The sequence below is a fragment of the Pantoea sp. X-Soil-TKNS-1211 genome, assembly GCF_059730495.1.
In genome coordinates, this window is the sequence record NZ_AP035953.1 from 3,498,538 (window position 1) to 3,556,208 (window position 57,671).

A 57,671-nucleotide genomic window follows, 5' to 3' on the forward strand; every position below is an offset into this window, starting at 1 on the left:
AGCCGAGTAATGGCTGTGATAGAAATCGAGCAGTGCCTGGTGCAACTTGCTATCGGGTTTGTCCTTCAGCGTATCGAGGTTACCGCCAGAGAAACGTGCGCCAGGATGTGCCGGGTTGAGGGTCTCCGCCCCCACCTGCGCCATGCGCAACCCATCGCGCGAGCGCGCCATCGTCAGTTCCGCATTCACTGCATGGCGTTCACGATCGACGTTTACCGGATCCAGCAACGGCTCGGCAATGGCATCAGCCAGACGATCTACCGCCGGTTGCAGTGCATCATTTTCCACTTCCAGATAAAATGCCGTGCGATAAGACGCGGTGCTGGCATTGTGGCTACCGCCATGCTTTTTCAGGAATTCTGCGAGGTTATCCGGCTGCGGATAGCGTTTCGACCCCATTAGCACCATATGTTCAAGGTAGTGTGCCAGCCCCAATTGCTGATTAGGATCGTCGAGAGATCCTATCGGTAAGGTCAGAGCTGCCAGCGACTTCGGTGCGGCGGGATCGGAGACCAGCAATACGGTCATACCGTTTGTCAGCATTATCGCCTGATAGGCGCGTGGATCGTGATCGCTTTTACGAATGGTTTCATTGACTGGCTGCCAGCCACGTTGCTCATCAGCCACAGCAAACAGTGCCGTGACACTCAGCAGCAGCGCCGCTATCCAGCGTGCGTAAATCCGCATTTAAACCCCTTACGTTACCCTTTACCGCTGGCTGTGCACCTGGCGGTCAAAAAAAGACTTTTTTATAGTGGTGAGGACGACATCCTGTCACACCGTCACCCGATCGCTATTCATCATCCTGATGTGCCAGACGCACCGGCAAATACCAGCGTCGTGCCGCATCAGTGATTGCCTGTAATGCCGCGTCATCAAGCACGCGACTCAGACGCTGGAGGTAGGGATCGCTGCCCTCGCCTTCCAGTTGAAAACCACCCTGCCAGGCCTGTAACAACCGACTACGCGCTTTGTTCTGCGTCGCCTCGTCATCCAGTAACTGGCCGGTTTTGCTATCAAAACTAGCTTCCAGCCAGGCTCCGCCTGATTTATTCAACAGCATCAGTGGCTGCGTTAGCCCCGCCTGATACCCGGCAACATACTCCTGCAACAAACTCAGCGCCTGCTCACCGGGCAGTGCGCTGAAATGCCAGCGGCTCTGTTTACGCCCATACATGCGGCTTGCGCCGCTGCCTCCCAGCGCGCAATACACCAGATGCTCCAGCCACAGCAGTAAACCATCATTCATATTGAGTACGCCCGGACGCCAACGCAGCAGTCCATCAGCTTGCACCTGGGTAAGCCAGCCGGTCAACTGCACATCGCCAAGACGCAGATCAACTTCCCAGCTTTCTGCCGCCTGGCGTTGTCCACTGACTTCAGCAGCCACTTCCTGCATCTCTTCGGTCTGGCTTTGCCAGAAAAGTTCCCCAAAAGCACCATAAGGCAGGTTACCGGCCGCGCGATGACGGGTATACAACTGTGTCGGATCATCACCCGCCACCAGGGTATTCAGCAGCTGCGCGTTAATCTGATAACGTTCGAGACTGTCAGGAGCGAAGGGTTCGCTGTCGGGCAATTCACTCTCTTCCATCCAGAAAGCCACGCCCAGCCGCTGCTGGAACCAGGCTCGCACCGGGTGACGCCAGAAACGCAGCAGTTGTTCCAGCGATAAGGTGGTAAGTGGCAACGCATCCAGGGGCTGGATAAAATCAGATTGTGCTTCCCCCTGTCCTGCGGCAGCAGGCAACCACTCTGCGGCAAAGCTTTGCCCGTGACGTCCTGGCAGATAGTTTTCTGCGGCAAATGGCATACGACTGTGCAGGATCTGCAAGTGTTCCCGCACGCGCTGCTCGCTAATATCCGGCTCACAGGTTTCGTCGCCTGGCAGGCAAAAGCTCTGACCGAGATAATCCACCAGCTCTGTGACCAGCACCGAAGGATAGCGCTCCGTGTTGTCCTGAATGGCACGCCCGATGTAACTGATGTATAGCTGTTGCTGCGCGGAAATTATCGCTTCAAGGAACAGATAACGGTCATCATCACGGCGGCTACGATCGCCTTTACGCATCTGTTGCTGCATCAGGTCAAAACCCAGTGGTGCCAGGGTGCGCGGGTAGACGCCATCATTCATGCCCAGTAAACACACCACCTTAAACGGGATCGAACGCATCGGCATCAGCGTACAGAAATTAACCGGCCCTGCAAGGAATCGCTGACTGATTCGTTGCTGATCGAGTCGCGAGCGTAATTCATCACGCAGTAACGTCACCGGGATCGCCTGTTGATAAGAGGCATACATACCCTGCTCGATAATCTGCTTCCATTGGGTTTCCACCAGCATCAACGCCGCTTCGCTTTCGCTATCCCCCTGGAAAAAACTCTCGATCAATTCACGGCATAGCGGTAGCCAGTCATTAAGGGTGCGTTCCTGTGCCAACCGCGTGCGCCATGCATCCAACTTTGCCAGTAACTCCGCCAGATACCCAGCCAGCTCAGCAATCAACCCGGTGGATTCGTCGTAAGGCAGGATGCCCTGCCAGTCACCGTTGCGGCTCTCCAGCGCATAACCGAGCAACATACGTTGCAGGCCGAAGCGCCAGGTGTGCTGTCCGGTGACTGGAAGTTCCAGTGCCTCAACGCTGGCATCATCCAGCCCCCAGCGAATCCCTGACTCCACCACCCAGCGGCGCAACAGGCGTAACCCGCTTTCATCCACCGAGAAACGCTGCGCCAGCGCCGGAACTTCCAGCAATGCCAGCACCTCTTCCGAGGCAAAACGGCTGTCCGGTAATGCAAGCAGGCTCAGAAGCGCCAGAATCGCCGGATGCGCCTGACTGGCACGGCGATCAGAGATAGCAAACGGCAAATAGCGTGCAGAAGGCGCGCTGGCGAACACCGCCTGGATAAACGGCGCATAACTGTCGATATCTGCCACCATCACGATGATATCGCGCGGCTTCAGGTCGGGATCGGCCTCCATCAGCGCCAACAAATGATCCTGTAAGATCTCCACTTCACGCTGGGCGCTATGGCACACCTGAATGGTCAGCGAATGGTCCTGCGGGTCCAGCAAACGCTTGCCGTGGCTATCCGCCAGTTCCCCCGCATTGACGCCAATCACCGCATTGTCTTCCAGGTTAAGTAAATCCGCCTGCAATGCATGCAACAAGGTATCCGTGGGCATCTCCACAAAGGCATCAATATCGTTAGCGGCCGCTTCCATCTGACTGAGCAGAAACAGATTATCGCGCCCTAACTTGCCCCAAGAAGCCAACAGCGGATTGGTTAACTGTTGTTCACCGGCGTCATTAAACAGCGCCTGGGCCACAGCAGGATCGCGAAACAGCGGTTGCTGCTCATCTGAATGCAACCGGCGACGCTGGCGGCTCTGGAGTTTCGCCAGAAATGCGTAATCCTGAATATCGCCCCAGTAATGACGACAGGGATTGGTGAACAGCAGATGAATATCGATGTGGCGCCCCAACGCCTCCAGCGCCTGTAAATAGACTGGCGGCAGTGCTGAAATACCGCAGATAAACACGCGCTGCGGTAGACCTGGCGGCGGACTATCTGCCTGTTCCAGCGTCCGGATAAAACGCGCGTACAAATTGGCACGGTGCCAGAGTGGCTGGCCAAGGCTTTCAGTAAAGCTGACCAGGTCGCGCCATAATGCCGCCTGCCACTGCTGCGTATCACCTAAGCCTTCAATAAGATCGCCACGTTCCCAGCTATTCAGCCAATCCGAGCGATACACCAGATATTGGTCAAACAGGTCTGCAACGCGCGTGCTGAGCTGATACAGCTTGCGCTTATCATCGTCGTCATGCAGGTAATGACGCAACGACTGAAACGCTTCTTGCTCCAGTAAGGCAGGCAGCCGATGCATCAGTTTCCAGCTCATACTGGCTTTCGTGAAGGCACTTTCCTGAGGGATATCCGGCAACACCTGCACAAACATGTTCCAGATAAAGGTGGCTGGTAGCGGAAAATCGATGTTTGCCGCAATGCCAAAGCTCTGCGCCAGTTCCATTTGCAGCCATTGCGCCATTCCGGGGCTTTGTACCAGTACTTGTTCAGCCGCGAGAGGGTCCGTAAGGGGTTCTGATTTAATCAACGTGACCGCCAGATCTTTTAACAGGTCAAGTTGATTGGAGTGGTAAACCCGGAACATGAAGACTCCTGATAAATTAAAAACGGTGCAGCCCGGTCACTCTACCCTGTATCGTCGGGGATGCCTATCGCCAGGACACAATCAGGGGGAAACACAATCCAGCCGCGTCAGTGACGCTTGACGCTGCTGCGGACCACTTACGTTCACCCGATGCAGTATGCAGTTACCGGGCTGAAGTTGCTGCTGACGCTGAATCTGCCAGCCAGGCACATCGCGCCCCAGCAGCGCCTGCCCTGCCACCTGCCACGCCTGACGCTGTTGCCATTGTTGGCTAAAACTCAGCGTCAATACCCGATGATAGTGCAGCAACGCGCTGATGCTCATTGCCAGCAGCAGCATCGCGACCAGGGTTTCCGCCAGACTGAACCCCTGTTGCCCCCTGACATAATCCGGCGTCGGACAGCGGGCAGTAGTCGATCCAGCCCTGTGGCCTGGGTTTGACCTGGTTGCCCTGAGTTGATACCCAATGCCATAGCGCCAGCTCCCGTCCCGCCCCTCTTCCCTGTAATAACCCATTATCCCCCTCCAGCCGCAACAGGCAGCTACGCCACTGTTCTGCCGCCCAATCCACGCATTGCCAGCCTTGAGTATCCGGCCAGCTTTGCACCATACCCCATTGCAACGCGCCCGCAGCCTGCCAGAAGTCTTGATGGTAGAACTGTTCATCCGCCACCAGCACCAAATCCTGCGCCAGCCGGGTACGTGTGGCATGTAACGTGAGGCCGCCCATCAGCAACACCATCAGCACCATACCCAGCGTGCTACTGCCCGCCTGATTCACAGATTTTCTCCCGTCATCCAACTCTCCAGCCTGGCCGATTGTTCGCCTGCTTTTCCTGCCAGCTGCACAATCAAACGTCTCGCCTCGCGTTCAACGTTGAACTGTTCCACAGTCATAAACTCAGGGTCGGTTAAACGTTCCCAGCCACTGCCATTGCAGTCATCCACGCCGCGTTGCATTTCAAGCTGACCACCACGCAGCCGGTAGCCATAGAGTTCGCTGTCGCTATGGCCGACACCCTCCCAGCGGCCATTGCTGTTTTCATCCCAGCGCAACAAGACACAGCTGCCGTTTTCCCGGAGTGTCAGTGCCGGGCCACTGCATTCCCCGTTGCAGTAGCCCGCCCGCCGTAGCGCTTTTTGCAGCGTCTGGGTGATTTGTTGTAGCTCCTGCTGCAACTGCACCCGCTGTTGTAAGCGCAGATTTTCTGCCAACAGCAGCGGTAAAAATCGCCCAGCGCTCAGCATCAACACCGCCCCGACTGCCATTGCCATCAGCATTTCCAGCAGGCTAAATCCCGCCTGGCCTATTCGCATCCCTTATCTCCCGGCTGGCAGGCACGAATGCGTGCACGCGCTGAAATGATCACTCGCCAGCGCCCGGCACTGTTTTCAAGATCAATACTGCCAGCCCGAGCCACATCTCGACGGCCATAGAAACCCGGTTCTCCGATAATACCGACCAGCCGCACACCGGCATGAGGTGGGGCATATATCCAACGGGAAGTTGCCTGACATCCCTCTGGCGGGCGCGGTCCACTGCCGATACAGCCTGATACACCGGGCAGCAACCACAAGCCAGCCTCGGTGTTTTGCCAGCTGGCATGGGCACGCAGCCGCAACAAAAAGCCCTGGAGTTGCAGTACGCTTTCCCGCAGTTGTTGCTGCTGTTGCCAGCGTTGCCATCCCTGCATCATGCCCAAACTCAGCACACCTACAATCACCATCACCACCAACAGTTCCGGCAAGGTGAAGCCGTTTTCATTGTTTCTGTTCATGGCTGCCAGACTGCGTGATCGGCGTGATTGGCTCAAGGCGGGGAGATGGATTCTGGAAAAGATCGCTCAGGGAATAAGGCGAAAATACAGCGGGTTACAGGATTTTGCGAGATAGATCTGGAAAAGTCATGGGGGCCGGAAAAATTTTATCGCGCGTCTTTGTGCCGAGGCGCAAAAAAAACGGCGCGATAAATCGCGCCGTTACGTTACAGAGAACGTGGTATTAGATCGCTACCGGGGCTTTGATGGCCGGGTGCGGATCGTAACCTTCAATCTCGAAATCTTCGAACTGGTAGTCAAAGATGGAGGCGGGTTTACGTTTGATGACCAGCTTCGGCAGTGGACGCGGTTCACGGGTCAGTTGCAGGTGCGCCTGCTCCAGATGGTTGCTGTACAGATGGGTATCACCACCGGTCCAGACAAAATCACCCACTTCCAGATCGCACTGCTGCGCCACCATATGCACCAGCAACGCGTAGCTGGCGATGTTGAATGGCAGACCCAGGAAGATATCACACGAACGCTGATACAGCTGACAAGAGAGTTTACCGTTCGCCACATAGAACTGGAAGAACGCGTGGCAAGGTGCCAGCGCCATCTGGTCCAGTTCACCCACGTTCCACGCCGACACAATGATACGGCGTGAATCCGGGTCACGTTTCAACTGCTCAATCACCCGGCTAATCTGGTCGATTTGTTCGCCATTAGCGCTGCCCCAGCTACGCCACTGCTTGCCATATACCGGACCGAGATCGCCGTTTTCATCCGCCCACTCATCCCAGATGGTGACTTTGTTATCCTTCAGATAACCGATATTGGTGTCACCTTGCAGGAACCACAGCAGCTCATGGATGATCGAGCGCAGATGGCACTTCTTGGTGGTGACCAGCGGGAAACCATCCTGCAAATTGAAACGCATCTGGTGGCCAAAAATGGAAAGCGTGCCGGTGCCGGTACGGTCAGCCTTTTCTGCGCCTTCATTCAGCACATGTTGCATCAGATCCAGATACTGTTTCATTTTACCTCACGGGGTTGTTGCTGTGGGTGACGACGATACGCCCAGATCATCATAATCACGCCAGCCAGAATCATAGGCGTCGAGAGAATCTGCCCCATGCTGATGCCGCCGTCGAACAGACCCAGCTGTGCGTCCGGCTGACGGAAGAATTCAACAATAATACGGAATGCGCCATAACCGATCAGGAACAGACCCGATACGCTACCCATCGGGCGCGGTTTGCGAATAAACAGATTGAGGATGATAAACAGCACCACACCTTCCAACATCAGTTCATACAGCTGCGACGGATGCCGTGGCAGGACGCCGTAGGTGTTCAGCAGCGACTGATACTGTGGGTTGTTCACGGCCAGGGCAACGTCTTCACTGCGCGAACCCGGGAACAGCATGGCGAATTTAAAATCGGGTGCCACCCGGCCCCACAATTCACCATTGATAAAGTTACCCAGGCGACCCGCCCCCAGACCAAACGGGATCAACGGTGCAATAAAATCAGAGACCTGGAAGAAGGTGCGTTTAGTGCGACGGGCAAAAATCAACATCACCACGATCACGCCAATCAGGCCGCCGTGGAATGACATGCCACCATCCCATACTTTAAACAGATAGAGCGGATTCTCAAGGAACAGCGGCAGGTTATAGAACAGCACATAACCAATACGGCCGCCGAGGAAAACGCCGAGGAAACCGGCATACAACAGGTTTTCCACTTCCTCTTTTTTCCAGCCGCTGCCTGGCTTATTGGCGCGACGCACTGCCAGCCACATAGCGAACACAAAGCCCACCAGGTACATCAAACCGTACCAGTGGAGCGAAATCGGCCCGACGGAAAAAATCACCGGGTCAAATTGGGGAAAAGCGATATAGCCGTTAGTCATCTTTCACCATGAAATTTTCTGCCCTGAAAACGGGTGTGGCCAAGGGCAAGACAATCAAAGCTGCGCATCATAGCACAGCGGGTTTTCATACATATGCCGCAGAAATGTAAACCTTAACGACCACCACGGATCAATCCGCCCAGGCCACGTCGTTCCATAAACGCCGAAACCTGATGACGGACTTCCGCAACGGTGTGTGCCGCCACGCCCAGCTCGCTGAGCTTCTGCGCTTCCTCTTTGTCGAGGTGACGCAGCAGATATTTGACGCGCGGAATGTTTTTACCGTTCATGCTGAGGTGGTGATAGCCCAACCCCACCAGCAGCGCGACACACATCGGATCGCCAGCCATTTCACCACACAGACATAGCTCAAGCTTGGCCTTGTGGGCTTCCTGGGCAATCAATTGCAACGCACGCAGCATTGCCGGATGCAACGGATCATAGAGGTTCGCAACACGGGTATTGTTACGATCCACCGCCAGCAGGTACTGGGTCAGATCGTTGGTGCCGACAGAGACGAAATCGATGCGATCTGCCAGATGAGGGATCATAAACAGCATCGACGGCACCTCGATCATCACGCCAAGACGCGGCTTGGGGATGATGTAACCCAGCATCTCCTCCACTTCGCGTCCGGCGCGATCAATCAGGCGGCGCGCCTCTTCGATCTCGTCGATATGGCTGATCATCGGCAACAAAATGTTGAGATTGCCGGACGCCGCGTTAGCACGCAGCATGGCGCGGACCTGCACCAGAAAGATCTCCGGCTGATCCAGCGTTAAACGGATTCCGCGCCAGCCGAGGCTGGGGTTCTCTTCGCTGATCGGCATATACGGCAGTTGCTTATCCGCACCGATATCCAGGGTGCGCAACGTGACTGGCTTGTTATGGAACAGCTGCAACATGCCCTGATATTGCGCCACCTGCTCCTCTTCAGACGGGAAGCCATTTTGCAGCATAAAGGGAATTTCGGTGCGATACAGGCCAATCCCATCGACCCAGCTATCGAGCGCCTGTTCATGTTCCGGGCTGAGACCCGCATTCAGCATCACCTGCACGCGTTCACCGCTTTTCAGCTCGCCGGGCTGCTCAACCACATCTTCGGCCATTTTACTCAGCGCGTTCTCTTCGCTGATCAGCCTTTGGTACTCCTGCACCAGCACCGGTTCAGGATCGATCAACAGCTCACCGCGATAGCCATCGACAATCAGCAAACGTTTGTTGAGCTGGGCAGGCAAAATATCCGCACCCATCACCGTCGGGATACCCATGGCACGTGTCAGGATCGCCGCATGGGAGTTGGCTGCGCCATCACGCACCACCACCCCCGCCAGCCGCTCATGTGGCAGCTCCGCCAGGGTGGTCGCAGTCAATTCATCAGCCACCAGCACGAAACGTTCTGGCCAGGCATTGGTGCCGACCAGGGTGTCGTCGAGATGGAACAGCAGACGCTGGCCCAGCACGCGCAGATCACCAGCGCGCTCGCGCAGATATTGATCCTGCAAGCTGGCAAATTGCGCGGCAAACTTCTCGATCACCGTTTTGACCGCCCATTCCGCCACCGATCCCCGTTCGATCTCAGCAAACAGATCTTTTTTCAGCCGGGCATCAGTGAGCAGGTGCGAATAGAGATCGAAGATCGCCGCACTCTCTTTCTGCACACTGGCGGTGAAACGTTTACTGAAACGGCGGAATTCATTGGCAGCCTCACTCATGGCGACCGCCAGACGATCGCGCTCGCGCTGAATATCCAGCGTACTGGCGGCAGAGACCTGATCGAGCAGCGGCTGGGTTTCATCAACCCAACCAGGGGCAACGGCCACACCGGGCGCTGCGGCAATCGCTTTTACGCGTGACTGGCGAAACTGGCCGAAAAGTTGCCCCAACTGCGATTGGGACAGCAGGGCAGCCATTTGCGTCGCCAGCGTGACCAGAAAGGATTCTTCGCTTTCGTCAAACTGACGATGTTCGCGCTGCTGTACCACCAGCACACCCAGTAACTGGCGACGGCTGATAATCGGCACGCCAAGGAAGGAGCGATAACGCTCCTCTTTAACCGAAGGGATGTATTTGAAGCTGGGATGGCTCTGCGCATCGGCGAGGTTAATTGGCTCGGCCAGACGGCCAACCAGCCCGACGATGCCCTCGTCAAATGCCAGCGTGACCGTACGGCCACGCGGTTTTTTCAGCCCGCGCGTCGCCATCAGGTAGTAGCAACGACGATCGTGATCGGCAAGATAGACCGAGCAAACCTCGGTCTCCATCGCAAGGCAAATCTCGTTTACCAGTAGGTCGAGTGCTTCATTCAGACGCGGCGCACTCGCCACTTTTTCAACTATTTCGCGCAACTGAGTGAGCATAAAGGGCGTGGCCTATCCTCTTTTACGTCGATGGGCTGTCGCATTGCGCTGCCCCGCACTCTCCTGCATAGACATCACCACGCCAGCGAATTCCTTCATTACGCGGCGGTAAACATCACGTTTGAAGGAGACAACCTGACGCACCGGATACCAGAAGCTGACCCAGCGCCAACCGTCGAACTCTGGCGTGCTGCTGTGTTGCACATTGATATCCGCGTCACTACACATCAACTGCAGAAGAAACCACTTTTGTTTCTGGCCGATACATACCGGCTTTGTATCCCAACGCACCAAACGTTTTGGCAATTTGTAACGTAACCAGTTACGGGTTGAAGCAAGTATTCGAACATCTTTACGGTGCAAACCCACTTCTTCAAACAGTTCGCGATACATCGCCTGTTCTGCGGTTTCACCGGGATTGATGCCTCCCTGAGGAAATTGCCAGGAGTGCTGTCCAAAGCGCCTGGCCCATAACACTTGTCCCTGCCTGTTACAGATTACGATACCAACATTCGGGCGGTAGCCATCATCATCGATCACTGGACTACCTCAAAGCTAAATTTGAATAGTCTGATTGTTTCACACTCCTTACAGGCGGTAAACCACTGGATATCAGGGGAGATGACGGAACAATGACAGGATAACTCACAGAGTTTAGCCAAGTTATAAACAGCGACAGGGTTTTCCAGGCGATCTTATTCACCTTTTCTGTGGATAGCTTTGTGTAGAACACGGGAATTAAATGAATAACCACTTAAGAAAAGTCTTACCCCAACAGTACCACCCTTTGATAAAAATAAATAAATTCAAAAAGATAAAATAAGAAATCTCAGATTCATACGCAGAAATCCGAGCTTTGCCTGACACGTCCCGACGGAACTGGTTAAAGATCGACCTCCGTCGTTTTTATCCACAGAGAATGCCCTAAACCTGGTCAAAAATGGGAAAAAAAGCCAACAAATCGCTAAAGTCAAGGCTGTAAATGGAAACAGGGGTAGGTGAAAGTGGAGGTTATCCCATCTTTCTGTGGATAACTGGGTTTAAGATCCTGTTTATTGTCGATAACAAACCGGGATAACCCTCTGCCGCTTCGGCAAAGGCTGAACAGGGGTAAATAAAAAAGCGCGCTGAATCATGCTATTATCTGCGGGATACGCGGTTGTGCTATGTGGACAACCTTTCCAACGCCCTGCTGTCTGTTATTTAACCAACACGAGCAAAGCCATGAGTTTCCCTGCTTTCCCCCCTACAACACCGCAAAGCGAAGCAGAATTACTGCAACGTGCACAGCAACTGGCGGGCCAGACGTTTGCCGAGTTGGCTACCCAGCTCAACCTGCCGATGCCTGCCAATCTGAAACGCGATAAGGGCTGGGTGGGTATGCTGCTGGAGCTGCATCTCGGTGCCAGCGCGGGCAGTAAAGCGGAGCAGGATTTCGCCCACCTCGGTATTGAGCTGAAGACTATTCCGGTCGATGCTCAGGGAAAACCGCTGGAAACCACCTTCGTTTGCGTTGCACCGCTCACCGGTAACAGCGGCGTCACCTGGGAAACCAGCCACGTACGCCATAAACTGGCACGGGTTTTGTGGATTCCGGTTGAAGGCGATCGCGCCTTGCCGTTGGCAGAACGTCGCGTCGGCTCGCCGTTGTTGTGGCAACCCAATGCCGAAGAAGAGCAACAACTCCGTGAAGATTGGGAAGAGTTGATGGATATGATTGTGTTGGGTCAGGTTGAACGTATCACCGCCCGTCATGGTGACTGGCTGCAAATCCGTCCAAAAGCGGCAAACAGCAAAGCGCTGACGGAAGCCATCGGTGAACACGGTGAATCTATCATGACGCTTCCGCGCGGCTTTTATCTCAAGAAGAGTTTCACCGGACCGCTGCTGGCACGTCATTTTTTGCTGACGTAGATACTCTGTTAAGCATCAACACTTTCCCGATGCTTGGTACTAAAAAGTCTCGCTGAATCAAAATCCTGACCGTGCTTTATACAGCTCCATAAGCCGGTCAGGTATTTCCGCATTACTGCGCATATCGCCTGGATTTTCTTCTTACCTCTTTTTATCAGCCCCTGATAAAACATCGCGGCGCGGGGTTCATGCTGCGCAGCACTCAGCGCGGCCATATACAGCGCCCTACGCAGATGACCGTTGCCCGCTTTACCCAGACGTCCCGGACGGTTCACGCTGCTGCCCGACTGGCTCTGCCTCACATGCAGGCCCGCATGACGGCTTACCTGATTTGCCTTCATATCCCGGGGCAGCAGGCTCAGCTCGCCCAGTACAGTAATGGCCGTTGTCTCTCCGACGCCTTTGGCTGAACACAGGCACATGAACGCCGCTTTCAGGGCGCTATTTTTCGCGATGATTTTCAGCGCCAGCGCGTGCAGCTTCTCTACCTTACGGCTGTAATATTCCACGTCTTCTTCTTCCAGCTCCAGCAGGACATCGGCAGTTCCGGCGCGGGTTTCCAGCGCATGAAGACGGTTTTTTGAACGTGTCCGGGACTGAACGGCTCGCGTCATCATGCGGGCGATATCGCGCAACGCCATGCAGTCATCATCCGGAGCCTGCCAGAGTGCAGGCCTCATGCTTTCTCCATATTCAGCCAGCAGTACCGCATCACGGGCGTCAGTTTTGGCAGCGTTCAGGCGCATGGCGGCATAGTGGTGATAACTGGCGGGATTAATGACGCAGACGGGCAGCCCGGCACGGACAAGAGCCACCGCAAGGTCAAAATGGTAGACACCGGTTGCTTCCATAACGATGCGTTCGGGGGACAGCGATATCAGCTTTTTCGCAAAAGCCTGATAGTCCTCAGGTGTCTGATTAAGCTCAGAAACCAGCGTTGTTTTACCGTTAACGCGTACGGCAAAGGTAAAGGTTCTGGCAGAAATATCGATCCCGGCAAAACAGGTCATGTGGCCTCCGGAAGGCAAAATAGCGTAAACTGTTAACCGGTTCCCGACCTCGTCATCTGAGATTGTTCAGCCTGCCTTGTAATGCGAAGTCAGTCTCGCGAGAGAAAGCTTCCTGGTACTCTTCGGCCTGAACAAGGAGGCGGGAGCCACTCTACGTACGAAGTCACTGTAAAAGCTGCTTCCAGCGGCGCACGGCTTCCCGGTTATCAGAACTGATTTCAGGGAAATCATAATCTGACCCTCCAAACATACAAGCGGCGCGATTAATCGCGCGGGTTTTGCCGAAAAACAGCACGATAAATCGCGCCGCTACGGGCACATTAACGATATCGTGTATAATCGCCGTTTAACATTCGTTTAGGATTGAATCTACACATGTTTGACTGGATTGCAGATCCCAATGCCTGGCTGGCACTGGGAACGTTAACCATACTGGAAGTGGTTCTGGGCATTGATAACATTATTTTCCTTTCTCTGGTTGTCGCTAAACTCCCAAAACATCAACAACAAAGCGCTCGACGCCTGGGTCTGATGGGTGCCATGTTAATGCGCCTCGGCTTACTGGCTTCGATTGCCTGGGTCGCCCGTCTGACCAATCCACTGTTTTCACTGATGGATCACGCCTTCTCGGCCCGTGATTTGATCCTGTTGTTCGGTGGCTTGTTTTTGCTGTGGAAATCGAGCATGGAGATCCATGAAACGATTGAAGGTGGTGAAGAAGAACATAAAACCAACGTGCATTCGTTCTTCGGGGCCATCGTGCAGATTATGTTGCTGGACATTATTTTCAGCCTCGATTCGGTGATTACCGCCATCGGCCTGTCGGATCATTTGATCATCATGATGATGGCGGTGGTGATTGCAGTGCTGATGATGATGTTTGCCGCGCGGACCATTGGCGAGTTTGTTGACCGTCATCCTTCCGTGAAAATGCTGGCCCTGGCGTTTCTGATTCTGGTGGGCTTTACCCTGATTCTGGAGAGTTTTGGCGTCCATGTACCAAAAGGTTACATTTATTTTGCCATGTTCTTCTCGATGGCAGTGGAGTGCCTCAACCTGATGCGCAGCAAGAAAGGCGCGGCCTGACAAAGTCAAGGGCGAGTTATGCTCGCCCACTGATTTTAAGAATCATGCGATTACCTCCACCATCAAAAACATTTATTACTACACTTTTGCTGTTGATGCTGTGTAAGGGAGTAGCGAATGAAAGGGTTGGTAAGTGTAATGGGGTTAGTGCTGGCGACGTTGGTTTTAAGTGGTTGCAGCAGTGATTACGTGATGGCGACCAAAGATGGCCGCATGATTATGACGGAAGGCAAACCGGCAATTGATAAAGATACTGGCCTGGTGCAATACACCGACGAAAAAGGCCATCAGATGCAAATCAATGGTGACGAGGTCTCAACCATCATTGAGCGTTAAGTGCCAAATTTCATCGCCTGCGGTATTTTTCCAGCTGTGCAGGCGATTTCCCGAACTTTCCCCCCTTCCTTCCGCGCCGTTTCACGCGCTATAGTCCCACAGGACACAACATTCCATTCCATAATGAAAAAAGGAAGCCGGCAATGCACTATCACCGTATTCCCCATAGCACGCTGGAAGTGAGTCAGCTGGGGTTAGGAACCATGACGTTTGGTGAGCAGAACAGCGAAGCCGATGCGCATGTGCAACTGGATTATGCTGTAAGCCAGGGAATCAACCTGATTGATACTGCTGAAATGTATCCGGTGCCGCCGCGCCCGGAAACGCAGGGATTAACTGAACAATATATTGGCAACTGGCTAAAAAAGCGCGGCAGCCGTGACAAGATCATCCTTGCCAGCAAAGTGGCTGGCCCGGTTCGCGGCGCAGATGCTTCGATTCGTCCTAACCAGGCGCTGGATCGTAAAAATATTCGTGAAGCGCTGGAAGCCAGCCTGAAGCGCCTGAATACCGACTATCTCGATCTCTATCAGTTGCACTGGCCGCAGCGTCAGACCAATTTCTTTGGCAAGCTGGGTTATCAATACACGGAATCGACCGTACCGGTCACCTTGCTGGAAACGCTGGAAGCACTAACCGAGCAAGTACGTGCGGGCAAGATTCGTTATATCGGCGTCTCAAACGAAACTGCATGGGGCGTGATGCGTTATCTGCAACTGGCAGAGAAGCATGAACTGCCACGCATCGTAACCATCCAGAACCCTTACAGCCTGCTGAACCGCAGCTTTGAGGTGGGTCTGGCGGAAATCAGCCAGCATGAAGGCGTGGAGCTGCTGGCCTACTCCAGCCTGGCGTTTGGCACCTTGAGCGGCAAATATCTCAACGGAGCAAAGCCAGCTGGTGCGCGTAACACCCTGTTCAGCCGCTTTACCCGCTACAGCAGCGAGCAGTCACAACAAGCTGTGGCAGCGTATGTTGAGCTGGCGAAAAAGCACAATCTCGATCCTTCGCAGATGGCGCTGGCTTATGTGCGTCAGCAGCCGTTCGTGGCCAGTACCCTGCTGGGCGCGACCACGCTGGAACAGCTGAAGACCGATGTTGAGAGTTTTAATCTGACGCTGAATGCAGATGTGCTGGAAGGGATCGAGGCGATTCACCGTCAGTTTACTTACCCGGCGCCTTGATACGCCCCACGACATTGCGCAATAAATTGCGCCGCTACAATACGTACCATCATCCGTAGCGGCGCGATTTATCGCGTGCCTTTAATGTGCCCGGCCAAAAGATGCGCGATAAATCGCGCCGCCACGTTCTAACTCATCGCGGCTAGCGCCGCCCTTTCCACCATAAAACAGCAATAGCCAACGCAAATATCGCGCCGAAACCGACGCCGGTCGCCACCGCCGGTGCACCCAGCTTAATCGCCAGCGTATACAGGCCCAGCATCAGCAACATCGCGGTGTTTTCACCGAGGTTCTGCACCGCAATCGCATTGCCCGCCCCGACAGTGGCTTTACCGCGTTCCTGTAACAGCGCATTGAGCGGCACCACAAAGAAGCCACCGAGCGCACCAATCAGCATCAGGATCAGGTAGGCGTGCAACAGGCTGTGTTGCAAGGAAAACACCACCACCATCACGCCAATCAATACCCCGGCAGGCATGCAGCGGCGCACGGTTTGCAGCGTCACCAGTTTTGCCGCCGCAGCGGCACCGATCACGATACCAATCGCCACCATCGCATTCAGCGTGGTTGGGGTTTTGTTATCGCTAATACCCAGCGCTACGGGTACCCATAGCACCAGCAAAAAACGCAGCGTTACCCCTGCGCCCCAGAACAGGCTGGTGCCCATCAATGAGAATCGGGTTTCACCATTTCGCCACAGCAACAAAGTTGCCTGAGTAAAGCTGCGCAACATCATGCCAAAGTGCCAGCTCTGGCCGGGACGTGCCGCCAGCAGACGCGGGATAAACAGGTTAGCGATAACCGCCAGACCGTAAGTAAGCGCACACACCGCCAGTGCTGCCAACAGGTGCCAGTCAGCCAGAATACCGCCCGCGACCGAACCCAGCAGAATCGCCGCGATAGTCGATCCTTCCATCAGTCCGTTTGCTTTGACTAACTTATCACCTTGGGTGATTTCACCGAGGATGCCATATTTAGCCGGGGAATACGCCGTCGCCCCAACGCCCACCAGGGTGTAACCGAGGAATGGGTTGAAGCCAAAACAGATAATCAACGCCCCCAGCAACTTCAGGCTGTTGGCGAACATCATCACGCGGCCTTTGGCAAAGCTATCCGCCATCTGCCCGACAAAAGGGGCGAGCAGGATGTAAGTAGCTACAAACAACATTTGCAGAATCGGCTGGCTCCAGTCGGGATAGAACTGGTTTTTCAGCACCGCCAGGGTGGCAAACAACAGGGCATTGTCGCCAAACGCTGAGAGAAACTGCGCCACAATGACCGCCATCATGCCACGCGACAACAGCGGCGTATCCGGGTTTACCGCCTGGCTCATGCCTGTTCCTCTTCGGCCAGTTTTTTCAGGCTGACATAGTCAGGTTTACCGCTGCCGAGTATTGGCAACGGCTTCAGCACGCGGATATCGCGTGGCAGCGCCAGTTCCGGCGCACCCAGCTCACGGGCCGCATTTTTCAGCATCTCGCGATCAAGAAAGCTGTCGGTGGTGAACAGCACCAGCGCTTCACCACGATTGCCATCGGGTCGTAAGGAGGCGGCATGTTGTTTTTCCGGCGAGGCTTTCAGCGCAATCTGCTCGACGATTTCCAGCGAGACCATTTCTCCGGCAATTTTAGCGAAGCGTTTGGCGCGTCCCTGAATCTGGCAGAAACCACCCTCATCAAAGCTGACAATATCGCCGGTGTCATACCAGCCAGATTCCATTTCGCCTTCACCGTTATCGGCCACTGGCAGCTCCAGCACACCTGGATTTTCCACACGTAGATAGCCGGTCATCACGTTCGGTCCACGCAGTTGCAGTCGACCGCCCTGCTCAATACCCGACACCGAAATCAGACGCGAGTCCATCCCCGGCAGAATACGGCCAACGGTATGCGATTTCGCCGCCATCGGCACGTTAATCGCCACCACCGGTGCGCATTCGGTTACACCATAGCCTTCGAGAATACGGATGCCATATTTCTCCATATAGATTTGGCGCGTCCCTTCCTGCAATTTTTCCGCACCCGCCACCACGTAACGCAGACGGGCAAAATCATACGGGCTGGCAAACCGTGCGTAGTTGCCGAGGAAGGTTGACGTGCCAAACAGCACGGTGCAGTTGCGGTCATAGACCAACTCCGGCACCACGCGATAATGCAGCGGGCTGGGATAGAGGAACACCTGCGCGCCGGTCAACAGCGGGGTGAATAGCCCTACGGTAAGACCGAAAGCATGGAACAGCGGCAACGCCGCCATAAAACGGTCGCGCGGGGTGAAATCTGCCACGGTACGAATCTGTTCAACATTCGCCAGCAGGCTTTTATGCGAGTGCACCACCCCTTTGGGATTGCCTTCTGAACCGGAGGTAAACAGCACCATCGCGGCATCTTCTGGCTTTTGCGCCACCAGCGCACGGCGCGGCATCAGCAGATGGCTGAGAATCCACAATTTATCTTTGGTGGTGACGGTCGAACGCAGATCTTCAAGGAAGATCCACTGCACATCAGTCAAGCCTTCAGGCAGATGCCACAGGTTACCTTTATCGAGGAACTGGCGCGAAGTGAATACCGTTTTCACCTGTGAGGCGGTCAGCGCCGCACGCATGCCATTGACGCCAGCCGTATAGTTGAGCATCGCCGGAATACGTCCCCGCAGCGAGGCACCCAGAATCGCCGCCGCCGTCACGGTGGCATTCGGCAGCAGCAGACCGACATATTCGCCCTGGCGACTGTAGCGTTCGAGAATACGCCCCACGCCGAGCGCTTTTTTCAGCAGCCCGGTGTAGCTGTCGGTTTTAAAGTTGATGTCTTCGATGCACGGCTTAAACAGGCCGTAGCGGGTGCGCGCATTGAGGAACGCCTCAAACAGCGTTTCCCGTGGCCGCACCGCCATACGCGCTTCCATCATCACATGATGTAAGTGCTCGCCAGCCAGAATACGCCGGTCACGCGCACGTTTAGCTTCCGGCATCGGGATAACCGTGGCAGGTAAGATGCTCAGGGTAATACGCGGAAACAGGCGGCGTTTAAACACTCCGGCAAGGCGACCAAACGCGGTGTATTCCGCGCCTTCGATACGCATCGGCACCACGGTGGCACCCGATTTCGCGGCCACAAACCCGGCACCACTGTAGATTTTCATCAGCGAACCGGTGACGGTAATACGCCCTTCCGGAAAAATCACCACCGGACGGCCTTCGTTGATCAGGCGTACCAGATGTTTAATCGACATCGGTTTGGTCGGGTCAAGCGGCACGAAGTCGATGAGCGGCTTCAGAATACGCATAAACCATTGATCGCTGATCGATGAATAGACGGCAAACACCGGTTTGATCGGCAGGAATAGTGCCACCAGCACGCCATCAAGAAATGACATGTGGTTAGGGGTGATCAACACCTTGGGTTTGTTCAGTACCGTCAGATCACCGCGCAGCTCGACGCGCCATAGCAGGCGGCAGAGGAAACGCAGACAGGTGAATAACATGCCAGCTCCTTAGCAGTCGTTAAAAATGGCCCCTACGATGCAGGATTAAGGGATTTTCGACAAGTAGCGGTGCGATTTATCGCGCGGGGCGACACGATAAATCGTGTTACTTGCCAGTCAGCGGTTTGGCTCCGAGAAGGTTCCGCCCGCCAGACATTGTGGAGTTTCAGCTGCAACGTGCAGGCGGACGGCACGCGCGGATTCGCCATCCCTGGCTCATTCCGCTCTCTCGCCGTATCCATGCGGCTCGGCCTGGCCTTCCCTCTGCGCTCGGCGCCGTGGATGCCGCCCCCCCCACCGCCTGTGAGCCAGGTGCTCTCTTCATTGCGCGATAAATCGCGCCGCTACAAATGACCATGCCTTATCTGTAGCGGCGCGATTTATCGCGCAAAAAAAGGGTGCGGCCTGGCACCCTTTGCTCGGTCGCCGCACCGGCGAACTGCAACTACATCAGCCCAAGGCGAACGAAACCACCTCGATGCAAAACTACCTAGTGCGAATTATCCGCCTGCCAACCCCCGCCCAGCGCAGCAATCAGCTCAACGCTGGTCACCCACTGGGTGCTTTGCGTCGACAGCAGGGTCTGCTGCTCACTCAGGCTGCTGTTTTCAGTGGTGGCAACGTCGAGATAGTCGATCATCCCCGCCTCATACTGATTACGCGTCACACGCGCGGATTCCTGCGCCGCGGCAGTGGACAGTTGCAGTGAAACCATTTCGCCTTTCAGCGTGTTCAGCTCCACCAGATAATCTTCCACTTCCTGCATCCCTTCCAGCACAGCCTGACGATAGCTGGCAACACTGGCGTCATAGGAAGCCCTCGCCTGCTCCACTTTCGCCGAGGTCGCGCCAAAGTCCAGCAGGGTGCCACTCAGTTCCGGTCCCAGCGACCAGACGCGGTTCGGCAGCGAGAACAGGTTGCTGAAGGTCGACGAACTGACACCCCCGCTGGCGCTCAGCGTCAGATCCGGGTAATAACCCGCAATCGCTACCCCCACCGCCGCATTGGCCGCCGCCACATTACGTTCGGCATAGGCGATATCCGGGCGACGCTGCAACAATTGCGAAGGCACGCTGTTGGGGATTTCCGGTAAGGTCGCCTCCAGTTTCGCCACCGGCAGTGAGAAATCAGCCGGTGCACGGCCTATCAGCAAGGCAATCGCGTGCTCCAGTTGGGCGCGCTGCCACTGATAATCCTGCGCCGAGGCACGGGCGCTCTCCAGCTGCATCTGGGCCTGCGCCAGGGTGGCGCGTGATTCACTGCCCGCCTGATATTTGTTCTGAATCACCGTCAGGTAACGCTGATAAGCGTCGACGCTGCGCTGATACAGGGCAATTTTTTCGTCCATGATGCGCAACTGGAAATAATCCTGCGCCAGTTCGGACTGCGCGCTGAGGGTGATATTCGCCAGTTCAGCGGCGCTCGCCTGGGCGCTGGCTTTGTTCTCTTCCAGCGTACGGCGCAGTTTACCCCACAGATCCAGCTCCCAGCTGGCGCTCAGCTCAGCCTGATGGCTGTTGCTGACGCTGCGTTGGCCGGTGGTACTGGCACGACTGCCACTGCGGGTGGTGCTGGCGTCATAGCTGACGGAGGGGAACAATTCCGCGCGTGACTGCCCCGCCAACGCCTGAGCTTCGCGATATTGTGCCGCATAGTTAGCAACGTTCTGGTTGGAGATGCTGACCTGACGCAGCAGGCTGTCGAGCGTGGTATCGTGGTACACCGACCACCATTCACCTTTGCTCTTATCATCCTGCGGCGTGGCCTGGGTCCAGCCTTTGGCCTCTTTAAAATGGGTCGGCATCGCCATCGTCGGACGCTGATAATCAGGGCCAACGCTACAGCCTGCCAGCAGCAGCGCCATAAAGATCGGGGTAATTCGTAACGACATTTTCATGGATCAGGATTCCGCATGACGCAACCGCCGCCACTGACGTTTCGTGGCGCGGCTCAAACTATCGAGCCAGAGATAAACAACCGGCGTGGTAAACAGGGTAAGCAGTTGGCTGAGCGCCAGGCCACCGGCAATCGCCAGACCAAGTGGGCTACGCAGATCAGCGTCACCGCCACTGCCCAGCGCCAGTGGCAATGCACCAAAGAATGCGGCCAGGGTGGTCATCATGATCGGACGGAAGCGCATCAGGCAGGCCTGAGTGATCGCCTGCTGTGGGGTCAACCCAAGGCGTCGCTCTGCGTCGATGGCAAAGTCGATCATCATAATCGCGTTCTTTTTCACGATACCGATCAACAGGATGATGCCGATCAGTGCAATCACCGTCAGTTGCGTATTGGTCAGCAGCAGCAGCAACAGCGCACCGACACCCGCCGAAGGCAGCGTGGACAGGATGGTGATGGGGTGAATATAGCTTTCATACAACACACCCAACACGATATACACCGCCGCCAGCGCCGCCAGAATCAGCCACGGCATGGTGGCGGTGAGTTGGGCGAAGGCTGCCGCCGTCCCGGCAAAACCCGCCTGAATATTGGAAGGCAGTCCCAGCTTTGCCATGGCCTGCTTAATCAGCGCCTGCGCCTGTTCCAGCGAGACGCCGTCATTGAGGTTAAACGCGATGGTGCTGGTAGCTGACTGGCCCTGATGCGCCACCGACAGCGGCGCGTTGCCGCCCTTAAAGGTGGCGAATGCCGAGAGCGGCACACGATCGCCGCTGTCGTTCACTACAAACAACTGTTTCAGGATATCCGGGTCACGGGTGTAGCTGTCCTGCAACGACATCACCACATGGTATTGGTTGAGCGTGTGATACAGCGTGGCGATCTGCCGCTGGCTAAAGGAGTTATTCAGCATGGTGTCGATCATCTGCACGTTAACACCCAGCATCTTCGCCCGATCGCGATCGATATTGATCACCACTTCCTGACCACCGGTTTGCGAGTCGGAGTCTACGCTGTTCAACTGAGGGATCGCCGCCAGCGCCGCCTGCACTTTTGGCGTCCAGGTCCGCAGCACGTCCAGATCGTCGGCCTGTAAGCTGTATTGATAAGTGGCATTAGCGCTGCGACCACCGATATGCAGATCCTGCGCCGCCATCAGGAACATCTGCCCACCGGCGATATGGCTGGTCTTGAGACTCAAACGGTTAGCCACTTCAGTCGCGGTGGCGCTACGCTGGTCAAAATCCTTCAGACGCACAAAGAAGTTGGCGCTGTTACGCGAGCCAAACATGCCGCTGCCCATCGACGACATCACGCTTTCCACCGCCGGGTCGGACTGGATGATTTTGGTGAACTCCAGCATCTTCGGTTTCATCGCCTGGAAGGAGATGTTTTGGTCGGCGCGCAGCGCACCCATTAGCAGGCCGGTATCCTGGTTAGGGAAGAAGCCTTTCTGTACCACTGAGTAAAGGAACAGATTGAGCAACACGGTCAGCACCAGGCTGAACATGGTGATTTTCTGATGCGCCATCACCCACGCCAGACCGCGCGAGTAAGCCGTCAGCAGTCCATTCAGTTGGTTTTCAATGAACTGATACACCGGGTGCGGGCGTTTGGTGACTTTCGGTTTGGCCTTCAACAGACGCGCGCACAACATCGGCGTCAGGCTGAGCGAGACAAACATCGAGATCAGCAGCGAGATGGTCAACGTCACCGCAAATTCACGGAACAGACGCCCGACAATGCTGCCCATCAACAGAATTGGAATAAACACCGCAATCAACGACATGGTCATCGATAGCACGGTAAAACTCACTTCCTGTGCGCCACGTAACGCGGCACGCAGCGGGCTGAGTCCCTCTTCGATATGGCGGGTGATATTTTCCAGCACCACTATCGCATCATCGACCACAAAGCCGGTGGAGATGATCAGCGCCATCAGCGACAGGTTATCGAGGCTGTAGCCAAGCAGATACATCACCGCACAGGTGCCAATTAGCGACACCGGCAGTGCCAGCGCCGGGATCACCACCGCCTGCACGTTACGCAGGAAGATAAACACCACCGCAATCACCAGCATCACGGCAATCAGCAACGTCTCTTCGGTGTCGTACAAAGATTCGCGCACCGTTGGCGAGCGATCCACCACCACCTTCAACTGAGTATCGGCGGGCAGATCTTTTTCCAGCTCCGGCAATTGGGCCTTGATGGCGTCGATGGTATCCAGCATGTTGGCACCAGCCTGACGCTTAATTCCCACCATCACCGACGGTGTGGCGTTAAGGAAACCGGCCTGGTACTTATCTTCTATCGAGTCATACACGGTGGCGACATCATGTAGCCGTACCGCTTTGCCGTTGATATAGGTAACGATCAGATCGCGATATTGCGCCGCCTTATCCAGCTGGCCGTTGCTGTCCACCACCCAGGATTGCTTGTCACCTTGCAGGATGCCTTTCGGTAGGTTGGTGGTGCTGTCAGCAATCGCGCTACGTACCGTATCCAGCGAAATGCCATACTGCGTCAGCTTTTGCGGTTGCAGGTCGATACGCACCGCAGGCAGCGCACTGCCCATCAGCGACACTTCACCGACGCCCTGCACCTGGCTTACCGCCTGTTCGATTTTGCTCTCAGCCAGATCGTAGAGTTCGCCCGGTGTGCGGGTGGCCGACACCAACGCCAGCATCACAATCGGCGCATCCGACGGGTTGGCTTTGCGATAGGTCGGCAGCGATTCCATTGAGCTGGGCAGCAAACTGCGCGCCGCGTTGATGGCGGCCTGCACGTCACGTGCCGCGCCGTTGATATCGCGGTCCAGTTCAAACTGCAAAATAATGGTACTGGAACCCTGCGAGCTGCTGGAGGTCATCTCGGTGATACCAGCGATCTGGCCGAGCGAGCGCTCCAGCGGCGTGGCTACCGTGGCGGCCATGGTTTCCGGGCTGGCCCCGGCCAGACTGGCGCTGACCATAATGGTCGGGAAATCCACCTGCGGCAGCGGTGCTACCGGCAACAGCCGGTAGCCCAACAGACCGAGCAGCATGATCGATAACGTCAGCAGCAAGGTGGTGACCGGGCGGAAGATAAACAGCCGCGTCAAATTCATTGCTCGCCTCGCGCCTGCTGTTGTTTGCGTTGCACGAAACGCTTACCACGCTGCGCCCAGCCATCAAACCACAGGTAGATGACCGGGGTGGAGAACAGCGTCAGCACCTGGCTGACGATCAATCCACCGACAATCACCAGGCCGAGCGGCTGACGCAGTTCCGCGCCAGAACCGGAAGCCAGCATGAGCGGCAGCGCGCCGAGCAGCGCCGCCATCGTGGTCATCATAATCGGGCGGAAACGCAACAAACACGCCTGATGGATGGCATCGCGTGGACTCATCCCCTGTTTGTTTTCCGCCTCCAGCGCGAAGTCGATCATCATAATCGCGTTCTTCTTCACGATACCGATCAACAGGATCACCCCGATCAATGCAATCAGGCTGAACTCGCTGCCCGCTAACAGCAACGTCAACAACGCCCCGACCGCTGCCGACGGCAGCGTGGAGAGAATGGTCACCGGATGGATAAAGCTTTCGTACAGAATGCCCAGCACCACATACATGGTGATCAGCGCCGCCAGAATCAGCCACAGCGTGTTGCCGGTGGCGCTCTGGAAGGCCGAGGTCTCACCCTGATAACGCAGGGTGATGCTCGAAGGCAGGCTAAGCTGTTGCGTCACTTCGGCAATCGCCTTCTGCGCATCCTCCAGCGAATAGTCGCTATTGAGGTTAAACGACACCATCACCGCCGGGAACTGGTTGAGACGCATATGCATCAGTGAACCGGTGCGTTGATGAATGGTGGCGATCGAGGTCAGTTTCACCATCCCGGTGGTGGTGGTACTCGAATCAGAACTGCTTGAGGTCGAGCTGCTGGTGGTGCTGGACGACGATGTCGACGTGCTGGTGCTGCTGTCAGCACTGCTGCTGGTGGTCGAGGGCAGATAAACATCATCGAACGAAGCCGGTGACTGCTGGAATTGCGGAGCCACTTCCAGCACCACGCGATACTGGTTCGCCTGGGTAAAGATGGTGGAGACCAGACGCTGACCAAAACTGTTATACAGCGCAGTATCGACATCGGCGGCGGTAATGCCATAGCGCGCCGCTTTATCACGGTTCAGCTCCACGTACGCCACGCGACCCTGATCCTGCAAGTTGCTCACCACGCCATTAAACTCCGGGCGTTTCTGTAACGCGGCAACCAGTTGCGGCGTCCATTTCACCAGGTTTTCGCTGTCGGCATCGTCAAGAGTGAACTGATACTGATTCGGTGTGACCTGATCGTTGACAGTCAGATCCTGCGCCGGTTGCAGATAAAGCTGAATCCCCGCCACCTGGCTTGCTGCCTGTTGCAGCTGCTTGATCACCACGTCGGCTTTATCATCACGTTCGCCAAACGGTTTAAGGTTGATCTGGATGCTGCCGCTGTTGAGGCTGGTATTGGTGCCATCGATGCCAATGGTGGAGGAGAGGCTCTCCACCGAAGGATTTTGCAGAATCACCTGCGCCAGCGCCTGCTGACGTTTCGACATCTCATTAAACGACACATCCTGCGAGGCGATGGTGACACCCTGAATCAGGCCGGTATCCTGGGTCGGGAAAAAGCCTTTTGGGATAGCGATGTACAGCAACGCGGTGAGCGCGAAGGTCGCCAGCGCCACCAGCAACGTCAGCTTCTGATGGTTCAGGACGATGGTCAACATGCGGTCGTAGCCACGAATCAGCTTGTCAAAGAACTCGCCGCCTTTGCGCGAAAAACGCGACTGTTTTTCCAGCGGGATATGCTGCAACAAATAAGCGCACAGCATCGGGGTGAGCGTCAGCGACACCACCATCGACACCAGGATCGATACCGCAAGGGTGATGGCAAATTCGCGGAACAGACGCCCGACCACATCGCCCATAAACAGCAGCGGGATCAGCACCGCAATCAGCGAGAAGGTCAGCGAGATAATGGTGAAGCCAATCTGCTGCGATCCTTTCAGCGCCGCCTGCATCGGCGTTTCGCCCTCCTCCAGCCGTCGTGAGATGTTTTCCACCACCACGATGGCATCGTCGATAACGAAACCGGTGGCGATGGTCAGCGCCATCAACGACAGATTGTTCAGGCTAAAATCGGCCAGATACATCACGCCGAAAGTACCAATCAGCGACAGCGGCACCGCCACGCTGGGGATCAGTGTCGCCGCGATGTTACGCAGGAACAGGAAAGTGACCATCACCACCAGCGCCACTGACAGCATCAACTCAAACTGCACGTCGCTGATCGAGGCACGAATGGTTTGTGTGCGATCAGACAGGATGGTCATCTTCACGCCATCCGGCAGCGCCGCCTGCAAGGTCGGCAGTTTGGCTTTGATGGCATCCACCACCTGAATCACATTGGCACCCGGCTGGCGCTGCACGCTGATCACAATCGCCGGGCTGTTGTTGGCCCAGGCCGACTGGAAGCTGTTTTCCGGCCCCTGTTCGATATGGGCGATATCTTTCAGACGCAGCGCGGCACCGTTTTGGTAAGTGATAATCAGGTTGCCGTACTCTTCCGCGGTGCGCAGTTGGTCGTTGGCATCGATGGTGACGGAATGATATTTGCCATCGAAACCGCCTTTCGAACCGTTAACGTTGCCGTTACTGATCAGGGTGTTGACGTCTTCCAGCGTCAGGTTGTGTACCGCCAGCGCTTTCGGGTCCATCTGCACGCGGATGGCCGGTTGATGGCCGCCCGCCAGCGTCACCATACCGACGCCGGAGATCTGCGACAGCTTAAGCGCCACGCGGGTATTCACCAGATCCTGCACCTGAGTGAGCGGCAGCGTGTCGGAACTGGCCGCCAGGGTGATCACCGCGCTGTCCGCCGGGTTGACCTTTTTATAGGTCGGCGGGTTGGGCAAATCACTCGGTAGCAGGTTGTTGGCGGCGTTAATTGCCGCCTGCACTTCCTGCTCGGCAACGTCCAGCGACAGATCGAGGCTGAACTTCAGGGTAATGATCGACGAGCCACCAGAGCTGGTGGAAGTCATCTGGCTCAGGCCCGCCATCTGTCCCAGCTGGCGTTCCAGCGGCGAGGTGACGGATGACGCCATCACATCCGGGCTGGCACCCGGATACAGCGTGGTGACCTGGATGGTCGGATAGTCCACCTGCGGCAACGCCGAGGTCGAGAGAAACTTATAAGCGAAGATGCCAGAGATCAGCACGCCAACCATCAACAGGATGGTAGCGACCGGCCGCTGGATAAACAGGCGTGACGGGTTCATTTGGCCTCGGTGGTCGCAGTCGGTTTGCTCTCATCGGCCAGCGTCACTTTACTGCCGTCGGTCAGGCGATCAATGCCTTCCGTCACCAGACGGTCGCCCGGTGCAACCCCTTTCAGGATCGCCTGCTGGTCTTCACCGAAGGTCGGTCCGGTGGTGACCGCTTTACGCGTCACGGTATCGTCTTTGTTGATAACAAAGACAAAGCTGCCGTCGCTGCTCAACTGCAACGCCTGCGCCGGGATCACCGTGGCATTTTTCAGCGTGTCGGTTTGCAGACGCAGGTTAACGAACTGGTTAGCAAACAGCGACTCGTCTTCGTTCGGGAAGCTGGCTTTCAGTTCGATGGTGCCGGTGCTGGTGTCGATCTGGTTACCGATGTAGCGCACCACACCCTGTGCCAGCACCGTGGTGTTGTCCTGATCAAACGCCGTCGCCGGCAGGCTCTGGTCGTTGTGCAGTGCTTTGGTGAGCTGCGGGATATTGCTCTGCGGCACGCTGAAGGTGACCGCCGCCGGTTGCATCTGCGTCACCACCACAATGCCGGTGGTGTCGGTGGTCTGGATCATATTACCCGGATCGACCAGGCGTAAGCCGACGCGACCGCTGACCGGCGAGGTAATGCGCGAATATTCGATATCCAGTTTGGCGCTGGCGATCTGTGCTTCATCAGCGGCAACCGCACCACGATACTGGCCGACCGTCGCGGTCTGCGTATCGAGATCCTGACGTGCCAGGGAGTCCTGGGCGTAAAGTTTCTGGTAGCGGGTCAACGTCAGTTGTGCGCTTTTCAGCAACGCCTGGTTCTGCGCCAGATCACCCTGATACTGCGCCAGCGTCGCCTGGTAGCTGCGCGGATCGATCTGCGCCAACAGTTGGCCGGCTGCCACTTTTTGTCCTTCGGTGAAGTAGACTTTTTCCAACTGACCAGCCACCCGGCTGGTGACAGTCACGCTGGCGTTAGGGATCACCGTACCCAATGCATTGAGGTAGACCGGCACATCCGCCGTGCTGGCCACACCGCTGTGTACCAGAGTCGCACCGCCCATCATCATCGCCATACCCGGCGGACCACCGGCCGGACGATGAGCGCCACGTCCAGCATGTGTTCCACCCGGCGGCATCCCGCCTGGTGGCATACCGCCACGACCACCGACTACGCGCCAGATCACGCCAGCAACAATTAACAGCACAACTAACAGAAGCAGCCATTTCAGCCAGCGAGAGAAAGTGGAGCGAGGTGCGTTGGTCTTCATTGAGTTATTGGGTCTCAGATAAATGGAAAATCCCCTGAAAAGCAGGGGATTATTTCAAAAGTAAATCATTACTGTGCGTATTATCGGCTGAAAGGCGCGTTTTATTCCATGCTCAAACCGTAAGGGTTTCGTTAAGATCCTCAGGATTTCCAGCCGCCGCCGAGCGCCTTGTACAGCGTGATTTTCTGGCTCAACTGGCCCAGATGCGCGCTGATTAACGACTGTTGCGCACTGTAAAGCGAACGTTGGGCGACTAACACATTGAGATAATTATCAACGCCCTGCTTATAACGCAATTCAGAATAGTCGTAGTCGCGCTGGTTCGCACCTACCTCTTTTTGCAGGGCCGTCATTTGATCCTGCCAGGTATCCTGTCCCGCCAGCGCATCATTCACCTCTTTGAACGCAGTCTGGATCGCTTTCTCATAGTTGGCGATCTCAATGCGCTTCTCAATATGCGCGATGTTCAGATTGGCTTCGTTTTTGCCACCATCAAAAATCGGCAGATTGATCGACGGCACAAACGACCAGGCTCCGGTGCCGCCACCCAGCAAACTGCCCAGCGAGCTGCTGGTTGAACCGCCTGATGCGGTCAGCGTGATACTCGGGAAGAAGGCAGCACGCGCCGCACCAATATTGGCGTTAGCCGCTTTCAAGGTGTGCTCAGCTGCCATCACGTCCGGTCGACGCGTCAGCAAATCAGACGGCAACCCGGCAGGCGTGGCCGGGAACTGCCAGTTTGCGTCCAGCGTGGCATGTGACAACAGCGACACCGGTAAATCGGTGCCGACCAGCAGCCGCAGAGCATCGACATCCTGACGCACCTGACGTGTATAGCTGGCAACGTCGGCTTCGGCGGCACGCACCGTGCTTTCCGCTTCCGCCAGATCCTGATCGCTGCTGACGCCGCCGTCATAGCTCATCTTGGTCAGACGATACGAGTCCTGCTGGCTCTGCGCGGTATTCTGCGCCAGATGCAACAGATCGTTATCCGAACACAAGGTCAGCCATGCGGTCGCGACTTCGGAGATCAGCGAGATGCGGGTGGCGCGTTCAGTGGCGGCGGTGGAGAGGTAAGTTTCCTGGGCCTCATCACGCAGGCTGCGCAGACGCCCAAAGAAATCCAGCTCCCACGAGGTGACGCCGAGACCGGCGTTCAGCTCATGGTAAGTCACCGGACCGGTGGTTTTAGTGTTGTACAGATTTCCTGGCTCATGCGCCGAGGTCTGGCTGGCGGTGGCGTCAATCGACGGCATCAACGCCGCACGCTGCACCGTCACATCGTTACGCGCTTCTTCCACATTTAGCGCCGCCACGCGCAGGTCACGGTTGTTGTCGAGCGAGAGCTGAATCAGGTTGCGCATCGTCGCGTCAGCAAAGAAGTTCTGCCACGGCAGATCCGCCACGTTGCCCGCTGGAGTGGCCTGATCATAACGGGCATCCACCGGCATCGATGGTCGCTGGTAATGCGGCTCCATGGTACAACCGGTTAAGCCAAGCGCAGCGGCCAGCGGCAGCAGCGCCCAATTGAAGGTTTTAGTTATCATGCTGCACCCCCTCTACGGATGCTTTTTTCTTACGCGCGAAGAACTGCGATACCACCACGTAGAACATCGGTACAAAGAAAATGGCGAGGAAGGTCGCGGTGATCATCCCGCCCGCTACCGCCGTACCGATGGAGTGCTGACTGCCCGCGCCAGCACCGTTAGAGATGGTGAGCGGCAATACGCCGAGGATAAAGGCCATCGAGGTCATGATGATGGGGCGGATACGCAGGCGTGCTGCTTCCACCGCCGCCTCGACCAGGCTCTTACCTTCCCGCTCGTGCAGTTCCTTAGCAAATTCCACAATCAAAATGGCGTTCTTCGCCGCCAGCCCGACGGTGGTTAACAGCCCAACCTGGAAGAACACATCGTTCTGCAAACCGCGTAACAACACGGCACAGATGGTTCCCAATACGCCAAGCGGCACCACCAGAATCACCGAGAACGGAATCGACCAGCTTTCATACAGCGCGGCGAGACACAGGAATACCACCAGAATCGAGATGGCATACAACTGTGCCGTCTGGTTGCCGGAAGCCTGTTCCTCGTAAGAGATGCCGTACCACTGCACACGGAAGCCGCTCGGCAACTGTTTTGCCAGCTCTTCTACGGCTTTCATCGCTTCACCGGTACTCTTACCCGGTGCCGGGGAGCCAAGAATCTCTTCCGCCGTCAGGCCATTGAAACGTTCGAAGTGGGGCGAACCATAGACCCATTTACCCGAGGCAAATGCGGAGAACGGCACCATGGTGCCGCTGGCGTTACGGAAGTACCATTTATTGAGGTCAGACGGCGTAACACGCGAATCCGCTTTCCCCATCAGATAGACCTCTTTCACGCGGCCGTTATACATAAACTGGTCGATATAGCTCGAACCCCAGGCCACCGACAGGGTGTTATTAATGTCGGTCATGCTCAGGCCCAATGCGCTGGCTTTCTCGTCATTGATCTCCAGTTGATACTGCGGTTCATCTTCCAGGCCGTTCATACGCACCTGAGCCAGACGCGGATCTTTGTTTGCCAGATCAATCAGTTGATGGGTGGCATCCATCATCTGCTGGTGGCTATGCGCGCCGGTATCCTGCAAGTAGAGGTCAAAACCGGTGGCGTTCCCCAGTTCCATCACCGCAGGCGGTACCATGGCGAAGATTTTGGCGTTTTTGTAGTTGGCAAAGTGAGCCATGACCCGGTTCGCCAAATCCTGCACGCTTTGACCACTGTGGGTACGATCACCCCAGTCTTTCAAACGCACAAACGCCATGGCGTTACTTTGCCCACGACCGGCGAAGTTAAAGCCCGCCACGCCAAAGGTGGTGGTGACGACCGAGGCTTCATTCTTTTGCAGGTAATCATTCAGATCGTTGATCACCTGCTGAGTACGTTGCGATGACGAGTTAACTGGCAGGGTCATCTGCACCATCATCAGGCCCTGGTCTTCGTTCGGCAGGAAGGTGGTCGGCACACGGGTAAACAGGAAGCCGGTTACACCTACGATCACCAGATACACCACCATAAACAGCCCACGACGCGAGATGACTTTATTCACCCCACGGGTGTAGTGCATCGCGCCACTGTCGAACTTACGGTTAAACCAACCAGCAAACCCGGTGGTTTTGTGTTCCGCCGAACTGGCTTTCAGGAAGGTGGCACAGAGCGCCGGGGTAAAGATCAGCGCCATAATCACCGACAGCGCCATCGCCGAAACGATGGTGATCGAGAACTGGCGATAAATCACGCCGGTCGAGCCGGAGAAGAACGCCATCGGCAGCAATACCGCCGACAGCACCAGCGCGATGCCGAACAACGCCCCTTGGATCTGTTGCATCGATTTGATGGTGGCGGTTTTCGGGTCGAGCTTTTCTTCGTGCATCACACGCTCGACGTTCTCCACCACCACGATGGCATCATCCACCAATAGCCCTATCGCCAGCACCATCCCGAACATCGTCAGGGTGTTGATGCTGTAACCAAAAGCAGCAAGGATACCGAACGTCCCCAGCAGTACTACCGGCACCACCAGGGTGGTGATCAGCGTGGCACGCAGATTTTGCAGGAACACCAGCATGACGAAGAACACCAGGATCACCGCTTCGATCAGGGTTTTCACCACTTCTTCGATGGAGGCGCTGACCACCGGCGAGGTGTCGTAGGGATAGGTGACTTCCACGTTATCCGGCAGCGAGTTTTTCAGATCGGCAATGGTCTGACGTACCGCTTTGGCAGTGTTCAGCTCGTTGGCACCCGTCGCCAGGCGCAGCGCGATACCGGCGGCAGGCTTGCCATTCAGGGTGGCGTCAATGCCGTAGCTCTGTGGACCAAGGGCAACTGACGCCACATCCTTCAGACGTACTTGCGAGCCGTCGCTGTTCACTTTCAGCAGCACGTTTTCAAACTGTTTCACCGTGGTGAAACGGGTTTTGCCCAGCACGGTCGCCTGGGTTTTGGCACCCTGAATCGTTGGCAGCCCGCCCAACGAACCGGAAGAAACCTGCACGTTCTGGTTATCGATAGCCGTACTGACATCGCTTGGCATCAGGTTGTACTTATACAACTTGGCCGGATCGAGCCAGATACGCATGGCGTATTCTGAACCCAGCACCATAAAATCGCCGACACCGGGAGTACGTGAAATCGGGTCTTCCAGCTTCGACACCAGCATATCCGCAAGGTCGCCGTTGGTCAGCTTACCGTCTTTCGAGATCAACCCCACCACCATCATGAAGTTTTTCTGGTACTTACGGATACGGATGCCCTGCTGCGTAACGTCAGTTGGTAGCTGAGATTCGGCCAGTGACACACGGTCCTGCACCTGTACCTGGGCGATATCCGGGTTAATGCCCTGATTAAAGGTGGCAATGATCTGCGCACTACCGTCTGAGGCACTGCTCGACTCCAGATAGCGCAAACCGTCCAGACCGTTGAGCTGCTGCTCAATCACCTGCACCACGGTGTTCTGCGTGGTTTCGGCACTGGCACCGGGATAGGTCACGGAGATGGAAACCGCCGGAGGCGAGATATTCGGATACTGGTTAACCGGCAGATTGAGCGTTGCAATCGCCCCTACCAGCATCACAATGATCGCGATAACCCATGCAAATATCGGGCGTTCAATAAAAAACTTAGACATGACGCCCCCTTATTGTGCCGCAGCATCAGTCATGGAGAGGCTGACGGCATTGGCAGATGGCGTGTCATTAGTATTGGCTGCGGTGGTGGTTACCTTGACGCCGCTACGTACGCTTTGCAGGTTATTCACCACCACGTTTTCCCCCTCTTGCAGGCCGCCGCTTACCAGCCACTCGCCGTGGATCATTTCGCCGGTGCTGATGCTGCGCTGCTCAATGGTGTTATCGCTTTTCACCACGTAGACATAGGGCTGCCCTTTGGTGTCATGCATGATGGCTTCCTGCGGCACCAGAATGCCCTGTTGCTGAATGCCCTGCGGGAAGCTGGCATGGACGTACATGCCCGGCAGCAATTCGTTATTGGGGTTGGGGAACACGGCGCGCAGCACCACGGTGCCGGTGGCGGTGTCGACGTTGACTTCCGAGAAGGCCAGCTTGCCTTGTTCGCTATATTTGCTGCCATCTTCCAGCGACAGGCCCACCGCTGCGGTGTTGTCACCCACCCTGGCAATTTTGCCTTCCTCCAGGGCCCGACGCAGACGCAGCAGATCGGTGGCCGATTCATTCACATCGACATAGATCGGGTTGAGCTGAGTAATGGTGGCAAGGTAGTCAGTCTGTCCGCTGGTGACCAGCGCACCGGCAGTGTAGAGCGAACGGCTGATATGCCCGGAGATGGGCGCTTTCACCAGGGTGTAATCGAGGTTGACCTTGGCGGTTTCCACGTCGGCTTTGGCTTCACGTTCAGCAGCCACTGCATCATCGTAAGTCTGCTGACTGATAGCTTGGGCAGCCGCCAGCGGCTGATAGCGTTTCGCCACCATCGCATCGTTCTGCCAGGTCGCCATCGCTTTGTCATAAGCCGCTTTATAGGTCGCCGGATCAATCTGATACAACGGCTGCCCCTCTTTGACCTCCCCACCTTCGGTGAAGAGGATTTTTTGGATCACACCACTTACTTGCGGGCGCACCTGAGCGGTACGCACCGCATTGGTACGGCCAGGTAATTGCGTTACCAGCGTTACGGGTTCAGTTTTCAGAGTAACAACGCCGACTTGCGGTGTCGCAGACGCGGCGGGTGTCGCTCCACCCTGATCACAGGCTGCCAGTAAAAACACCACGCTGGCAGAAAGAAGTTTCAGGCGCATAGTTTTTCTCAACAAGATTGGGGAAAGTAATGAGAATGATTACTCTCAAGGAAAGTCATTGTAGGCAGGAGGCAATGGCGCAGCTGTTAAGGTTGCGTAAAACATATTTTCGAAACGAAAATGGTAAACCTTTCGTGCGATAAATCGCTGTGTTTTTTAGCTTTTCGCGGGTTTTCAGGTATTCGATTACGTTATCGCGCGATAAATCGCGCCGCTACGGATCTGCGATTTTTAGCGCCACTGCTAAACTTTGCACCCCAATATGTAGCGGCGCGATGTATCGCGCCTGTCAGCCTTTTGGCTCTATCCCACGACGGCGTAACTCGCGCCGTGCCAAATCCTTTAACCAACAGGACAAGGTCACGTTGTCGTCATCAGTCAGTTCGCGTAACTGATCATGCAATTCAGGATGAATACGCAGTTGAAAAGCCGCTGAGCGGCCCTCGCCTTTCGGCGTTCTGTCTTTGATTTTTGGCATAGGGTTGTCGACTCAACAAAGGCAATAAATACGCCCCTTACCTGCGCTACCAACACAGTAAGGGGCTGGCGGACCTTGATGGAATGCGACATCGCGGTGCGTTAGCTAATACGTTACACGACGAGATATTTTTTTGTTGGCGGTGGAACGTTAAGAGATAGATAAGAGGTGTGAACGATTGAGCAGGACGATAATAAGCGGCCTGCCGCTGCATCACGGGTAAAAAAAAACCCACGCATCTGCGTGGGTCGGTGCAACTGAACAGGGTGAGCAGCATCGGCTGCCATTCTTCACACCAATCAATACCTCTGGGACTTTCATCCTCGCATCATCGGTGTGACGACGACAGGCAAAAAACGCAACCGAATTCGGGGAAATGCAACCAGGTGTGAAAACTCCGCCACCGTAGTTACATCCTGATTTTGTTAAGATTTATCCGACGGAGGTTTGCTGTAAATAGCATCTGGTGCAATGTTCATATGCTTCAGCACCGGCCCCATAATGTTGCCGAATACCGGCGCGGCCACCGAACCACCGAAGTGATCTCCGGCAGTCGGATGGTTGATCATCACCACCAGCGCTACTTCCGGATGGCTGGCCGGTGCGATACCTGCGGTGTAGTTGACGTAGCCGCCATCGTACTTACCGCTGGTGCCCATCTTCTCTGCCGTACCGGTTTTGGTCGCCAGCCGATAGCCCGGCACCGCCGCTTTCACACCGGTCCCCCCTGGCAACACGTCGCTCTCCAGCATATGCACCACGGTTTGGGTAATCTGCGGATCGGCGACCTGTGTACCCAGCACTGGCGGTGTTACCTTGGTTATCGACAGCGGTCGGTAAATACCATAGGAACCCAGGGTGGCGTATTCGCGCGCAATTTGCAGCGGTGTCACGCGCAGGCCGTAGCCAAACGCAAAGGTGGCGCGTTCAATATCAGCCCAACGTTCACGATGCAGCGGGAAGTAACCGACGCTTTCACCGGTCAGACCCAGGCCGGTAGGCTTACCCAGACCAAATGCCTGATACGTGTTGACCAGCGCTTCCGCTGGCATCGCCAGTGCGATATGGGAAACACCGATATCACTCGATTTCTGCAAAATCCCGGTCATGGTCAGGCGTGGCCAGTGCCCCACGTCGCGGATCAGATGGCCGTTAACCGAATATGGCGAGGTATCAATCACCGAGTCAGGGCGAACCAGATGACGCTCCAGACCTTCCAGCACTACCAGCGGTTTCACCGTCGAACCTGGTTCGTAGCTGTCGTTAATCGCTGAGTTACGCATCTGCGCCGGGGTGGCATCATCGTAGTTGTTGGGGTTGAACGAAGGATAGGATGCCATCGCCAGAATTTCCCCGGTATCGATTTTCACCAGCACCGCCGCACCCGAATCGGCTTTGTTGAGCAATACACCATCGCGCAGTTTGCTGTAGAGCGTGTACTGGTCAAATTTGTCGATACTGAGTTGCACCGTCGGCGGTTGCTGCGGTGGCTGGTAATCAAGCATCGCGATGATGTCGCCATTTTTGTCCTGGCGATAGACCTCTTTACCCTCTTCACCCTGCAACAGACGATCAAAGCCTTTTTCCAGGCCATTCAGTCCGTTGTTATCCGCCCCGACGATACCAATCAACGGTGCAGCAGCTTCACTCATTGGATAGAAACGGCTGTCGTCATACACCGAGCTGATGCCTTTGAGCTTCAGCGCGGCGATATCTTTGGCAATACTCAGCTCAATTTTGCGCCCGAGATACAGGAAGCGCTTTTTCGGGTTCGCGACAATCTGCTGCGCCAGCTGATCCGGACGCATATTCAGCGCATTCGCCATATAGGCCCATTTGGCACTGGTAAAGTCCGGATTGCTCTCCAGCACCCGCATCGGGTCAGCAATAATGTCACGCGACGGTACGCTGAGCGCCAGCGCTTCGCCATCGCGATCCAGCAAGGTGCCGCGGTTGGTGGGCAGCGTCACGGTACGCAGCGAGCGTTGATCCGCTTCATGTTCCAGCATCGGATGGTTAATCAGCTGCAAATCACCGACGCGTGCCAGCAACAGGCCCAGACAGGAAAGCACACCTAAACAGATCAGGCGAAAGCGGAATGGATTAAATGGAGCCTGGATCTGGTCTTTTCCCAGAAATTTTTTTATTCGGGGCATAGCATTACCGCTGCAATCAAAAAGTAAGACGGGTTATCGCAGCAGTTATAAAGAAACGCGAGGCGGGATAACAGGAAAACTGTGTTTCAGTTCGTTAGCGAAACGTGCGGGCAAAAAAAACCTGCGCATCTGCGCAGGTCGGTGTAATCAAGAAAACTTTTTGATGTTCACCCATCAATACCTCTGGGACCCTGACTGTAGCAAGGCGCAGAGACGGGATGCCATCTCTCAAACGCAACAGTTACCCGCAAAATGTAACCAGCGATGAGATTCTTACTGGATTGTGCAAACCTCATGTTTTTTGATTTCCACCAGGCAACTCATGGCGTTCGGTCCCTGGGTTAACGACGAGGTGCCGATATCCAACGTCAACACATTCGGGTTACCGGCGCGATCCCACGGCTGCCAGGCACGGCCAAAGCCAGGGTCAAACCAGGCCCCGGTCGAGATGATCACTACGCCTGGTGTCAGGCCATCGGTCAAACGCACGCCCGCCAGCATGCGGCCACGCGCGTTGCTGACTTCAATCTGGTCGCCGTCGCTAATTTCACGCGCTGCCGCATCCTGCGGATGCATGTACAGGGTTTCACGTCCGGCGGTTTTGTTGGCCTGCACCGTGGCAGTGGCGTCAAGCTGGCTGTGCAGACGATCGGACGGTTGAATCGAGATCATATGCAGCGGGAACTGCTCGCTCAGTTCTGCCCCCAGCCACTCCTGCGGCTCGCGCCATTCCGGGTGACCGGCAAAATCCTCCAGCTGATAATCCGCAATGGTCTGGCAAAACAGTTCAATCTTCCCACTGGCGGTCTGGATCGGATTCGCCACCGGATTGGCACGAAACGCATCCATAAACACGTAAGGCGTGCCCCCTTGCGGAATTTCGACAAAACCACGCTGCCAGAACTCGCCAAATTCCGGGAAGTGAATCCCTTTGCGCGCATGCGCTACCGCGCACTGCTGATAGAGATGTTCAATCCATTGCATCTCATTGCGTCCTTCGGTAAACACATCGCGGTAACCGAGACGATCTGCCAAATCGGCAAAGATATCAAAATCATGGCGCGCCTGATGCTGCGGTTTAATCGCCTGATGCATCGCCAGCACAAAGCGATCGCGCGAGGACCCACCGATATCGTTGCGCTCCAGCGTGGTAGTGGCGGGCAGCACGATATCCGCCATCTGCGCGGCGGGGGTCCAGACGATATCCTGCACCACCACGGTATCCGGGCGCTGCCAGCCTTCGACCAGGCGATTCAGTTGCTGATGATGATGGAACGGGTTGCCGCCAGCCCAATGCACCAGATGGATATCCGGGTAGTGCAGGGTCTCACCCTGGAAGCGATAAGGCTGGCCGGGATTGAGTAACATATCGCTGATGCGCGCCACCGGAATCGACAGATCCGACGGATTCGGCCCGGTACTCATCAGCGGAGCCGGGCCTTCCTGACGCGGGTTGCCGACGCTGTTCATCGAACCATGACCAAAGGAGAAACCTCCGCCGGGTAAACCCGGTTGGCCCAGCATCGACGACAGCGCAATCATCATCCAGTACGGTTGTTCACCGCGATGGGCGCGCTGCACCGAATAAGAACAGGTAATAAAGCTGCGCTTGCCGATCAGTTGTTGCGCCAACAGCGCAATGCGCGCAGCCGGAATACCGGTGATCTGGCTGGCCCACTCCGGCGTTTTGGCGATGCCATCGTTCTCGCCCAGCAGGTAGGCGCGCAACTGCGGCCAGCCGGTGCAGTGGCTGGCAAGAAACGCCTCATCTACCGCCTGCTTCCGGGTAATTTCAAAACCCAGGGCCAGCATCAGCGCCACATCGGTATTGGGACGAATTGGGATCCATTCGGCATTGACGAACGCTGGACAGTCATCACGCATCGGGCTGATGTTGATGATTGGCGTGCCTTTGGCGGTCAGCTGTTCCAGTGCCGGTTTCAGGCTGTGCTGTCCGGCTCCACCGGAAGCCACCTGGGCATTCTTCAGCGCCAGGCCACCAAAGGCGATAAAGATCTCCGCGTGCTGTACCACATCCGGCCAATCGGTGACGCGGCCCGTCAGCGGCATATAGGTGCCAATCACATAAGGTAAAAAGAACTGCGCCGCGCCCCAGCTGTAGTTGCCTTGTTGGTCGACCCCGCCGCCACCCTGAAAATAGAAGCGACGGATCAGCGTGCGCGCATGGTTCACTCGCCCGGCGGAGGACCAACCATAGGAACCGTTAAAGATCCCTGACGCACCATAGCGGTCGCGCACCCGGCGATTTTCTTCCGCCACCAGATCCAGCGCGGTGTCCCAATCCACCGCCACAAAATCTTCGCGACCACGCAACGTGCGATCGCTGTTCTCACGGGATTTCAGCCACGAACGACGCACCATCGGCTGGCGAATACGTTTGTCCGAATACACCAACTCAGGGATGGTATTCAGCATCGGTGAAGGATCGGCATCGGCAAAGAACGGTTCGCAACCGGTGAGACGGCCATTCTCCGTCACTGCGGTAAAAGCGCCCCAATGCGCCAGATGTGGCACGCGTGTTTTCATCAGTAGAGTCCGGCAAGCAGGTGTCATTCGTTGCGCCAGCATAACATGGGGGCTACGCCGGGCTAAAGTCTGGTGCGAGCGTCTGATTTTCCGCGCTTTTGCGACAGCGCTGGCATTCTGCCGGGTTGCGACGCTGGGGGATTTCCGTAACACTGGGGGGATGTGTAAACGTTTTCCCGGAAGCAGGCTAACGCATGGCTACCATTAAGGATGTTGCCAGAATGGCTGGGGTCTCGGTCGCAACCGTGTCCCGCGTGATTAATCATTCCCCCAAGGCCAGCGAGAGTTCACGCCTCGCCGTCACCATGGCAATGGAGCAGTTGCAGTATCACCCAAACGCCAACGCACGCGCGCTGGCGCAGCAATCCACCGAAACGCTCGGCCTGGTAGTCGGCGATGTATCCGACCCGTTCTTCGGTGCGATGGTCAAAGCCGTCGATGAAGTGGCGGGTCAGACCGGCAACTTTTTGCTGATTGGTAACGGTTACCATAATGAGCAAAAGGAGCGTCAGGCAATTGAGCAACTGATGCGCCATCGCTGTGCGGCGCTGGTGGTGCACGCCAAGAAAATCCCCGACGACGATCTGGAGCAACTGATGAAGCAGGTGCCGGGCATGGTGCTGCTGAATCGGTTGCTGAAAGGGTTTGAGTCGCGCTGCATTGCGCTGGATGACCGCTACGGTGCCTGGCTGGCAACGCGTCATCTGATTCAGCAGGGCCACACGCAGATCGCCTTTATCTGTTCCACTCACACCATTTCCGACGCCGAAGACCGCTTGCAGGGTTATTACGATGCGCTGAAGGAACACGGCCTGCCGAGTAATGATCGGCTGGTTTCCTGGGGAGAACCGGATGAAGTGGGCGGCGAACAGGCGATGACCGAATTACTCGGTCGCGGCAAGCAGTTTACCGCAGTGGCCTGTTATAACGATTCCATGGCCGCTGGCGCGCTGGCGGTACTGAGCGATAACGGTATCCGCGTACCGGAAGAGATGTCGCTGATTGGTTTCGACGATGTGCTGGTGTCGCGCTACGTGCGCCCGCGCCTGACCACCGTACGTTACCCGATTGTGACCATGGCGCAGCAGGCCGCTCAACTGGCGTTAGCACTGGCGAACGACTTGCCGATGCCGGAAGTGACCAATATGTTCAGCCCGACGCTGGTGCGGCGCCATTCGGTCAGCGGACCAGGTTAAATTTCTTCGTGAGCCGTAAGGGCGATGAAAATCGCCCTGGGCATTCATCACAAAATTGGAAAACGACTGTTAAATATCCCTCATCTTCTTAACGTTTCTGCCGATACCTGTGCCGGACTTTTCTGGCCTTGCCAGCAAGGATCGATAGAAATTTAAGGAGGAAATATGAGCATTTCCAGACGTTTACTTCTGGCTTTGGGTTTTATCACCGCGGTTATCATCGCGCAGGGGACGCTGGCTATCAGCTTTATCAGCGGATTTCAGGATCGCTTCGAAAATGTGCAAAGTCGCGCCATTCCCTCAATTAAACTGCTGAGTGACCTCACCGACCGCAGCCAGCAACTCTGGCTCAGTTTGTATCAATATCAAAACAGCCCAACAGATACGCTTGAATCACAGCTGTCACAACAGATCGCCGGGATTCGCGACCACCAGCAGGCTTACCAAAACAACCATATCGCCGATGATAAAGACGCCCAACTGGCGCAGCAGGCGACGGACACCCTTAAGCTGATGAGTCAGCGCCTGCCCGTCTTTCTGGACGCGGTGAAAGCCAATCAACCAAACGTGCTGGCAAACGCTAACGGTATCGGCGGCGCGCTCCAGACGCTAATTGCCGGTTACCGCCAGCAAATGACGCTAAACATGGCGATTGGCGATCAATTACGTACCACCAACCGCACTATTTTCCACTATGTCAGCTGGGCGACGGTAGCCGGTATCACCGTGGCGGTGCTGATGATTGTGGTGTTTGCCTTGCTGACCATTAAGCAAATCCGCCGCAGCCTGAATAATATTTCCGCCATCATGGCGCAGGCCACCGAACATCTTGATCTGACGGTGGCGGCGGATGAGAGCCGCAACGATGAAGTGAGTAAAATGGCTGGCTACTTCAATAAGCTGATGCGTCATATTTCGCAGGCACTCACGGCGGTGAACAACGCCGCCAGTTCGGTGAGCAGTGCCTCAACGCAGATTGCAGCCGGTAATGAAGATCTCTCCGCCCGCACCGAACAACAAGCGGCATCCCTGGAGCAAACCGCGTCCAGCATGACCGAGCTGAGCGAGACAGTACGTCAAACCGCCGACCACACCCGTGATGCCACCCAACTGGCGGATAACGCCAGCACGCTGTCGCGTCAAAGCACCGAGTCGCTGGACACCATGCTCGGCACCATGAATGACATTCATTTGAGTGCCCTGAAAGTAAAAGACATTACCGGGCTGATTGAGGGCATTGCCTTTCAAACCAATATCCTGGCACTGAACGCCGCCGTGGAAGCCGCACGCGCCGGGGAGCACGGCAAAGGGTTCGCCGTGGTGGCCGGAGAAGTACGCAATCTCTCCCATCGCTCCACCACCGCCGCTCGGGAAATTAAAACCCTGATTGAAGCCTCAACCAACCTGATTGAATCGGGTGCCCAGCAGGCCGCGCAGGTAGGCGACAGTATTCAGTCGGTCAATGAAGTGATAGCCAAGGTCAACAGCCTGGTCAGTGAAATCTCTACCGCAGCGGCAGAGCAGAGTCAGGGAATTAGCCAGGTACATCGGGCGATTGATCAGATGGATGATGTCACGCAACAGAACGCCGCGTTGGTGGAACAGGCTTCGGCGGCGTCACAGTCATTGCAGGAGCAGGCGGAGCATGTTTCACGCCTGGTGGGCGCGTTCCGGTTGCACCGGGCGTAGCCCCGTAGCGGCGCGATTTATCGCGCGGATTTTTCCCGCATCGCGCACGGAATTGCGCGATAAATCGCGCCGCTACGACGACAGTTCTTGCTGATAGACCCGCACCCGTGTATTTGGAAACTCCAGTGCTTCCTCGGTAAACTGCCAGCCAAAACGTTCGTAATAACCGGCGAAGGTTGACCACAACCACAGCCGGTTATATCCCCGCTGCCGTGCATAGTTGATCACATGTTGTTGTAGTGCTTCGCTAATCCCGCGACCACGTGCATCTTCATCGATATACAACGCCGCCAGCCACGGATAAAGATCCTGACGGCTGATCAAATCACAGCGCCAGAACCCCGCCGTACCGACCGCACAGCCATTTTCCAACGCGACAAATGTCACCGGAAAATCAGCACCGTTCAGGCTACTTTGCACAATGCTGGCATAGAACTCACGCGGAATCCCCTCGCCAAACGCACGCCACAGCCAGTCGGTAATTTGTGCGGCAAAATGCGGCACTTCATTCAGTGGCAGAATCTGCATTACATCAATTTCCCCTGAAAAATTGGCACTGATTCAAACAGATAGCCGTCAAAATCCGGCGCATCTGCATCGGACAGTTCCAGCAGGGTATTTTTCACATTTTCCAGGTGTTGCCACATCGCCTGCCAGGAACCCATCACATCCCGACGGCGTAACGCGGCCAGGATAGTTTGATGATCGCCCAGCCATTTCAGACGATAAGCGCGGGTTTCGAACTGCGGACGCAGCTGCTGCCACAGCGGGCTGGCTTCGTGATGCCGCCAGACGCTGGTGACGGTGTCCAGCAGCATCTGGTTTTGTGTCGCACCCGCCAGCAGCAAATGAAATAACTTATCGTTATCCTGGCTGCTATCATTCAGCGCAATGGCTCGTTGCTCCTGCTCAAGGGTGCGGCGCAGGTTTTCAATATCGGCTTTGGTGGCCATTTTGGCTGCAAAGGCCGCAATGTTGCTCTCCAGCAACTGGCGCGCCTGCAACATCTCAAACGGGCCAACATCGCTGCGGAAAAACGCCTCTTCCGCGTCATCACTGTCCGAAGGAATGCGCATCACATATACGCCAGAGCTTTGACGAATATCCACCGTCCCTTCCAGCTCCAGCATCAATAAGGCTTCACGTACGATGGTGCGGCTGACGCCCCAGGTTTCTGCCAGTTGACGCTCCGGCGGTAAACGTGAGCCAACCGGATAGTGCCCATCAATGATTTGCTGACGCAGATGCTGACCAATTTCCTGATACTGCTTTTTCTCTTGTGGCGCTTCGGCTTTTTCCACGCTTTCACCTTTTTGCATCATGGCGCACAAGGTAGCAGCCGCCTCCCTGGCAGGCTGATACCTGTCTGCAATTGGCCGCTAGTGTAGCAAAGCCAGCGCCTGATCGAGTACCTTTGCGCCATTCAACGTGCCATAGGCCACGGTGTCGATCACCGCAATCGGCAGTTGATAGCTGTCGGTGAGCTTTTTGTTCTCCTCCAACTTAAAACGTACCTGCGGGCCAAGCAGCACCACCGCGACATCGTTGCCATAGTTTTGTAACTCTTCCCGCAGGTTTTGCTCTGGGATGGCGTAGATTTGATACGCCAGACCCCGTGCCGCCGCCTCTTTTTCCATGCGGGTCACCACCATCGAGGTAGACATACCCGCAGCGCAGGCCAGTACGATTCGTTTCATTTTCGCTTCCTTATTTCATTTCATCATCAATGTTGACCGTCAACCGTTGGCTGTCGCGCAACTGACGAAACCAGTGAGCCGACTTTTTCATCCGCCGCTGGCGTTGGTTATCCAGGTCAATCTCAATTAAGCCGTAGCGGTTTTTAAACGCGTTCATTGGCGAGACGTTATCGGTGAAGGCCCACAGCATATAACCCTGGCAGTTGCTACCCGCCTCGCTGGCACGCACCGCCTGGTACAGATGCTCGGCAATAAAGGCGATGCGGTAGTCGTCCTGAATTTCGCCCTGCGCATCTTTAAAACGCGCTTCGTTTTCAATGCCCATGCCGCTTTCCGCCACAAACCACGGCAGGTTGCCGTACTCCTCCTTCATACGCATCGCCATGTCATAGATGATGCGCGGCTGAATCTCCCAGCCGCGTGAAGTATTCATGCGGCGGCCTGGCAGCTCGAAATGTTCGTAGTAATACGCCGGATGGAATGGCGTCTCCGGGTGCCACGCCCGCGACGGCGCTTTAACCCGGTGCGGATAGTAGAGATTCAGCCCTACCTCATCGACGGTGTTGGCGGCAATGATGGACAGCTCCTCGGGTGTCACCTCCCATTGCACCTGATGTTTTTCCAGCAACTGCACCAGTTCAACGGGATATTCTCCTTTGATCGCCGGGTCGAGAAATACCCGGTTGTAGAACAGGTCATAGATCTTCGCCGCTTTAACATCATGCGCCGCCGACGAACGCGGATAAGTGACTTCCGGGTTGAGGATGGTGCCTACCGTCCCGGCATAACCCTGCTGGCGGAACAGCTGCACCACCTTCGCCGTGGCGAGATTTTTATGGTGATTCCACTGCATCCATTTGTGGGTGTTCTGCTCATATGGCCAGCGCAACGCATCCAGATAGACGCGGGTCTGCACCACAATCGGCTCGTTGAAGACAAACCAGCGCGTCACTTTTCCGGCGTAACGGGCAAATACCTGAGCGGCATAGCGGGTAAACAGTTCCACCACATGCTTCGATTGCCAGCCACCGTACTGCTCCAGCAACTGCACCGGGAGTTCGTAATGTTCAAGGCACAGCATCAGTTCGATGCCATTGCGCTGCATTTCATCAATCAGTTGGTCGTAATATGCCGCGTATTCCTCATCCACCGCCGCGTTTTCGTAATCGGTGAGAAAACGTGACCAGTTGATCGACGTACGATAATGCGTCAGACCGGCCGCTTTCATCAGTGCCACATCTTCACGGAAACGATTGATAAAATCCGTCGCCACCGCCGGACCGTAACCGTTGTGCCAGACATGGCGGTCGTGGGTATACCAGGCATCCAGATACGAATCCTGCCCCGGTTTCTTGCCGCTCCAACCCTCGGTTTGCCACGCCGATGCTGCCGCGCCCAGAATGAAGCCGTCCGGCAACGGGATGTTGTAGGTACTCATGCTTGCTCCTTAATTTTGCGCCAGTTCCGGTTGCAGATTTTTCGCTTCCGCCGCCTCGGCACGGCGCGCCGCCACCTTCACGAACGGCAGGTAAATCAATACCGACACGCAGATACAGATGATTTGCGTCACCACCGCGCCCATCGAACCGGCGGTGGAAAGCCAGGCGTTGATGATCGGGGGCGTGGTCCAGGGCACCATCACCACCGCTTTCCCGGCAAACCCCATCACCGTGGCGAAATAGCCAATCGAGCCGGTTACCAGCGGGGTGATGATGAAGGGAATAGCAAGAATCGGGTTGAGCATAATCGGCATACCAAAGATCACCGGCTCGTTGATGTTAAACAGCCCCGGTCCGAACGACAGCTTGGCAATTTCGCGCATCTCTTTACGCTTGGTTGCCAGCATCACCGCCGTCAGCAAACCGATGGTTAAGCCGGAACCGCCGATGCTCATATACACATCCCAGAATGGCATGGTGATGATATTCGGCACTTCTTTGCCCTGCTCAAAGGCGTTCATATTCACCAGAATCGCCCCCAGCAACAGCGGTTCGCGAATCGGTTTAATCATCTGGTTGCCGTGGATGCCAATCACCCAAAATAGCTGGGCGACAAACATCAGCAACAGAATGCCCCACAGGCTTTGCACCACCGATTCCAGCGGCTGCTGTACCACCTTGTAGACTGCGTCATACAAGTACATGCCGGAGACCTGATGGAAGATAAAGCCAAAGGTGGCGACCAGCGTCACGGTGATGATCGACGGGATCAGTGCGGAAAAAGAGGCCGAGACGTTGGGTGGCACGGTATCCGGCATTTTTATTTTCAGCCGTTCCACATTCTCCAGGCGGCAGTAGATCTCCACCGACAAGATGGCGATAAACATGCCAAGGAACAGACTTTTGGTATCGGAGAACTGTTTCGCCAGCACATCGGTGACCAGATGCATCTGACCATCCACCAACATCTGGATAGTCGTAGGCGTAACCGAGATAAAGCAGATAATCGCCAGCAAGCCGGGAAACAGGGTTTTGATACCGTTGATACGCCCGAGTTCGATACCAATCAGGAACACCGCGCCGATGTTGAGAAAGCTTAGCGTGGCGTAGTTGATGCTGCTGGTGATCGGTTTCAGATCGGCGAGGAACGCCAGTGCCTGAAAGCTGGCGAGGCCGTTTTTCGCATCCAGCACCATGTTGGAGATCAGTACCGAAAACGCGCCGACGATGATCACCGGCATCAGGGTAATGAACGAGGCTTTGATCGCCATGATATAACGGTAGCTATTGAAACGTGTGGCAAAGCTACCCAGAGAATCGATAAGACGGTCCTGTAGAGACATTGGGTCAACCCTCAGCGGTTTGAATGGAGCATTCCTGTGTAGTGCGTCAGCTTCCGTGCCTGTGGCATACCAAAATGGCGATCATTGCGTTTTCTTTCTGTGATCCTGCTCGCGGAACTTCTTTTTGGTATTCCGGTAGCATAAAAAATATGAATTTGGCATACCAATAAGCGAGGCGAGTATGGATTTTGAACAAACGATGATGGAGCTGCTGATCAATGCCGGTGAAGCCCGATCGCAAGCGATGATGGCGATCCAACAGGCACGCAAAGGGGATTGGGCGGGTGCGGATGCCGCGCTGGCCGCGTCTGATGAGGCCGCGAAAGCCGCACATAAGATCCAGACCGCGCTGATTGGGGCAGATGAAGGTTGTGGCAAAGTGCCGGTGACGTTGATTCTGGTGCATGCGCAGGATCATCTGATGACCGCGATGCTGTGCCGGGATCTGGCGGGGGAATTAGTCTTATTGCGCAAAGAACTGCTCAGTTCGTAGCGGCGCGATTTATCGCGCGGCTTTTTCTGTCGTCGCGCACGAAATTGCGCGATAAATCGCGCCGCTACGGTTGGGGAGTTACAGTTCCAGCGCCAGCAGCTCCTGGATAGTCTGCGCACGGCGGATCTCGCGTGCTGCGCCGTTTTCAAACAGCACTTCCGGGATCAGCGGACGGCTGTTGTAGTTCGATGACATCGACGCGCCATAAGCTCCGGTATCATGGAACACCAGATAATCACCGACCTGCGCCGCAGGCAGCGCGCGGGTTTCCACTTTGCCACCTTCCAACTGGGTAAACACATCACCCGACTCGCACAGCGGACCGGCAATCACGCTCTCCACCGTCTGGCTTTCGTTCACCGTGCGGCCATCGGCAGGCAGCAGCGAAATATGGTGGTAGCTGCCGTACATCGCCGGACGCATCAGATCGCTGAAACCGGCATCCACCAGCACAAAGTGGCGGCTGCCCATCTCTTTCACCGCACGCACCTGAGACACCAGCACGCCAGACTCCGCCACCAGGAAACGACCCGGTTCAATCTCCAGTTTAACCGGATGACCAAGATGTGCCGCAATACGCTCACGCGCGCCGTTCCACAGACCGTAATAATGGTCAGTATCGATCGCTTCTTCGCCCACACGGTAAGGGATCGACAAACCGCCACCGGCAGAAATCGCCTCCAGATCCTGACCGAAGCTCACCACCTGATCCACCATCGCATCACACACCTGTTGCAGGTGGCCGTAATCCACACCGGAACCAATATGCATATGCAGGCCGACGAGGCGCAGACCGTGCTGCTGAATCGCCGCCAGCGCCTGAGGCAAATCACTGTGCCAGATGCCGTGTTTGCTGTTCTCGCCGCCGGTGTTGGTTTTCTGGCTATGGCCGTGACCAAACCCGGGGTTAATACGCAACCATACCGCGTGACCAGCCGACACCGCGCCGAGCTGATGCAGCATATCAACTGAACCGGCATTGACCGGGACGTTCAGTTCGGCGATGCGCGCGAGAGTTGGCTGGTCCAGCACATCGGCGGTGAACACGATATCTTCGCCGCCCGGCTGATAACCCGCTGCCAGCGCACGCTCGATTTCGCCCAGCGAGACGGAGTCAACCTTCACGCCCGCCGCACGCATCAGGCGCAGAATATGAATATTTGAGCAGGCTTTCTGAGCGAAACGCACTACGTCGAACTGGTTCAACTGGGCAATGCGTTGTTGAATGACGCTGGCATCATAAGCCCAGAATGGGCCGCTGTAACGCTGCGCCAACGGCAGAAGATTGGCGGCAGTCAACGCGGTTTCGGTGTTATTCAGTGGACGAGGCATAGCAATTCTCCTGTGACATTAACGCTATTTAGCCACAGCCATTCCATGCAGAAAAATATCTGTTTTAGCAGCAGCTATGCAAATATGATATGGATTAAACGGAGGGGATGATGGCAAAGATTAACTGGCGACATATCGAAATTTTTCATGCGGTGATGACCAGCGGCAACCTGACACAGGCGGCCACGCTGCTGCATACTTCGCAGCCCACCGTGAGCCGCGAGCTGGCGCGGCTGGAACAGCAGCTTGGCCTGCAACTGTTTGAGCGCGTGCGTGGCCGTTTACAACCCACGGTGCAGGGTTTGCGCCTGTTTGAAGAAGTGCAGCGTTCGTGGTACGGGCTAGATCGCATCATGGATGCCGCCGACGGTCTGCGTCAGTTCCGCCAGGGCGAACTCTCCATCGCCTGCCTGCCGGTGTTTTCCCAGTCGCTGCTACCGCCGCTGTGCCAGCCGTTTTTGCAGCGTTATCCTCAGGTCAGTATGAACATCATTCCACAGGAGTCGCCGCTACTGGAAGAATGGCTGTCGGCGCAGCGTTACGATCTTGGCCTGACGGAAACCCAGCACGCCCCGGCAGGCACCGAACGCGTTGCGCTGCTGACCAGTGATGAGGTCTGCGTACTGCCCCCCCAGCATCCGCTGTGCCAGCGCGCGGAGTTGACGCCGCAGGATTTCCACGGCGAGAACTATGTCAGCCTGTCGCGCAGCGACAGCTATCGCCAGCTACTGGATTCGCTGTTTCATGAACAAGGGGTGGAACGACGGCTGGTGCTGGAGACGCACAGCGCCGCGTCGGTGTGCTCAATGGTGCGTGCGGGGGTGGGAGTTTCGATTGTCAATCCGCTGACGGCGCTGGATTACGCCGACAGTGGTGTGGTGATGCGCCGCTTCAGCATTGCGGTGCCGTTCACCATCAGCCTGGTACGACCGCAGCATCGCCCGGCCTCTGCGCTGGTGGACCACTTCTGCGACCATTTACAACAACAGGTCGCCGCGTTCCCCCAGCGCATCGCCGAGCGTCTGGCTTAAGCGCGCACCGCCTCGCCCTGTCCGCCTGATTTACGGAAGGTAATCAGACAGACAATCAGACCGATCGCTGCCAGCGCCGCTGCGGCAACCGGCACCGAGGTCAGGCCGTAGCCTTTATCGATCACCGCACCACCGACCCAGGCTCCGAGCGCATTGCCGACGTTAAACGCGGAGATGTTCAGCGTCGACACCAGATTGGGGGCATCTTTGCCGTGGCGTACCACGTTGATTTGCAGCCCCGGAACCGTGGCAAAAGTCGCCATCGCCCACAGGAACAGCGTAATCTCGGCCAGCCACAGCGCATGGCTGGTCCAGCTAAACAGCAGCGAGAACAGCGCAATCAGTGAGAAGCTGAGGATCAGGCTAAAGGAGACTTTCCAGTCGGCCAGCTTGCCGCCCAGGATGTTACCCACCGTCAAGCCAGCGCCAATCAGGAACAGCGTCCAGCTAACGCCACGATCGCTAATGCCGGTGACCTGCAACAGTAGCGGCGCGATATAGCTGAACAGCGCGAACATGGCAGCGGCAAAGCACACCGTCATCAGCAGCGACAGCCACAGCTTACCGTTCGCCAGCGCGCTGACTTCACTCGCCAGATGCACCGGTTTCTCTTCTTTGTTGGTCGGCAGGCTGACGATTAACGCGGCAAACGCCAGGATGCCGATAATCGCCACACCCCAGAAGGTGGCGCGCCAACCGAACATCTGACCAAACCAGGTCCCTAACGGCACGCCGAGCACGTTAGCCAGCGTCAGACCGGTGAACATCAGGGCGACAGCCGATGCCTGACGACTCGGCGCAACCAGACTGGCTGCCACCACCGAACCGATACCAAAAAACGCACCGTGGCACAGCGCGGTGACAATACGCGCCATCATCAGCAGATCGTAGCTGTAGGCCAGCGCACACAATACGTTGCCGATGATAAAGATGCTCATCAGCAACACCAGAGTACGCTTACGCGGCAGTTTGGCGGTCAGCAGCGCCATAATCGGCGCACCGATGGCGACGCCCAGCGCATAGCCACTGATCAGCCACCCCGCAGATGGAATCGACACCTGGAGATCGCCCGCCACTTCCGGTAGCAATCCCATGATGACAAATTCCGTGGTGCCGATGGCGAACGCACTCAGCGCCAGCGCCAGTAATGCAACAGGCATAACACACTCTCCCAATAACGATAATTTTGCAGGCGGGCCACGCCACGAATGTGGAATGGTTACAGCGGACGCTTATAAATTTTTGAACTGCGTCACATTGAGTATTAAAGCATAGCCACCTTCCGGCATACACCCCGACAGCGGCAAGGATATTTTGCCGCCACCGCAATAATTGTTCACATCTGTGAATGGCACTTTTGCAATTAGTCCTTTTCCCATTTCTCTCACGGAGCTGATTTTTCACGCTATTCTTGAACACTGGTTGTGATCACCCTCTCATTTTGACGGCGATCCGGCTCTTAAAGGAAATTTACGCGTTGCCGATACCCCAATGGATTGCCTGGTAATGTCTCGTCATTCTTCAAAGGGGATAGCGTATGCGATGGCTCATGGCCTTAACGATCGGCTGCCTGAGTGGCTGTTCTGTCGGACACTACGAGTACAGTAAAGAAGCAGAAAAACGGGTCGATATGACCTTCACCGGGATCCCGACGGTGCTGGGTGTCGGTTCGCTGGGCACCATTATTCCGCTCACCCCTGAGTACAGCCTGACGGCGGCCCATGTGGCGAAATATTCGTTGTATCGGGTCAAGGCCTGGCACCCGGAATGTGATCTCGCCGTGGTTTATCACAAAAATGGCGAAACTGACCTGCCTCCGCATTTCCGCAATGGCCGGATTGGTGACGACGTCAATCTGTACGGTTACAGCTTTATCACCGCGCTGCCGGTGGCTTCCAATGGCCAGAATTTGATTAATACCACGCTGGTGAATGACTGGAATAAAGCCAGTTGCGTGGTGGTTGCCGCTAATGCCGGTGTGGTAAAAGGCATGTCCGGTGGCGCAGTGTATAACGCCAGCGACAATACTCTGGCCGGGGTTATCGTGGGTTATAGCAGCCGGATTAACGATAATCAAAGCGGGAAGACGTTGTATAAGGATGTGGCGCTGTATGTGCCTTATGGACGCTTCCAGAAGTGGTTAGATGGGGTGATGAAGTCGTAGCGCTGCGATATTGCGCGATAAATCGCGCCGCTACAGCATGTGCGGCGCGTTTTTTACCTGTTATGCCGGCACCCACGGTCCCTGTAATTTCACCTGTGGGAAACCGCTGGTCAGAATACGCAACTCCGCGTCGCGCGGCGTGTTATCGCCCTGCCCCTGGATGCTGACGATATCCTGCGGGCAGGCAGAGAACGCCACAAAACAATCCATCTCGGCGCGCAGCACAATGTAATCACCCGGTTGGGTCACCACTGGCAGCGTCTTCAGGGTGATGCCGTCCGGCTGCACCTGAATATTCATAAAAATGTTGAACGACGCCAGATTGCCGTGCGGTAGTGTGACTCCCAGCTCCGCCAGACCTTCATGCAGATTGTCGTGGCAGTTGCGGTGCGGCTCGGTGCAACCCAGCAATTCATAACGGCGCGCATCGCAGGCCGCCATAAAAGTATCGTGCACGCCAGGCGAGGTGTCCGCCACCAGCGTCAGAATCGGGTGACGCTGGCTGGTGATAAAGCTATCACCCACCTTTGGATTAAGGCGCTGATTCCAGACCCGCGTCGCTTCCATACACATATACTCGCTCACGTCTTCCGCGTTGTAAGCCCAGCAATCTACCACCTGAGTGCCATGCAGGTTAATCACCTGAACCGCTTCACCCTTGTTAAGACGTACCGCTTTACCGTAGCGCGCCGGAATGGTGAAGGTGGCGCGTTGCTGATATTCAGCCGACATATTACTCTCCAGATTAGTGCTGCATGCCACGACGATAGCGCGTCATGCGGGATTCAAGACAACGTGCCAGCCAGTCGATCAAACTGTTCAGCAGCCAGTAGCAGAGCGCTACCGTCAGGTAGATCTCCAACGGCGCGTAAGTAGCAGAAATCGCCTGTTTGGCGGCGTACATAAACTCCTGCACCGAGACAATCGACAGCAGCGCTGAGTCTTTAATCAAACCAATAGTTAAACCGACCAGCGGCGATAACATTTGAGGCAACGTTTGCGGCAGCACCACATCACGCAACTGCTCGCCACGGCTGAGGCCCAGCACACGACAGGCCTCCCACTGTCCTTTCGGCAGCGCGACAATCGCGGCGCGGATCACCTGTGCGATGTAAGGAGCGTAGTAAAGCGTTAACGCCAGCACCCCAACCACCGGTGAAGAAAGGGTGATGTCATATTCCGGCAGCACGAAATAGAGCAGATAAATCACCACCAGCAACGGCAGCGCCAGGGTTAACCCGCTGTAGAGATTGAGCATTCGCAGCCAGAACGGTGACGCGCGCATCAGCATCCACGCCATCAGTGCCCCCCACATCAGGGAGCACAGTGCCGCCACCGCGCACAATTGCAGGGTGGCTACCATACCGTCACCTAACGACGGTAATGAGGTCATAATCGCCTGCCAATCCATTATGCCAGCCTCCGTTTTGCTTCCAGCCGCCGTGCCGCGCTAATCAACGGCAAAGCAATCAACAGATACCCCGCCGCCACCAGTAACAACACCTGAGTCGCATCATAGGTGCGGGCGATCACAATCTGACCGGCATAGGTCAGCTCCGTCAGCGCCACCACCGAGGCCAGTGGCGTGGTTTTCAGCAAAATGGTGAATTCATTCACCAGCATTGGCAGGCTGGCGCGCATTACCTGGGGATTGATGACATACCACCAGGTTAGCGCGCGGCTTAACCCCAGCGTCCGGGCGGCCTCCAGCTGACCGCGTGTCACCAGACTGCGGTTGACGCGCAGGATTTCCGCCACATACGCGCCACTGTTCAGACCTATCGCCACCACAGCTGCAAGCATCGGCTGACCACCCAGCCCCAGGCGCGGTAGCGTAAAAAACACCACAAACAGCTGAACAATGGCCGGGGTGCCACGCATCAGGCTCACGTAGAGACGACCAATAAAGCGCCAGATCCAGGCACGACGCAGTTGCAGGAAGCAGCCAAGCTGCCCCATCACTACGCTCACCATTGACGCCAGTACCGTCAGTACCAGTGTCATCAGCAGGCCGTGCCCCAATTCCGGCAGCGCGGCGATTACCTGTTGATCCAGCCCCATTGCTTACTCCGCGCTAAAGTCCGTCAGGTTTTCCGCCACTGACAACCGCAGTGGCGCAGGTTTGTCATTCCCCTCGATGCCGGTATTACAAGCGGAAACGATGAAACGCGTATCCATCACCACTCGGCAGGTAATGCTGTCACCCGGCTGGGTGAGGTTGGGTTCCGGCAGGATGTCACCTTCACGCGTCAGTTTGACATGCATAAATAGGTTGATCGGGTCCGGCAATTTCGGCACCGTCATGCCCAGACGCGCCATTTCGCCGTTGACCGCTTCGATGCAGCCTTCACCGCCGTAGCCACGCTCCGCCAGAAACGCGGTGGTGGAGCCGGGCAGCAGCAGGTCATGACGTTTGACGCTGTCTTTACCCAACACCATCATCGGACGGCGGCGGTTGTTAACCAGACGCATGCCGGAACCCAGCAGGTAGCTGTTGCTGAATACGCGGGTGTGATGCACCGACAACCACACTGCCGGGTCTTGCAGGCTAAAACCGAACAACGATGCCACCGCTCCTTCTCCCAGCGCGGTGATACGCAGCAACTGACCACGCAGCACCCGAATCGACGCCACGCCACCCGCAGCGACCTCAATCGGTGCCGCCAACGTGCGTACCGCAGTTTCTTGATAATTTTCACGCATTAACAGCATGCGGGTTCTCCTCGGCGGGGTAGTGATCGCTAACGCGAATATCGATGGGCGTCACCTGCAAACCATTGCCCGGAATGATGTCCTGCGGGCAGGAAGAGACCGAGCAAATCAGGTCACACAGCGCTTCAAAGGTGATGCTGTCGCCCGCTTTACTGTGTGGGTCAGTGACTTCCATACGTCCATCGGCGGTGACCGGGCCGTTCTGGAACAGGTTGAACGGCTCCGGTAAGCTGAAGTAGGTCACGCCAAACGCTTTCATGCCCTCCAGCAGGTTATCCACGCAGTTGCGATGACCTTCTACGCCGAAATCGACGCTGAAACGGGTACGGTCACAGGCCGGGACGTTGGCATCGTGAATGCCGATGGTATCGGCGACGATGCGCAACAGTGGGCGGTTTTCACTCGACCACAGCGCATCACCCGGTTTAAAGAACAACGAGCGCAGATGCTGGCGGGTATGTACCGGCGACAGCTTTTCGTGCAGGTCGTTGGCATTGACCGCGACAAAATCCGCGGCCTGCTGCCCTTCGCTATCAATGACGGTAATAAACTGCCCTTTACGCACACGGAAGGTTTTGCCGTGGCCCGCCGGGACCGTCAGGGTTGATTGACACATAATTACTCCTGAGGAATGAAATCGCTGGCCGGGACGGTAAAAGTGGTGCCGAGGTACTGCTGTTGCAGTTTGGTCAGCTCGCCATCTTTCTGCATCGCCAGAATGTGGTCGCTGAGGGCTTTGTTCAGACTGCCGTCCTCTTTACGCGTAGCCCATCCCATCCACTGCGACGGCCCCACTTCACCTACCTGCGCCACTTTGCTCGGGTACTTCTTCACCACCGGTGCCAGTACTGAGATATCGTCGTAAACGAAATCGGCGCGTTTGGTCATCAGGGTGCTGACGGTTTGATCAAGTGAATCGACGCTGATGATGGTGATCGGTTTCTTACCGGCCTTTTTCAGCTCGTCGTTAAAACCCTTCAACAATTGCTCCGGCACACTGGCGGTTTTCACCGCACCACGCAGACCGGATAGGCTTTCCGGGCTGAGGGTTTTGCCGCTGAAGGTTTTGGCTTCATCTTCACGCACCAGCACACCATTGACGGTTTTGCTGTAAGGCACGGTGAACAGCACTTTTTTCGCCCGTTCGGCGGTGACGTTGAGGGAGGAGCCTTCGGCGTTAAAGGAGCCGGAAATCAGGCCCGGCAAAATGCCGCTGAAGGCGGTTTTCTGAAACTCCAGTTTCACGCCGAGATCTTTGGCGAAGGATTGCATGATCGCCACGCTATAGCCGGTGATCGCGCCGCTGTCGTCGGTGTATTCATACGGAGGAAATGTCGGGTCGATGCCGACAGTGATTTTGCCGCTGCTTTTGATGTCGGCCAGCGTATCGGCTTGCGCCTGTGCCAGCGATCCAACAGATAAAAGTGCGGCGATGAGCCAAGCGGTTTTTTTCATTATGGTGTTTCCCTGGTGTTGGTGAAATGTCTTTTTCTTCTGAGCATATTTTGTGCCAGATTTTTCACACACCATGCGAACCAGGGACGGGAAAGTCACTTTTCCCTGTACAATCATAAAGAAACAAATGTTTCTTTGCTTTGATTTATTGTTTCTAGTTTTTCACTGATATAAGAAACTCACTACATATATAGCACCATTTTGGTGCAATGGCTGGCGCAACCTGCGCCAGCACGGGGCATTATTCGAGTTCGTCGAGGGATTGATGCAGCGCTTCAACCTGCGCAAGGTAGTCGTTACTGGCTTTGCCCATCTCGCGTGCGACCAGGGAGCATAGCAAGTTGCAGACGCCGGAGAGCGCGGCGGTACTGTCAAAAATCAGGCTGCTATCGGTGTGGCAACGTACCACCCATTGAGCATGGCGTGCCGGTTTACCGGACAGCACATCGGCCAGATACAGCATTGGCACCTGACGCTCCGCCAGCGCATTCATCGCCGCCTCTAACGCTGGCATACGGCGGCGCAGGCCTACACAAATCACCACATCCTGCTGATTGAGGGAGGCCAGATGCTCCGCCAGCGAATCGCCGGGGCGCGGCAGCAGGCGCACGTCAGGATGAACATGGATCAGGTCGCGATAGATCAGCTGCGCAATGGTCTGACTGTGACGCCAGCCCATCACCACCACACGCCGTGCGCAGGCGATGGCGCTGACCGCCTCCTGCAACTGGCTGCTCTCCAACGTGCGATAGCTGTTCACCAGGTTGGCGATCTCTTTTTCCAGATGCTGCTGCATGATGCTGTCGAGCGGTGAAGCGCTGGGGGCGGCCTGCAAGTAAAGCGGTGAGCCGCTGCTCTGCATATCGCGCGCCTGGCGACGGGCGGCTTCGTAGCTCTCATAACCGAGGTGGCGGAAAAAACGCGTAGTGGTGGCTTTGGAAACTCCGGCGCTGTGCGCCAGTTCAGTGGCGGTGTTCATGGCGAGCTGGCCTGGGGCAGCCAGCAGTACGTCGGCCAACCGTTGTTCATGGCTGGAGAGTTGCTCCCAGTGCTGACGAATCCGGCCTTCCAACGATGCCGTTTTTGCACTCATGGTGAATCCCTGAAAATAAAAAAACCATCCTGCACAGAGCGTGCCGGGTTGTCATCTGGATTTTATTGGCAAAAAAAAAGGCCGCCCCGAAAGGCGACCCATTTTAGCCGAAACGGCGCGATTATTTACCTGACGGACGCAGAGCCGGGAACAGGATCACGTCACGAATGGTGTGGCTGTTGGTAAACAACATCACCATACGGTCGATACCAATACCCAGACCCGCGGTCGGTGGCAGGCCATGTTCCAGCGCGGTGACGTAGTCTTCGTCGTAGAACATCGCTTCGTCATCACCGGCATCTTTAGCATTGACCTGTTGCAGGAAACGCTCCGCCTGATCTTCCGCATCATTCAGC

Annotated in this window: 47 protein-coding genes (2 of these 47 only partly in view); 9 read left to right on the forward strand and 38 right to left on the reverse strand. The window is 56.1% G+C overall.

Features of this window, described 5'->3' with window-relative positions:
* From ptrA to rppH, 10 genes are all read right to left on the reverse strand, one after another.
* Nucleotides 1–687, reverse strand: the start of a protein-coding gene (ptrA, locus tag AC6I8W_RS16550; protein ID WP_497835875.1) for a pitrilysin. The gene continues 2,211 nt to the left of window position 1, outside the view; 687 of the gene's 2,898 nt are visible here — the first part of the coding sequence; the start codon lies at nt 685–687; its stop codon lies off the left edge, out of view.
* Nucleotides 688–793: 106 nt separating this feature from the next.
* Entirely contained in the window at nt 794–4,174 is a 3,381-nt protein-coding gene (gene recC, locus AC6I8W_RS16555) for an exodeoxyribonuclease V subunit gamma (protein WP_497835876.1), read from the reverse strand.
* A gap of 81 nt (nt 4,175–4,255) precedes the next feature.
* Entirely contained in the window at nt 4,256–4,534 is a 279-nt protein-coding gene (locus AC6I8W_RS16560) for a prepilin-type N-terminal cleavage/methylation domain-containing protein (protein ID WP_497838214.1), read from the reverse strand.
* Nucleotides 4,446–4,955, reverse strand: coding sequence for a DUF2509 family protein (locus AC6I8W_RS16565; protein ID WP_497835877.1), 510 nt, complete (start codon nt 4,953–4,955; stop codon nt 4,446–4,448). The genes AC6I8W_RS16560 and AC6I8W_RS16565 overlap by 89 nt, the downstream gene beginning before the upstream one ends.
* Nucleotides 4,952–5,491: a prepilin peptidase-dependent protein gene (locus AC6I8W_RS16570; RefSeq protein WP_497835878.1), complete on the reverse strand. Its 540-nt coding sequence runs from the start codon at nt 5,489–5,491 to the stop codon at nt 4,952–4,954. Before AC6I8W_RS16570 ends, AC6I8W_RS16565 begins: the two co-directional genes overlap by 4 nt.
* A complete protein-coding gene (locus AC6I8W_RS16575) occupies nt 5,482–5,952 on the reverse strand; it encodes a prepilin-type N-terminal cleavage/methylation domain-containing protein (RefSeq protein WP_497835879.1) in 471 nt (156 codons plus the stop codon). The genes AC6I8W_RS16570 and AC6I8W_RS16575 overlap by 10 nt, the downstream gene beginning before the upstream one ends.
* A gap of 223 nt (nt 5,953–6,175) precedes the next feature.
* A complete protein-coding gene (thyA, locus tag AC6I8W_RS16580; RefSeq protein ID WP_497835880.1) occupies nt 6,176–6,970 on the reverse strand; it encodes a thymidylate synthase in 795 nt (264 codons plus the stop codon).
* Nucleotides 6,967–7,848: a prolipoprotein diacylglyceryl transferase gene (gene lgt / locus AC6I8W_RS16585; RefSeq protein ID WP_013510281.1), complete on the reverse strand. Its 882-nt coding sequence runs from the start codon at nt 7,846–7,848 to the stop codon at nt 6,967–6,969. Before lgt ends, thyA begins: the two co-directional genes overlap by 4 nt.
* Nucleotides 7,849–7,961: 113 nt before the next feature.
* Nucleotides 7,962–10,208, reverse strand: coding sequence for a phosphoenolpyruvate--protein phosphotransferase (ptsP, locus tag AC6I8W_RS16590; RefSeq protein ID WP_497835881.1), 2,247 nt, complete (start codon nt 10,206–10,208; stop codon nt 7,962–7,964).
* Between the two features lie 12 nt (nt 10,209–10,220).
* Complete coding sequence (gene rppH / locus AC6I8W_RS16595; RefSeq protein ID WP_497835882.1) at nt 10,221–10,748, reverse strand: RNA pyrophosphohydrolase; 528 nt, start codon at nt 10,746–10,748, stop codon at nt 10,221–10,223.
* A 684-nt stretch (nt 10,749–11,432) separates the two neighbouring features.
* On the opposite strand from rppH, the gene mutH reads away from it, so the two are divergent.
* Nucleotides 11,433–12,122 (forward strand): DNA mismatch repair endonuclease MutH, encoded by a 690-nt coding sequence (gene mutH / locus AC6I8W_RS16600; RefSeq protein WP_497835883.1) that lies wholly within the window; start codon nt 11,433–11,435, stop codon nt 12,120–12,122.
* Between the two features lie 8 nt (nt 12,123–12,130).
* Here mutH and AC6I8W_RS16605 read toward each other — a convergent pair whose 3' ends face one another.
* A complete protein-coding gene (locus AC6I8W_RS16605) occupies nt 12,131–13,132 on the reverse strand; it encodes an IS110 family RNA-guided transposase (RefSeq protein ID WP_497835483.1) in 1,002 nt (333 codons plus the stop codon).
* 375 nt (nt 13,133–13,507) lie between these two features.
* Between AC6I8W_RS16605 and AC6I8W_RS16610 the strand changes: the two genes are divergently transcribed.
* The 3 genes from AC6I8W_RS16610 to AC6I8W_RS16620 all read left to right on the forward strand — a co-directional run bounded on the left by AC6I8W_RS16610 (nt 13,508) and on the right by AC6I8W_RS16620 (nt 15,738).
* Nucleotides 13,508–14,218 carry a TerC family protein gene (locus tag AC6I8W_RS16610; RefSeq protein ID WP_497835884.1) on the forward strand — a complete coding sequence of 237 codons (711 nt, stop codon included), beginning with the start codon at nt 13,508–13,510 and terminating at the stop codon, nt 14,216–14,218.
* Between the two features lie 117 nt (nt 14,219–14,335).
* Nucleotides 14,336–14,554 (forward strand): YgdI/YgdR family lipoprotein, encoded by a 219-nt coding sequence (locus tag AC6I8W_RS16615; RefSeq protein ID WP_480365460.1) that lies wholly within the window; start codon nt 14,336–14,338, stop codon nt 14,552–14,554.
* 143 nt (nt 14,555–14,697) lie between these two features.
* Nucleotides 14,698–15,738, forward strand: a complete 1,041-nt coding sequence (locus AC6I8W_RS16620; RefSeq protein WP_497835885.1) for an NADP(H)-dependent aldo-keto reductase — start codon at nt 14,698–14,700, stop codon at nt 15,736–15,738.
* Nucleotides 15,739–15,880: 142 nt separating this feature from the next.
* Here AC6I8W_RS16620 and lplT read toward each other — a convergent pair whose 3' ends face one another.
* From lplT to AC6I8W_RS16680, 12 genes are all read right to left on the reverse strand, one after another.
* On the reverse strand, nt 15,881–17,071 hold the full coding sequence (gene lplT, locus AC6I8W_RS16625; RefSeq protein WP_497835886.1) for a lysophospholipid transporter LplT: 1,191 nt from the start codon (nt 17,069–17,071) through the stop codon (nt 15,881–15,883).
* Nucleotides 17,068–19,218 carry a bifunctional acyl-ACP--phospholipid O-acyltransferase/long-chain-fatty-acid--ACP ligase gene (gene aas, locus AC6I8W_RS16630; RefSeq protein ID WP_497835887.1) on the reverse strand — a complete coding sequence of 717 codons (2,151 nt, stop codon included), beginning with the start codon at nt 19,216–19,218 and terminating at the stop codon, nt 17,068–17,070. The genes lplT and aas overlap by 4 nt, the downstream gene beginning before the upstream one ends.
* 490 nt (nt 19,219–19,708) lie before the next feature.
* Complete coding sequence (locus AC6I8W_RS16635) at nt 19,709–21,115, reverse strand: efflux transporter outer membrane subunit (RefSeq protein WP_497835888.1); 1,407 nt, start codon at nt 21,113–21,115, stop codon at nt 19,709–19,711.
* Between the two features lie 3 nt (nt 21,116–21,118).
* On the reverse strand, nt 21,119–24,220 hold the full coding sequence (locus AC6I8W_RS16640) for an efflux RND transporter permease subunit (protein WP_497835889.1): 3,102 nt from the start codon (nt 24,218–24,220) through the stop codon (nt 21,119–21,121).
* Nucleotides 24,217–27,420 carry an efflux RND transporter permease subunit gene (locus tag AC6I8W_RS16645; protein ID WP_497835890.1) on the reverse strand — a complete coding sequence of 1,068 codons (3,204 nt, stop codon included), beginning with the start codon at nt 27,418–27,420 and terminating at the stop codon, nt 24,217–24,219. Before AC6I8W_RS16645 ends, AC6I8W_RS16640 begins: the two co-directional genes overlap by 4 nt.
* Nucleotides 27,417–28,673, reverse strand: coding sequence for an MdtA/MuxA family multidrug efflux RND transporter periplasmic adaptor subunit (locus AC6I8W_RS16650; protein ID WP_497835891.1), 1,257 nt, complete (start codon nt 28,671–28,673; stop codon nt 27,417–27,419). The genes AC6I8W_RS16645 and AC6I8W_RS16650 overlap by 4 nt, the downstream gene beginning before the upstream one ends.
* A gap of 140 nt (nt 28,674–28,813) precedes the next feature.
* Nucleotides 28,814–30,220, reverse strand: a complete 1,407-nt coding sequence (locus AC6I8W_RS16655; protein ID WP_497835892.1) for an efflux transporter outer membrane subunit — start codon at nt 30,218–30,220, stop codon at nt 28,814–28,816.
* Nucleotides 30,210–33,344, reverse strand: coding sequence for an efflux RND transporter permease subunit (locus tag AC6I8W_RS16660; protein WP_497835893.1), 3,135 nt, complete (start codon nt 33,342–33,344; stop codon nt 30,210–30,212). Before AC6I8W_RS16660 ends, AC6I8W_RS16655 begins: the two co-directional genes overlap by 11 nt.
* A gap of 9 nt (nt 33,345–33,353) precedes the next feature.
* Nucleotides 33,354–34,490, reverse strand: a complete 1,137-nt coding sequence (locus AC6I8W_RS16665) for an efflux RND transporter periplasmic adaptor subunit (RefSeq protein ID WP_497835894.1) — start codon at nt 34,488–34,490, stop codon at nt 33,354–33,356.
* 289 nt (nt 34,491–34,779) lie between these two features.
* Nucleotides 34,780–34,968 (reverse strand): toxin-antitoxin system HicB family antitoxin, encoded by a 189-nt coding sequence (locus AC6I8W_RS16670; RefSeq protein WP_480365483.1) that lies wholly within the window; start codon nt 34,966–34,968, stop codon nt 34,780–34,782.
* 425 nt (nt 34,969–35,393) lie between these two features.
* Nucleotides 35,394–37,124: a penicillin-binding transpeptidase domain-containing protein gene (locus AC6I8W_RS16675; RefSeq protein WP_497835895.1), complete on the reverse strand. Its 1,731-nt coding sequence runs from the start codon at nt 37,122–37,124 to the stop codon at nt 35,394–35,396.
* A 273-nt stretch (nt 37,125–37,397) separates the two neighbouring features.
* Nucleotides 37,398–39,671: a molybdopterin-dependent oxidoreductase gene (locus AC6I8W_RS16680; protein ID WP_497835896.1), complete on the reverse strand. Its 2,274-nt coding sequence runs from the start codon at nt 39,669–39,671 to the stop codon at nt 37,398–37,400.
* Nucleotides 39,672–39,865: 194 nt separating this feature from the next.
* Here AC6I8W_RS16680 and galR point away from each other — a divergent pair, with 194 nt between their 5' ends.
* Nucleotides 39,866–40,867, forward strand: a complete 1,002-nt coding sequence (gene galR, locus AC6I8W_RS16685; RefSeq protein WP_497835897.1) for an HTH-type transcriptional regulator GalR — start codon at nt 39,866–39,868, stop codon at nt 40,865–40,867.
* A gap of 165 nt (nt 40,868–41,032) precedes the next feature.
* Nucleotides 41,033–42,556: a methyl-accepting chemotaxis protein gene (locus tag AC6I8W_RS16690; protein WP_497835898.1), complete on the forward strand. Its 1,524-nt coding sequence runs from the start codon at nt 41,033–41,035 to the stop codon at nt 42,554–42,556.
* Between the two features lie 72 nt (nt 42,557–42,628).
* On the opposite strand, the gene AC6I8W_RS16695 is transcribed toward AC6I8W_RS16690, so the two are convergent.
* From AC6I8W_RS16695 to AC6I8W_RS16715, 5 genes are all read right to left on the reverse strand, one after another.
* Complete coding sequence (locus AC6I8W_RS16695; RefSeq protein WP_497835899.1) at nt 42,629–43,084, reverse strand: GNAT family N-acetyltransferase; 456 nt, start codon at nt 43,082–43,084, stop codon at nt 42,629–42,631.
* Complete coding sequence (locus tag AC6I8W_RS16700) at nt 43,084–43,857, reverse strand: FCD domain-containing protein (RefSeq protein ID WP_208725551.1); 774 nt, start codon at nt 43,855–43,857, stop codon at nt 43,084–43,086. Before AC6I8W_RS16700 ends, AC6I8W_RS16695 begins: the two co-directional genes overlap by 1 nt.
* Nucleotides 43,858–43,935: 78 nt before the next feature.
* The gene (locus AC6I8W_RS16705) at nt 43,936–44,253 is read right to left on the reverse strand and encodes a PTS sugar transporter subunit IIB (RefSeq protein WP_497835900.1); all 318 of its coding nucleotides are present in this window, start codon (nt 44,251–44,253) and stop codon (nt 43,936–43,938) included.
* Nucleotides 44,254–44,263: 10 nt separating this feature from the next.
* Nucleotides 44,264–45,691, reverse strand: coding sequence for a glycoside hydrolase family 1 protein (locus tag AC6I8W_RS16710; protein WP_497835901.1), 1,428 nt, complete (start codon nt 45,689–45,691; stop codon nt 44,264–44,266).
* Between the two features lie 9 nt (nt 45,692–45,700).
* Complete coding sequence (locus AC6I8W_RS16715) at nt 45,701–47,035, reverse strand: PTS sugar transporter subunit IIC (RefSeq protein ID WP_497835902.1); 1,335 nt, start codon at nt 47,033–47,035, stop codon at nt 45,701–45,703.
* A 181-nt stretch (nt 47,036–47,216) separates the two neighbouring features.
* On the opposite strand from AC6I8W_RS16715, the gene AC6I8W_RS16720 reads away from it, so the two are divergent.
* Nucleotides 47,217–47,528 (forward strand): PTS lactose/cellobiose transporter subunit IIA, encoded by a 312-nt coding sequence (locus tag AC6I8W_RS16720; RefSeq protein WP_497835903.1) that lies wholly within the window; start codon nt 47,217–47,219, stop codon nt 47,526–47,528.
* Nucleotides 47,529–47,606: 78 nt separating this feature from the next.
* Here AC6I8W_RS16720 and lysA read toward each other — a convergent pair whose 3' ends face one another.
* Nucleotides 47,607–48,860: a diaminopimelate decarboxylase gene (lysA, locus tag AC6I8W_RS16725; RefSeq protein WP_497835904.1), complete on the reverse strand. Its 1,254-nt coding sequence runs from the start codon at nt 48,858–48,860 to the stop codon at nt 47,607–47,609.
* 110 nt (nt 48,861–48,970) lie between these two features.
* Between lysA and AC6I8W_RS16730 the strand changes: the two genes are divergently transcribed.
* Nucleotides 48,971–49,891, forward strand: coding sequence for a LysR family transcriptional regulator (locus AC6I8W_RS16730; RefSeq protein WP_497838215.1), 921 nt, complete (start codon nt 48,971–48,973; stop codon nt 49,889–49,891).
* Here AC6I8W_RS16730 and AC6I8W_RS16735 read toward each other — a convergent pair.
* Entirely contained in the window at nt 49,888–51,051 is a 1,164-nt protein-coding gene (locus tag AC6I8W_RS16735) for an MFS transporter (RefSeq protein ID WP_497835905.1), read from the reverse strand. The genes AC6I8W_RS16730 and AC6I8W_RS16735 overlap by 4 nt on opposite strands.
* A 377-nt stretch (nt 51,052–51,428) precedes the next feature.
* On the opposite strand from AC6I8W_RS16735, the gene AC6I8W_RS16740 reads away from it, so the two are divergent.
* Nucleotides 51,429–52,055, forward strand: coding sequence for a serine protease (locus AC6I8W_RS16740; protein WP_497835906.1), 627 nt, complete (start codon nt 51,429–51,431; stop codon nt 52,053–52,055).
* Between the two features lie 60 nt (nt 52,056–52,115).
* Here AC6I8W_RS16740 and AC6I8W_RS16745 read toward each other — a convergent pair whose 3' ends face one another.
* The 8 genes from AC6I8W_RS16745 to lysS all read right to left on the reverse strand — a co-directional run.
* Nucleotides 52,116–52,787 carry a DUF1989 domain-containing protein gene (locus tag AC6I8W_RS16745; RefSeq protein ID WP_497835907.1) on the reverse strand — a complete coding sequence of 224 codons (672 nt, stop codon included), beginning with the start codon at nt 52,785–52,787 and terminating at the stop codon, nt 52,116–52,118.
* 13 nt (nt 52,788–52,800) lie between these two features.
* Nucleotides 52,801–53,466: an amino acid ABC transporter permease gene (locus tag AC6I8W_RS16750; RefSeq protein WP_497835908.1), complete on the reverse strand. Its 666-nt coding sequence runs from the start codon at nt 53,464–53,466 to the stop codon at nt 52,801–52,803.
* Nucleotides 53,466–54,116 (reverse strand): amino acid ABC transporter permease, encoded by a 651-nt coding sequence (locus AC6I8W_RS16755; protein ID WP_415175252.1) that lies wholly within the window; start codon nt 54,114–54,116, stop codon nt 53,466–53,468. Before AC6I8W_RS16755 ends, AC6I8W_RS16750 begins: the two co-directional genes overlap by 1 nt.
* A gap of 3 nt (nt 54,117–54,119) precedes the next feature.
* Nucleotides 54,120–54,767 carry an urea carboxylase-associated family protein gene (locus tag AC6I8W_RS16760; protein WP_497835909.1) on the reverse strand — a complete coding sequence of 216 codons (648 nt, stop codon included), beginning with the start codon at nt 54,765–54,767 and terminating at the stop codon, nt 54,120–54,122.
* Nucleotides 54,751–55,383, reverse strand: coding sequence for a DUF1989 domain-containing protein (locus AC6I8W_RS16765; RefSeq protein WP_497835910.1), 633 nt, complete (start codon nt 55,381–55,383; stop codon nt 54,751–54,753). The genes AC6I8W_RS16760 and AC6I8W_RS16765 overlap by 17 nt, the downstream gene beginning before the upstream one ends.
* Nucleotides 55,384–55,385: 2 nt before the next feature.
* On the reverse strand, nt 55,386–56,222 hold the full coding sequence (locus tag AC6I8W_RS16770; protein ID WP_013510318.1) for a transporter substrate-binding domain-containing protein: 837 nt from the start codon (nt 56,220–56,222) through the stop codon (nt 55,386–55,388).
* A 241-nt stretch (nt 56,223–56,463) separates the two neighbouring features.
* On the reverse strand, nt 56,464–57,315 hold the full coding sequence (locus AC6I8W_RS16775; protein ID WP_497835911.1) for a MurR/RpiR family transcriptional regulator: 852 nt from the start codon (nt 57,313–57,315) through the stop codon (nt 56,464–56,466).
* A 121-nt stretch (nt 57,316–57,436) separates the two neighbouring features.
* On the reverse strand, nt 57,437–57,671 hold the final stretch of the coding sequence (gene lysS, locus AC6I8W_RS16780) for a lysine--tRNA ligase (RefSeq protein ID WP_497835912.1). Its footprint extends 1,286 nt past the window's final position; the window shows 235 of its 1,521 coding nt (coding positions 1,287–1,521); its start codon lies beyond the right edge, outside the window — the gene reads right to left on this strand; its stop codon occupies nt 57,437–57,439.

Excerpts from the sequence above, each read along its gene's own strand:
- recC (WP_497835876.1), bottom strand. The coding sequence starts at position 4,174 with ATGTTCCGGGTTTACCACTCCAATCAACTTGACCTGTTAAAAGATCTG.
- AC6I8W_RS16570 (WP_497835878.1), bottom strand. The coding sequence starts at position 5,491 with ATGCGAATAGGCCAGGCGGGATTTAGCCTGCTGGAAATGCTGATGGCA.
- AC6I8W_RS16575 (WP_497835879.1), bottom strand. The coding sequence starts at position 5,952 with ATGAACAGAAACAATGAAAACGGCTTCACCTTGCCGGAACTGTTGGTG.
- thyA (WP_497835880.1), bottom strand. The coding sequence starts at position 6,970 with ATGAAACAGTATCTGGATCTGATGCAACATGTGCTGAATGAAGGCGCA.
- lgt (WP_013510281.1), bottom strand. The coding sequence starts at position 7,848 with ATGACTAACGGCTATATCGCTTTTCCCCAATTTGACCCGGTGATTTTT.
- ptsP (WP_497835881.1), bottom strand. The coding sequence starts at position 10,208 with ATGCTCACTCAGTTGCGCGAAATAGTTGAAAAAGTGGCGAGTGCGCCG.
- mutH (WP_497835883.1), top strand. The coding sequence starts at position 11,433 with ATGAGTTTCCCTGCTTTCCCCCCTACAACACCGCAAAGCGAAGCAGAA.
- AC6I8W_RS16605 (WP_497835483.1), bottom strand. The coding sequence starts at position 13,132 with ATGACCTGTTTTGCCGGGATCGATATTTCTGCCAGAACCTTTACCTTT.
- AC6I8W_RS16610 (WP_497835884.1), top strand. The coding sequence starts at position 13,508 with ATGTTTGACTGGATTGCAGATCCCAATGCCTGGCTGGCACTGGGAACG.
- AC6I8W_RS16615 (WP_480365460.1), top strand. The coding sequence starts at position 14,336 with ATGAAAGGGTTGGTAAGTGTAATGGGGTTAGTGCTGGCGACGTTGGTT.
- AC6I8W_RS16620 (WP_497835885.1), top strand. The coding sequence starts at position 14,698 with ATGCACTATCACCGTATTCCCCATAGCACGCTGGAAGTGAGTCAGCTG.
- lplT (WP_497835886.1), bottom strand. The coding sequence starts at position 17,071 with ATGAGCCAGGCGGTAAACCCGGATACGCCGCTGTTGTCGCGTGGCATG.
- aas (WP_497835887.1), bottom strand. The coding sequence starts at position 19,218 with ATGTTATTCACCTGTCTGCGTTTCCTCTGCCGCCTGCTATGGCGCGTC.
- AC6I8W_RS16635 (WP_497835888.1), bottom strand. The coding sequence starts at position 21,115 with ATGAAAATGTCGTTACGAATTACCCCGATCTTTATGGCGCTGCTGCTG.
- AC6I8W_RS16640 (WP_497835889.1), bottom strand. The coding sequence starts at position 24,220 with ATGAATTTGACGCGGCTGTTTATCTTCCGCCCGGTCACCACCTTGCTG.
- AC6I8W_RS16645 (WP_497835890.1), bottom strand. The coding sequence starts at position 27,420 with ATGAACCCGTCACGCCTGTTTATCCAGCGGCCGGTCGCTACCATCCTG.
- AC6I8W_RS16650 (WP_497835891.1), bottom strand. The coding sequence starts at position 28,673 with ATGAAGACCAACGCACCTCGCTCCACTTTCTCTCGCTGGCTGAAATGG.
- AC6I8W_RS16655 (WP_497835892.1), bottom strand. The coding sequence starts at position 30,220 with ATGATAACTAAAACCTTCAATTGGGCGCTGCTGCCGCTGGCCGCTGCG.
- AC6I8W_RS16660 (WP_497835893.1), bottom strand. The coding sequence starts at position 33,344 with ATGTCTAAGTTTTTTATTGAACGCCCGATATTTGCATGGGTTATCGCG.
- AC6I8W_RS16665 (WP_497835894.1), bottom strand. The coding sequence starts at position 34,490 with ATGCGCCTGAAACTTCTTTCTGCCAGCGTGGTGTTTTTACTGGCAGCC.
- AC6I8W_RS16670 (WP_480365483.1), bottom strand. The coding sequence starts at position 34,968 with ATGCCAAAAATCAAAGACAGAACGCCGAAAGGCGAGGGCCGCTCAGCG.
- AC6I8W_RS16675 (WP_497835895.1), bottom strand. The coding sequence starts at position 37,124 with ATGCCCCGAATAAAAAAATTTCTGGGAAAAGACCAGATCCAGGCTCCA.
- AC6I8W_RS16680 (WP_497835896.1), bottom strand. The coding sequence starts at position 39,671 with ATGAAAACACGCGTGCCACATCTGGCGCATTGGGGCGCTTTTACCGCA.
- galR (WP_497835897.1), top strand. The coding sequence starts at position 39,866 with ATGGCTACCATTAAGGATGTTGCCAGAATGGCTGGGGTCTCGGTCGCA.
- AC6I8W_RS16690 (WP_497835898.1), top strand. The coding sequence starts at position 41,033 with ATGAGCATTTCCAGACGTTTACTTCTGGCTTTGGGTTTTATCACCGCG.
- AC6I8W_RS16695 (WP_497835899.1), bottom strand. The coding sequence starts at position 43,084 with ATGCAGATTCTGCCACTGAATGAAGTGCCGCATTTTGCCGCACAAATT.
- AC6I8W_RS16705 (WP_497835900.1), bottom strand. The coding sequence starts at position 44,253 with ATGAAACGAATCGTACTGGCCTGCGCTGCGGGTATGTCTACCTCGATG.
- AC6I8W_RS16710 (WP_497835901.1), bottom strand. The coding sequence starts at position 45,691 with ATGAGTACCTACAACATCCCGTTGCCGGACGGCTTCATTCTGGGCGCG.
- AC6I8W_RS16715 (WP_497835902.1), bottom strand. The coding sequence starts at position 47,035 with ATGTCTCTACAGGACCGTCTTATCGATTCTCTGGGTAGCTTTGCCACA.
- AC6I8W_RS16720 (WP_497835903.1), top strand. The coding sequence starts at position 47,217 with ATGGATTTTGAACAAACGATGATGGAGCTGCTGATCAATGCCGGTGAA.
- lysA (WP_497835904.1), bottom strand. The coding sequence starts at position 48,860 with ATGCCTCGTCCACTGAATAACACCGAAACCGCGTTGACTGCCGCCAAT.
- AC6I8W_RS16730 (WP_497838215.1), top strand. The coding sequence starts at position 48,971 with ATGGCAAAGATTAACTGGCGACATATCGAAATTTTTCATGCGGTGATG.
- AC6I8W_RS16735 (WP_497835905.1), bottom strand. The coding sequence starts at position 51,051 with ATGCCTGTTGCATTACTGGCGCTGGCGCTGAGTGCGTTCGCCATCGGC.
- AC6I8W_RS16740 (WP_497835906.1), top strand. The coding sequence starts at position 51,429 with ATGCGATGGCTCATGGCCTTAACGATCGGCTGCCTGAGTGGCTGTTCT.
- AC6I8W_RS16745 (WP_497835907.1), bottom strand. The coding sequence starts at position 52,787 with ATGTCGGCTGAATATCAGCAACGCGCCACCTTCACCATTCCGGCGCGC.
- AC6I8W_RS16750 (WP_497835908.1), bottom strand. The coding sequence starts at position 53,466 with ATGGATTGGCAGGCGATTATGACCTCATTACCGTCGTTAGGTGACGGT.
- AC6I8W_RS16755 (WP_415175252.1), bottom strand. The coding sequence starts at position 54,116 with ATGGGGCTGGATCAACAGGTAATCGCCGCGCTGCCGGAATTGGGGCAC.
- AC6I8W_RS16760 (WP_497835909.1), bottom strand. The coding sequence starts at position 54,767 with ATGCTGTTAATGCGTGAAAATTATCAAGAAACTGCGGTACGCACGTTG.
- AC6I8W_RS16765 (WP_497835910.1), bottom strand. The coding sequence starts at position 55,383 with ATGTGTCAATCAACCCTGACGGTCCCGGCGGGCCACGGCAAAACCTTC.
- AC6I8W_RS16770 (WP_013510318.1), bottom strand. The coding sequence starts at position 56,222 with ATGAAAAAAACCGCTTGGCTCATCGCCGCACTTTTATCTGTTGGATCG.
- AC6I8W_RS16775 (WP_497835911.1), bottom strand. The coding sequence starts at position 57,315 with ATGAGTGCAAAAACGGCATCGTTGGAAGGCCGGATTCGTCAGCACTGG.